This window comes from Pseudomonas sp. P5_109, from assembly GCF_034009455.1.
Lineage (GTDB): Bacteria > Pseudomonadota > Gammaproteobacteria > Pseudomonadales > Pseudomonadaceae > Aquipseudomonas.
The window spans coordinates 6038990-6095405 of record NZ_CP125380.1 but is presented as its reverse complement, the minus strand read 5'-3'; the positions used below and the strand labels follow the sequence as shown (position 1 = coordinate 6095405).

Genomic DNA, 56416 nt, shown 5'->3' with positions numbered 1-56416 from the left:
CGCTGTTTGGCGCCGGTCTTGGCTACATGATGCGCCTGGTGCGCAAGGGGCCGAAGATCGACGAAGGCAAGGAAACCAACGACGGAGGTCCCGGCCAGAAACGCACACCGGCCCGTCCGCTGTCCGCGGCCGACGACGATCACGCCGATGCCGGCCACAGCCTGACCAAGGAGATTTGAATCATGGGTATTGATCTTCCGCTGATCTGGGCCGTGATCATCATCTTCGGCATCATGATGTACGTGGTCATGGACGGTTTCGACCTGGGCATCGGCATTCTCTTCCCGTTCATTCCGGGCAAGACCGATCGCGATGTGATGATGAACACTGTCGCCCCGGTCTGGGACGGCAACGAAACCTGGCTGGTGTTGGGTGGCGCGGCGTTGTTCGGCGCGTTTCCGCTGGCCTATTCGGTGGTGCTCTCGGCGTTGTACCTGCCGCTGATCCTGATGTTGATCGGGTTGATCTTCCGCGGCGTGGCCTTTGAGTTCCGCTTCAAGGCCCGGGACGACAAGCGTCACCTGTGGGACAAGGCGTTCATCGGTGGCTCGGTTACCGCGACATTCTTCCAGGGTGTTGCGCTCGGCGCATTCATCGATGGGCTGCCGGTGGTCAATCGGCAGTTCGCCGGTGGCTCCCTGGACTGGCTGACACCGTTCACGATGTTCTGTGGCGCGGCGCTGGTGGTGGCCTATGCGTTGCTCGGTTGCACCTGGCTGATCATGAAGACCGAAGGCAAGTTGCAGGAACAGATGCATGACCTGGCGCGGCCTTTGGCCTTCGTGCTGCTGGCGGTGATCGGCGTCGTCAGCATCTGGACCCCGTTGGCCCACACGGACATCGCCGCACGCTGGTTCACCATGCCGAATCTGTTCTGGTTCATGCCGGTGCCGATCCTGGTGCTGGTGACGATGTACGGCCTGATCCGCGCCGTGGCCCGCAACGCGCACTACACGCCGTTCCTGCTGACCCTTGTGCTGATCTTCCTCGGCTACAGCGGTCTGGGTATCAGCCTGTGGCCGAACATCATCCCGCCATCGATCTCGATCTGGGATGCCGCCGCGCCGCCGCAAAGCCAGGGCTTCATGTTGGTGGGCACGCTGTTCATCATCCCGTTCATCCTGGGCTACACCTTCTGGAGCTACTACGTGTTCCGCGGCAAGGTTACCCATGAAGACGGTTACCACTAGCCCTGTGCACCACGAACCTGTAGGAGCGAGCTTGCTCGCGATGGCGTCGGATGCGACGCCATCAATCTTGAAGAGGATTGACGTTATGGCCGCCAAACACACCCTGCACGACATCGAAGAAGCCGAAAAAAAGCCGCTGTGGCAGCGGCTCGGCTGGTTGGCCCTGATCTGGGTCGGCAGCGTGGGCGCCTTGTTCATCGTCGCCAGCCTGATGCGCCTGTTCATGAACGCGGCCGGCCTGACCACGCACTGACATCCCTCCCGTAGCCTCAAGGCACGGATTTACGACCCTCCGACCGGAGGGTTTTTTTTGCCTGTTATTTGCGCGCCTTGAGGATCACGAATTTAGGATTGGCTGCCACTTGCTCGACGCCACGGAACAATCGCGCCAGCTTGCTGTGGTAACCCAGATGACGGTTACCGACGATGTACAGCGCGCCACCCACGACCAGCGCTTCGCGCGCCTGCTGGAACATCCGCCAGGCCAGGAAGTCGCCCACCACTTGTTGCTGGTGAAACGGTGGATTGCACAGTACGACGTCAAGCGATTGCGGTTCCTGGCCGGCCAAGCCATCGCCGGCACGCACGAGCACTTCCCGTTCACCCAAGGCTGCGCGCCAGTTTTCGGCGGCTGATTGCACCGCCATGAACGACTCGTCCACTAGCGTGTAGTGGGCCTCGGGGTTTTTCAGGGCGCTGGCGATGGCCAGGACGCCATTGCCGCAACCGAGATCGGCAACCCGCGCCGAGCCGAGATTTTTCGGCAGGTGTGGCAAAAATGCCCGTGTGCCGATATCCAGGCCTTCGCGGCAAAACACATTGGCGTGGTTGAGCAGTTCGATGGCCGGATCGTCGAGCCTGTATCGCGTTGGGTAAGGCGACACAGCAGGGGTTTTGTCTTCAGCCGCGGCAATCAATAGCCGCGCCTTCTTTACCGCCAGCGAGGCTTGCACGGGGCCGATGTAACGCTCCAGCAAGTCGCCCGCTGCCCGGGGCAGATGCTTGATCATGGCGGCGGCAATCACTTGGGCGCCGGGTGCCAGTTGGCCTTGCAGGCGGATCAGCTGCTCCTCCAGCAGTGCCAGGGTTTTCGGCACACGGATCAGCACCCGGTCAAACGGCCCGACCAGGGCCTCGCTGGCGGGGACGCTCGGCACCGCATCAAACGCCAGGCCGTTACGCACCAGGTTCTTTTCCAGGCCCTGGAGTGCCAGGAACGAATCACCACTGCTGACCACCCGCATTTTGCCCGCCAGGCTGGCCGCCAACGCGCCGAAGCTGTCGTTGAGCACCAGCACCCGGGTGTCAGCGGTGGGCTGCTGTTCAGCCAGGTAATCGAGCAGGTATTCATCGGCCGCATCGAAAGCTTGCAGCGGTTCGTTCTGCTGTTCGGGCTGGCGGATCAGGTCGAGGCTGGCGAAGGGTGTTTCGAGCAAAGGCATTGGGCGGGGCTCTGGGTAATCAACGGATGTCCCGCTGCCTGTAGGCGTTGGTGCGGGCGGAACCGTCCGAGTGTATTGCGCCGTGAAGGTCGGCACGCCAACACTCAGGAGGGACCGCAAATGGTACGTTTTTTTTGCCTGGATTACCCGCAGGTTTTCCCTCGGTGGGGTGCTTTCAGATGGCCCCGGAACGGGCTGCGGCGAGGACTGCCGCAATCTTGTTGTTTACGCCGAGCTTCTCGATAGCCCTGTGCACATGAAAGTTGACCGTGCGTTCACTCAAACTGAGGATCCTGGAAATTTCATAGGCTGTCTTGCCATCGGCCGAGAGTTTCAGGACTTCGAGTTCCCGCCGCGACAAGGGGGGAACCTGGGGGCGAAGTGCTTTTTTCGGTTGCATCCCAAGCGCCAGAGCGTGCAAGTGGCGACTGATGAACACTGAGAATCCAAGGTTTTCGTACAGCTCGTAGGCTGAAATCGGGCAGTGGCTTCTGGCCAGGCTGAGAATGCTGTTCAGGCCGGTTTCCTCATCGTGGATCGCCTGGGACCAGCCATGCTGCAAACCTTGTTGCTGCAACAACTGCCATAGCCAGGGTGTCCTGGAAAAAAGCTCTTCACTCCAGACAACAGGAAACATTGAGTGATTGCACTGCGCCATTATCGGGTCTATTCGCGTGTCATTATTCTTTTCATATTGAATGTTCCACTCAGGGGGGAAATTGTTCAGGCTCACCGGGTTCGCGTCGACCCCGACTGAATTAGAAGTAATTGAAAACCCACAGAATTTATATCCAAGGTTTCTGGCAAAGTTGAGCGCGATTCGATAGGCAGTATCAATCTCTTGTGTATGGGCTAATTGCTTAAGCTGTGACTCCTTCCAGATCTCCATGGGGGAATTCTCCATTAGCGTAGCTTGTTGGTGCATTTTTTGGATCCGAGATCCGGCACGTCAGGAAGTGTAGGACAGTTCCTACGGAGTTGGTGCAACAATTTTGCTCTTTTGACTATTGGAAAAGTGTGCTTAAGGTTCTTAGGCATATAGGAGTTTTAAAATGCCATATGTCATTTAACAATGATGATTGTGTGTGGAATTTAGTGAGCGATCACTTGTGCCTATCAATGCCACTACAATTTGTCTGTGTTTATGCTGCCGTCTTTGCGGGACACTGGGGCATCTTTTGATTGGAGCCTTCCATGTCCGTCAGTGAAGAAAAATTTACGCGCCAGACCTTGCTCGAGGTTCATCCGTTGACCCCGAACCTGTTTACCCTGCGCGCCACGCGGGATGCCGGGTTTCGTTTTCGGGCGGGGCAGTTTGCCCGGTTGGGCGTGACCAAGGCTGACGGCAGCACGGTATGGCGCGCCTATTCCATGGTGTCCTCGCCCTATGACGAGTTCCTGGAGTTCTTTTCCATTGTCGTACCGGGTGGTGAGTTCACCAGTGAACTCAGCCGCTTGGGCGTCGGCGATACATTGCTCGTCGACCGCCAGGCCTTCGGCTACCTGACACCGGACCGTTTCGTCGATGGGCGCGACCTGTGGCTGCTATCGACCGGGACCGGCGTGGCGCCGTTCCTGTCGATACTCCAGGACTTCGAAGTCTGGGAGAGATTCGAGCGGATCATCCTGGTCTACAGCGTTCGCGAATCACGGGAACTGGCTTACCAGGAGCTGATCGCGGGGCTGACGCAACGTGAGTATCTGGCGCAATACGCAGACAAGCTGCAATTCATCGCCACGGTCACTCGTGAACAGCATCCTGGCGCATTGAACGGGCGGATCACCACGCTGATTGAAAGCGGCGAACTGGAGCGCGCCGCCGGTGTTGCGCTGACGCCTGAGCACTCACGGGTCATGCTGTGCGGCAATCCGCAGATGATCGATGACACGCGCAAGCTGCTTAAACAGCGGGACATGCACCTGAGCCTCAGTCGGCGACCCGGCCAGGTGGCGGTGGAAAACTTCTGGTAAGAAAAACGGCGCCTCAAAGGCGCCGTTTTTTTATGCTGATGCAGTCAGGGCCGGTTGTTTTGGGCCTTGAGCAGATCGCGGATCTCGCCCAGCAACTCTTCTTCCTTGGTTGGAACCGGCGGCAGGCTAGGGGCCACGGCCTCTTCGCGCTTCAGGCGGTTGATGGCCTTGACGCCCATGAAGATCGCGAAGGCAACGATGACGAAGTCGAGGATGGTCTGGATGAATTTGCCGTAGGCCAGCACCACCGCCGGAGTGGCGCCCTCCGCTGCCTTGAGCGTTATGACCAGATCACTGAAGTCCACGCCACCGATCAGCATGCCGATTGGCGGCATGATCAGGTCACCGACAAACGACGTCACGATCTTGCCGAAGGCCGCACCGATGATGATGCCGACGGCCATGTCGACCACGTTGCCTTTGACCGCGAAGGCCTTGAACTCGTTTAACACGCCCATAGGTTATTTCCTTGTTACAGATGAGGTTGATGAACGCAGTGTAAATCAGCAAATCGCATCCTGCATGAAACAACTGCCTGCTGTGCTTGCCTGCAATCGACCCGGGTGGTGTTGAAAAATTCACCGATTGATCTCATCCGTGGGGGTGACCAGGTCTTCCAGAGTGGTTCGCGTACGGTGTTTTCTTCAGCGCAATGGCTTCGTTTGTGTGAGTCGAAAGTCCATTCTTGAATCGGGAGGGTTGAAGTTAATCGGGTAAGTGGTAGCCGGAAACTGTTTTGAAAATTAATTGCAGTTAGAGTGGCGGTTAACTGTTCGGTTAATCTGGAAGTTGGCTAATTCAGTTTCGTGCTACTCAGGGTTAATAATTGAATTTTGTTTGGGTATTGTCGGAGTTGTGCAATAAGTACGTATGTGAGTAACGGTTGTACAACTTTTCAAGTCGGGCGATGAGGCGTAGCGCCATAATTTGTTGGGTATGTTGAGTAAAAAACTTATACAGGTTTTTTGTAAGGTGAATGTATTTGAATATACCTGAACTAGATGAAGGCTATTTGAAATCACCCAAGGGGTTTCAAAATATCTGGCCGCACTCGTGTCCCTCAGCTGAGCTATCATCGCATTTTTTTCCGGGAGTTCCGATGGCCAAGGCCAAGCGCATGTACGGCTGCACCGAGTGCGGCTCAACCTTCCCCAAATGGGCCGGCCAATGCGGTGAGTGCGGGGCCTGGAACACCCTCACCGAAACCATGGTGGAAAGCGGCGGGGCTGCAGCCCCCAGTGGTCGTACCGGCTGGACCGGCCAGCAGGCGCAGATCAAGACTCTGGCCGAAGTCAGTGTCGAAGAAGTTCCACGCTTCTCCACCGCTTCCAGCGAGCTCGACCGGGTTCTGGGTGGTGGTCTGGTGGATGGTTCGGTGGTGCTGATCGGTGGCGACCCGGGCATCGGCAAGTCGACCATACTGCTGCAAACCTTGTGCAACCTCGCCAAGAGCATGCCGGCGCTCTATGTCACCGGCGAGGAGTCCCAGCAGCAAGTGGCCATGCGTGCGCGGCGCCTGGGGTTGCCCCAGGATCAACTGCGGGTCATGACCGAAACCTGCATCGAAACCATCATTGCCACCGCCCGCCAGGAAAAGCCCAGGGTGATGGTGATCGACTCGATCCAGACGATTTTTACCGAGCAACTGCAATCGGCACCGGGCGGCGTATCCCAGGTGCGTGAAAGCGCTGCGTTGCTGGTGCGTTATGCCAAACAGAGCGGTACGGCGATTTTCCTGGTCGGCCACGTCACCAAGGAAGGCGCGCTGGCCGGCCCTCGCGTGCTGGAGCACATGGTCGACACCGTGCTGTATTTCGAAGGTGAGTCCGACGGGCGCCTGCGTCTGCTAAGGGCGGTGAAGAACCGCTTCGGTGCCGTCAATGAACTGGGCGTGTTCGGCATGACCGACAAGGGCCTGAAAGAAGTCTCCAATCCATCGGCGATTTTTCTGACTCGCGCTCAAGAAGAAGTCCCGGGCAGTGTGGTAATGGCCACATGGGAAGGTACGCGGCCGATGCTGGTGGAGGTTCAGGCATTGGTGGACGACAGTCATCTGGCCAACCCGCGCCGGGTCACACTGGGCCTGGATCAAAACCGGTTGGCGATGCTGCTGGCGGTGCTACACCGTCACGGTGGCATTCCGACCCACGATCAGGACGTATTTCTCAACGTGGTCGGCGGGGTCAAGGTACTGGAAACGGCGTCCGATCTGGCGTTGATGGCGGCGGTGATGTCCAGCTTGCGCAACCGGCCGTTACCCCACGATCTGCTGGTGTTCGGTGAAGTCGGGCTTTCCGGCGAGGTGCGTCCGGTGCCGAGCGGTCAGGAGCGTTTGAAAGAGGCTGCCAAGCACGGCTTCAAGCGGGCCATCGTGCCCAAGGGCAATGCGCCGAAGGAGGCGCCGGCAGGATTGCAGATCATTGCCGTGACTCGACTGGAGCAGGCCTTGGATGCGTTGTTCGAATAGCTTCAGGTAAATACACAACCCTGTGGGAGCGGGCTTGCTCGCGAAAGCGGTCTTTTATTCAACATTGATGTCGACTGACACGATGCCTTCGCGAGCAAGCCCGCTCCCACAGGGGGGATTCGGGGATGGCTAGATCTCGATCAGGGCGCCCAGCTCTCGCTCGAGCTCGGCCTTATCAGCCAGGTTGAGCTCGATCAATCGCCGCAGGCGTTCGATGGATTCCAGGCTGATGTGCAGGCAGACAAAACCGAGTTGGCCGTGGTCATCGTGGGCCAGTTGCACATCCATGATGATGTCGACGTCTTCGCTCAGATGAATGTCGACCAGAAAATCCTGCTGCGCATTGCCCAACCACGGATCGGGTCGCTCGATCAGTAACCCCTTGAGCGACAGATCAATCAACGTCACCGGCCAGGTGGACTCACCCTGACTCAGCTCGGTTCGGGCATCGAACGCAATACGTTTGAAGCGGCGACGTTCGGCTGGGTGCTCGCTCATGGCGCGATCCTCGTAGATGTACGCTGACTATAGACCCGCATTCTTCAAGGCTGCCAGCGGGGGCAGGTGGCTAGACCAATGTCGGGCTATGGCCTTTGCCGTCAGGAGCGCTAAACTCGGGGTGGCTGTCTTTCTTGTCCACTCTGGCTGGAATAATAAAATGAAAAATAATAATAGCCCGCTACGCCATTTGCCTTGGCTGCTGTTGGCAATCATAGGTGCGTGCGCCCTGGGTGTCGTGGCATTGCGCCGGGGCGAGGCAATCAACGCCTTGTGGATTGTGGTCGCTGCCGTGGCCATCTATCTGGTTGCCTACCGCTATTACAGTCTGTTCATCGCTAACAATGTCATGCAACTCGACGCGCGACGGGCCACCCCCGCTGTGCTCAACAATGACGGTCTGGACTACGTGCCGACCAACAAACACATTCTTTTCGGTCACCACTTCGCGGCCATCGCTGGCGCGGGGCCGTTGGTCGGTCCGGTCCTGGCGGCGCAGATGGGCTACCTGCCCGGCACGCTATGGATAATCGCCGGCGTGGTGCTGGCCGGTTCGGTGCAGGACTTCATGGTCCTGTTCATGTCCACCCGCCGCAACGGTCGGTCCCTGGGCGACATGGTTCGCGAGGAAATGGGCCGCATCCCCGGCACCATCGCGCTGTTCGGTTGCTTCCTGATCATGATCATCATCCTCGCGGTGCTGGCCCTGATCGTGGTCAAGGCCCTGGCCGAAAGCCCCTGGGGCATTTTCACGGTGATGGCGACCATCCCGATCGCGATGTTCATGGGCGTGTACATGCGTTACATCCGCCCGGGTCGTATCGGTGAAATCTCCGTCATTGGCGTGTTGTTGCTGCTGGGCTCGATCTGGCTCGGCGGGCAGATTGCCGCGGATCCGGTGTGGGCCAAGGCGTTCAGCTTCACCGGCGTACAAATCACCTGGATGCTGATCGGCTACGGTTTTGTCGCGGCAGTGTTGCCGGTGTGGCTGATCCTGGCACCCCGTGACTACCTGTCGACCTTCCTGAAAATCGGCACCATCATCGCGTTGGCCATCGGCATTCTGATTACCATGCCCGAGCTGAAAATGCCGGCCCTGACCCAGTTCATCGATGGCACCGGCCCAGTATGGAAGGGCGGGCTGTTCCCGTTCCTGTTCATCACCATCGCCTGTGGCGCGGTCTCGGGTTTCCACGCGCTGATCTCTTCCGGGACCACGCCGAAACTGCTGGATAACGAAACCAACGCCCGCTACATCGGTTACGGCGGCATGCTGATGGAGTCGTTCGTGGCCATCATGGCCATAGTCGCCGCATCGGTGATCGAACCGGGCGTGTACTTCGCCATGAACAGCCCGGCCGCCGTGGTCGGCGGGGATGTGGTGGCGGTAGCGACGGCGGTCAGCAACTGGGGCTTTGCCATCACGCCGGAAGCGTTGCAAGCAGTGGCCCACGACATCGGTGAAACCACCATCCTGGCCCGTGCCGGCGGTGCGCCGACCCTGGCGGTGGGGATCGCGCAGATCCTGCACAGTGTTCTGCCGGGTGAAAACACCATGGCGTTCTGGTACCACTTCGCGATCCTGTTCGAAGCACTGTTCATCCTGACCGCAGTCGACGCCGGTACCCGTGCCGGTCGTTTCATGCTCCAGGACCTGCTCGGCTCGTTCGTGCCGGCCCTGCGTCGCACGGAATCCTGGACCGCCAACCTGATCGCCACCGCCGGTTGTGTGGCGATGTGGGGTTATCTGCTGTACCAGGGCGTGATCGATCCACTGGGCGGCATCAACACCTTGTGGCCGCTGTTCGGTATCTCCAACCAGATGCTGGCCGGCATCGCGCTGATGCTCGGCACCGTCGTGCTGATCAAGATGAAGCGCCAACGCTACATCTGGGTAACCCTGGTGCCGGCCGTATGGCTGTTGATCTGCACCACTACGGCGGGCTTCATCAAGCTGTTCGATGCCAACCCGGCGATCGGTTTCCTGTCGCTGGCCAAGAAATACAGCGATGCGCTGGCCAATGGTCAGATCCTCGCCCCGGCGAAGGACATTACCCAGATGCAGCACGTGATCTTCAACGCCTACACCAACGCAACGCTGACTGCGCTGTTCCTGTTCGTGGTGTTCAGTATCCTGTTCTATGCGCTCAAGGTCGGTATTTCCGCCTGGGGCAGCAAAGAACGTACGGATAAAGAAGCGCCATTCCAGGCGCTACCGGAAGCGTGATCGAGGATTTGCACCATGTTCAATGACCTGAGTCGTCTCGGTAAATACCTCGGTCAGGCCGCGCGCCTGATGGTCGGCATGCCCGACTACGACAACTACGTCGAGCATATGCAGACTAAACACCCGGACAAACCGGTGATGAGCTACGAGATGTTCTTCCGCGAACGTCAGGAAGCCCGTTACGGTGGCAAGGGTGGGCCGAAGTGCTGTTGAAACAAACCGCTTAGGCATCACCTCTGTAGGAGTCGGCTTGCTGGCGATAGCGATCTTCGGGACGCCATCGCCAGCAAGCCGGCTCCTACAGTCTTTTCTGCGCCCAGGAGACCTTATTTTGTCAGTCCCTATACCTGTCACGATCCTCAGCGGCTTCCTCGGCGCTGGTAAAACCACGCTGTTGCGTCACCTGCTCAAGGCCGAACACGGCCTGAAAATCGCCGTGATCGAGAACGAATTCAGTGATGCCGGCATCGATACCCAGTTGTTGGGCGACGAGCCAGTGCAAGTGATGACGCTGTCAAACGGCTGCGTTTGCTGCACCATTCATACGGACCTGACCAAGGCGCTTTACTTGTTGCTGGAGCGCCTGGACCAGGGCGACATAGCGTTCGACCGGCTGGTGATCGAATGCACCGGCCTGGCCGACCCGGCACCGGTGGCGCAAACCTTCTTCATCGACGAAGAACTGCGTGAACGCTATATCCTCGACGGCATCATCACCCTGGTCGATGCCGCTCATGCTGATCTGCACCTGACCCAGACCATCGCCCAGGCACAGATCGGTTTTGCCGACCGCCTGCTGGTGAGCAAGCGCGATCTGGTGGACGAGCCGACCTTCACCGCGTTGAGCGAGCGCCTGACCCGCATCAACCGTCGCGCGCCGATTCGCGTGGTCGACCACGGCAGGATTGACCTGGCCGAATTGCTCGACGTGCGTGGTTTCAACCTCAATGCCGATCTGGGTGGCGGGGTAAGTTTGCGTCCGGTGAGCAAAGCGCCGTCTATCGACCGCATTTCCAGCCTGGTGTTGCGCACTGATAAACCGCTGGATATCGACAAGCTCAGCGAGTTCATGAACGAGCTGCTGGAGGAGCACGGCAAGCAGTTGCTGCGCTACAAAGGCGTGTTGAATATCCTCGGCGAATCGCGTCGCATGGTCTTCCAGGGGGTGCTGAAGCTTTATGGTTTCGACTGGGATACCGAGTGGGCGGAAGGCGAAGCGCGCGAGAGCGTGATCGTGTTCATTGCCGATGACTTGCCGGAAGAAAAGATTCGCGAGGGTTTTGCGCGGGTGGCGGCGGATTAAAGTCAGAAATTGCAGCGAGCCTTAAACCGCCATCGCGAGCAGGCTCGCTCCCACATTTGAAGTGCAATTGCCTGTGGGAGCGAAAGCGCACTAACCTGCGGCACAGTTTTGGCCCAGTGCCGATGCAGGGCTCAGCAACAAATCTTCCAGATAATCCAGATGCCGGTTGAGCGCGACTTGCGCCGTCGCGGCGTCTCCTTGCTCCAGTGCATCCAGAATCTCCATGTGCACTTGCTCCACGCAATAATCCTTCTGCTGCAGATCAAATTGCGCAATCGCCAACGAAGTCAGTGGTACCAGGCTCTCAAGAAAATGCGCTAGCGGTGCATTCCCCGCCATGTGTGCCAACTGCAGATGAAACTCTCCCGACAAACGAATCGCCCGGCCACGCTCGGCGCATTGACGCTCGTTTTCGACCAGTGTCCGCAGGCGCTTCAAGTCTTGCGCGCAGGGGCGCTGACAGGCCAGCCGCACCAGCATGATCTCGGCCAGACGCCGGGCATGCAGGGTCTGCCGGGTCTGCTCGGCATCAAGCTCGGCGACGCGGGGGCGATGGTTGACTCGAAGGATGATGATCTGTTGATGGGACAATCGCGTCAGGACATCACGCATGTCGCTGCGCCTTGCACCGAACATCTGCGCCAGGCTTTCTTCGGTAAAGCGACTGGCCGAATGGATGCGCAGTTCGAAAATGGCATCGAGGACCCGCGAATACAGATCATCCACCGAAGGGCGGACGGGCAGGGTAGCGAGCGTTTGTGGCGAGGCGAAGCTGTTCATGGCCAATCTCCAGTTCGAAGAGGTTTCAACTGCCAAAGTTGTCTTCCGGAATGTTCAGCTCGATGCCCATCCGCTGACCTTCCCGAAGAATGTGCCGGCGCATCTCGGCGCTGGCCAGGGCGCTGTTCTTGCTGCGGATCGCCCGCACCACGGCTTCGTTTTCTTCAAGGCGTTCAGCCAGATGCTCTGGGGAATTACGCAACACTTCGGCGCTCTGCTTGAGGGCATTGCTGGTTTGCTGGACCACGCTCTGGAAGATCGGGTTGGATGTCAGCGTGAACAGCTCTTCGTGGAACGCGATGTAGGCGCTTACGCCGGCTTCACTATCGTTGGCCTCCAGGGCTTCGCGCATGTCCATCAGGGTCAGGCGCAGTTGCCCGACTTCCTTGCTGCTGATGGACTGCGCCACGAGGCCGACGATGAACGGCTCAAGGGTATAGCGCAGTTGCAGCACATCCTCCAGGCTCGCCGCGGCCACTGCGCTTTCATGCGCCTGGCTGTCGGCGAGATTGGCCTCGAGCACCACTACGCCTTTGCCCGGCATCGAGCGCACCAAGCCCAGGGTTTCCAGGACGATGACCGCTTCGCGCAGGCTCGGGCGGCTGATGCCCAGTTGTTCGGCCAGTTCGCGTTGCCCCGGCAGCATTTCGCCGGAGCGCCACTGACCGCGGGCCAGTGCGGCCCGAAGTTTTTCTACGACTGAATTCACAACGGTCGAGGTGGTAATCACTATTCGCTCCATGAGCATCTGTAACGGTTATTGACCGTGCCTGCCCGGGAGCAGGCACGGCGATTATTCAAAATTCCTGCTGATGCGCCGGGGTCACGGGTTTTCGCGGCTGGAAGGTATAACCCACCTGGCCGGAAAGTACCTTGTTCGCCCGTTGCACATCGATGTCCTTTTCCCAGCGGGCGATAGCCACGGTAGCCACACAGTTGCCGATCAGGTTGGTCAGCGCCCGGCCAATGCCCATGAACCAGTCCACGGCCAGCACCAACACCAGACCTACCACCGGAATCGCCGGAATGGCCGTCAGGGTCGCCGCCAGGATCACCAGCGCCGATCCGGGAATACCGTGCGCGCCCTTGGAGGTGATCAACGACACCAACAGAATCGTCAGCAGGTCGGTCATGGCCAGCGGTGTGCCGGTGGCATTGGCAATGAACACGATGGCCAGGGTCAGGTAGATCGAGAAACCGTCTAGGTTGAACGAGTAGCCCGTTGGAATGACCAGCCCGACCGTCGAACTGCCGATGCCCAGGTGTTCAAGCTTGCGCATGATTTGTGGCAGCACAGCGTCGGACGAAGCGGTGCCCATGACGATCAGCAGTTCTTCGCGCAGGTACTTGAGCAGCGGCCACATTTTCAAGCCAGAGAGGCGCATCACCAGGCCGAGAATCAGGCCAACGAAGGCCACGCAGGTCAGGTAGAACAAGCCGACCAGGCTGCCCAGGTGCTGCAGGGAATCCAGGCCATATTTGCTGGTGGTGAAGGCTATCGCACCGAACACGCCGATCGGCGCCAGACGCACGATCATGCCCATGATGCGGAAGATCACGTGGCTCAGCTCATTGATCAGCCGGGAGATGCCCGACGCAGCTTCACCCACCAGATTCAGCGCGCTGCCGAACAACACTGAAAACAGCAGGACCTGCAGGATATTGTTATCGGCAAAGGCGCCAAGCACCGAGGTCGGAATCAGGTCCATGAGGAACTGCGTGGTGGTGTGCATGTGCTGGCCCCGCTGGGCGATGTCGCCCATATCGGCCGCGGAGAGCTGCTCCAGATGAATGTTCGCGCCACTACCGATACCGGTGCTGAAGGCGAATACCAGACCAATCACCAGCGCAATGGTGGTGAGGACTTCAAAGTAGATCACCGATTTCAGGCCGATACGGCCGACCTTCTTCAGGTCGCCGGCACCGCTGATGCCGCTGACCACTACGCAAAACACAATCAAGCCAATGAGCATTTTGATCAGCTTGATAAAACCGTCACCGAGCGGTTTGAGCTGAGCGGAGTATTCGGGAAGGGTCAGCCCGCAGACGATGCCGAGCACCAGTCCGAGAACCACTTGGAGGAAGATTGAACGCGAGCACCATCTGAGCATGGGAGGAATCCTGGTCGGTGTCCTGGCTGCCGTGCGCAGGGCGCATCGACTTCAGGACTTAATTATTGTGGTCTTACCGGTATGTCCAGTGCAGGTGGAGTCTAGGCGCTATTTTTGGCTGTTCGCAAGTGGAAATTGCATAATTGGCATGACCGGTCTTACCAGTTGGGTTGGATACCCCGACCTTGAGCCTTTTGGGAGGCTGGAATTTTTCCCGGGCAGAAAAAAACCGGCCATCGCTGACCGGTTTTTTAAAATCATGCTCTCACAGAGCATTCAATCGACGGTCTTATAGAGAGACATTACGATTGATGATTTTCAGATCGAAGAAGACAAGTTTGCCGCGTCGTTCTTTGTCGGTAAAAATCGGAAAGTTTGGTGACTCGCCATAGGTCAGTACCTCTCGACGCTGTGGACCGGTATGAAGGCGGATGTTGTTGACTTCGTCTGGCAGGTCGTCCAGTTTTGCACTATCGCCCTGGCTGTTAATGATGCGAAAGTAAGTAGGGTCATTACCTTCAAAAACCGACAGGTTACGCTGTTCGCCTTCCATGCTTACATTGTTTTTGAAGTTTCCGTCACGATCTTCAATTTTGATAGTGTAGACGTCGTCGTGATAGGCGAAGAGAAACGTTTCTGGGGCAACGTCCTCCGCGTAACTCAGAAGAACGTCTCCGTAAATGTCGAGTTTTTTCTCGAGGATAGCCTTTTCACCATCATTGAAGTCGGGGGACTCCAACATTTTCCGAATGACTTTGCCTGCTAGGGCAACCGGCTTTTTATCGACGAATAGTTGAGCGGTGAACGATTGGTTATCCATGTTTTGCATGACACTTATCTCTTCCTTGATTGGGAAAGTTAATATTGTTGCTGTTATAAGTTGCGAGGTTTATTGAACACAGTGCACCGACAATTCCTTGCGTGCGTTTTGTACTTATAACCAAGATGCATCACTGGGGTTGCGCTCAATGATTTTCAGTTTGAAAACCAGAGGGGTCCCGATGCGGCTTGGATTATCGGTCAGAACCGGGAAGCTGGGTGGTCCGGAATAGGACTTAACTGGCCGACGTTGTGGGCCGGCGTAAAGATAGATTTCGCTGATTGCGTCCGGAATTTCGTCCATTTTTACAACATTGCCGGAGCTGTTGATGATGCGGAAGTAAGTGGGGTCATCTCCTTCGAAGATGCTCAAATTACGAGCTGCACCTTCCATGCTTGCCGTTGCCTGGTAAAGACTATTAACGCCTTTAATCCGGATGGTGTATACATCGTCATGATAGGCGAAGTAGAAAGTTTCGGGTGTTACACCTTCGCTGTAGCTAAGTTCCAGTGGGTCGTCTTTGCGAGCGTTACGATGAAACTCGTGCCAGCCTTCTCCAGTGTCCGGTTCTTCAAGAAGTTTGTTTATAACCTTTCGAGCCGTGGCAATAGGCTTGTTATCGACAAAAAGTTGGGCGGTGAACGATTGAGTTCGATCTGTGAACATGATTTTAGTCTCTTCCTTGATGTATGAATAACCCTCGTATTTGTGGTGAGCGAGTCGGGTTATTCGTTGCTTGTCAGGGACGAGACTATCATCAGGGGTTAAAATCCGGATTTTCGGTGTGTTGCAAAATTTTAAATTTTATTCGGTGCTGTTGTCTGTGAGGAAGTTACAGTTTTGGAAGTTGTAAGTGACGGGCATAAAAAAACCGGCACAAGTGCCGGTTTTCTTAGCTGTGATTTAGCGGGGCTTATTAAGCGCCGTATACCGGCAGCTTCTTGCAGATAGCCTTGACCTTCTCACGAACGGCGTCGATCACCGCTTCGTTGGAAAGATCTGCCAGGATGTCGCAGATCCAGCCGGCCAGTTCCTTGCACTCTGCTTCCTTGAAGCCGCGAGTGGTCACAGCCGGAGTGCCGAAGCGCAGGCCGGAGGTGACGAACGGGGAGCGTGGGTCGTTTGGCACGGAGTTCTTGTTCACGGTGATGAACGCTTTGCCCAGAGCGGCGTCAGCATCTTTACCGGAGATTTCCTGCTTGATCAGCGACAGCAGGAACAGGTGGTTCTGAGTACCGCCCGACACCACGTCGAAGCCGCGCTCGATGAACACGCTGGCCATGGCCTGGGCGTTTTTCACCACTTGTTGCTGGTAGGTCTTGAACTCAGGCTGCAGCGCTTCCTTGAAGCAGATCGCTTTAGCGGCGATCACATGTTCCAGCGGGCCACCCTGGGCGCCCGGGAATACCGCGGAGTTCAGCTTCTTCTCGATGTCGGCGTTGGCGCGAGCCAGGATCAGGCCACCACGTGGACCGCGCAGGGTCTTGTGGGTGGTGGTGGTCACGACGTCAGCGAATGGAACCGGGTTCGGGTAGACGCCAGCGGCGACCAGGCCGGCCACGTGGGCCATGTCGACGAACAGGTAAGCGCCAACCTTGTCGGCGATTTCGCGGAAGCGCGGGAAGTCGAGGATCTGCGAGTAGGCAGAGAAACCAGCCACGATCATTTTTGGCTTGTGTTCAACCGCCAGGCGCTCGACTTCGTCGTAGTCGATCAGGCCATTGGCGTCGATGCCGTACTGGATGGCGTTGTACAGCTTGCCGGAGGACGAAACGCTGGCGCCGTGGGTCAGGTGACCACCGTGGGCCAGGCTCATGCCCAGGATGGTGTCGCCAGCCGACAGCAGGGCCAGGTAAACGGCGCTGTTGGCTTGCGAGCCGGCGTGCGGCTGAACGTTGGCGTAGTCGGCACCGAACAGCTCTTTGGCGCGATCGATCGCCAGTTGCTCGACGATATCTACGTACTCGCAACCACCGTAGTAGCGCTTGCCCGGGTAGCCTTCGGCGTACTTGTTGGTCAGTACCGAGCCTTGAGCTTCCATCACCGCAGGGCTGGTGTAGTTTTCCGAAGCGATCAGCTCAATGTGCTCTTCCTGGCGCTGAGCTTCTTGCTCCATGGCGGCAAAGAGATCGGCGTCGTACTTGGCAATAGTCAAATCACGGCTGAACATGGCGGTCCTCAAGGATCGGGGGCGGAAAAGGGGGGCATTCTACCCCAACGGGTTTTGGAAGGCATATGAAACGGCATCATGTCGCAGACAAGTGGGCTTCATGACCTGATATGCGGTGTCTGTGGTGGCCCCTTCGCGAGCAAGCCCGCTCCCACATTTGAAATGCTATCCCCTGTGGGAGCGGGCTTGCTCGCGAAGAGGTCAGCAAACTCAGCGCAACGCTTCAATCGAACATAAAGAGCGCATCATTGCTGAACTGCCCCTCGAACCGCCCCGCCGGCATCGGCCGCCCGAACAGGTAACCCTGCACCTCGTCGCAACCGTGCTCCCTCAGGAAGTCCAGCTGCTCTTGGGTTTCCACACCCTCGGCGATCACCGCCAGATTGAGGCTGTGGGCCATGGCGATGATCGCCCGGGCGATCTGCGCATCCTGTTCTCCGGATGGCAGGCCATCGACGAAGGTGCGGTCGATCTTCAGTACGTCGATCGGGAATTGCTTGAGGTAGTTGAGCGATGAATAACCGGTACCGAAGTCGTCGACGGCAATGCTCAGGCCGAGGTTTTTCAGGCCGTCGAGGATCTGCATCGCCTCGCTGACTTCGCGCATCAGGATACTTTCGGTCAGTTCCAGCTCCAGGCACGCCGGCGGCAGGCCGGTTTCCCTGAGGATGGTGGCGATTCGCGTGCCGAGCTGGCCATCGGAGAACTGCCGCGCCGAGATGTTCACCGACACCTTCGGCACCCGTACCCTGGCCTGATGCCAAGCCTTGAGTTGGCGGCAGGCTTCGCTGATCACCCAGTCGCCGACATCCACCACCAGACCGAGCTCTTCGAGCACCGGTATGAAGTCCCCCGGCGGCACCAGCCCGCGGCGTGGATGACGCCAGCGCAGCAGTGCCTCGGCGCCGGTCAAACGTTTGCCATCGCCACTGAATTGCGGCTGGTAATACAGCACGAATTCGTTCTGTTCCAGGGCGTGGCGCAAGTCGCTTTCCAGTTCCAGCCGCTCCAGGGCGCTGGCGTTCATGTCCGCCTGATAGAACTGGAAGTTGTTCTTGCCACGCTCCTTGGCGTGGTACATCGCCGTGTCGGCGTTCTTCATCAACTGGCTGAGCTCGTTGCCGTCCTGCGGGCTCAGGGCGATGCCGATACTGGCCGTGACAAAGAACTCGCGGCCTTCGAGTACGAACGGTTTCACCAGACTGGCGAGAATCTGTTCGGCCACATGAATGGCCCGGTTCAGGGCGATTTCGCGGTTGGCTCGCGGTTGCAGGAGCAAAGTGAACTCGTCGCCGCCCATGCGCGCCACGGTGTCGTCATCGTCGACGCAACCGAGCAGGCGCGTGGCCATTTCCTTGAGCATGCGGTCGCCGGCGGCGTGGCCCAGGGAGTCGTTGATCGGCTTGAAGCGATCGAGATCGAGGAACATCAGCACCACCCACGACTTCTGCCGCTCGGCCGATTGCAGTGCCGTGTGCAGGCGATCCTGGAACAGCGTGCGGTTAGGCAGGTGGGTCAGGGCGTCGTAGTAGGCGAGGCGGTGAATCCGCTGCTCGCTGGCCTTGCGTTCGCTGATGTCGCTGAAGAAACACACATAACTGGCCAGGTCGCCTTCATCGTCGAGCACGGCGGTGATCCCGACCCAGGCCGGGTAATGCTCGCCGTTACGACGCTTGAGCCAGACTTCGCCTTCCCAGGTGCTGTGCTGGCCCAATTGTTTGAGTACGTAACGCAGATGGGCTTCCTGCTGGTCGTCGACGGTCAGCATGTTCGGCAACTGGTCGAGCACCTGCTCCACGGCATAACCGCTGACACGGCTGAAGGCTTCGTTGGCCTGGACGATGTAGCCGGCCGGGTCGGTGATCAGGATCGCCGAGGTCGAGTGTTCGAATACCGTGGCGGCCATGCGCAAGTCTTTTTCGGCCCGGCGTTGCTGGCTGATGTCGCGACCGACGCCCAGCACGCCTTCGAATGTCCCGTGCTCGTCCCAGACCAGCACCAGGCGCAATTCGATCGGAATCTTGCGCCCGTCGGCCCGCAGGCAGTCGAACAGGAACAACTGGGTTTGCACCTGGCTGCGTAACAGCGCCAGTTGGTCAGGCTGATCCAGCGCCTTGCTGACCCGATCCATCAGGTGATAGATGCCGGTCAGTTGTTGCGGGTTGGCGATGGTCGATTGCCAGCCGTTCTGGAAAATCCATTCGGCGTCGTAGCCCAACACGGCTTGCACCGAAGGGCTGACGTAATTGAGGTTGAGGCGGCTGTCGGTGGAGAAAATCACGTCGCTGATGCTTTCTGCGAGCATCCGGTAGCGCTGCTCGCTGTCACGCAGCGATTCGCTGGCTTCGATCTGGTCGGTGATGTCCTTGGCCACGCCGATGATCCGAGTGACCTGGTCGTCCTTGTCCCGCGCCAGTGCCTGCTCGCGAATCTCGAAGCGTCGCCACTGGCCGTCGCGATGGCGGAAACGCAACTGGCACTGCATCAACTGGCGATAACCGGCCTGGCGCTGGACCTGGCGGGAACGATGGTAATAGTCGGCGTCTTCGGGGTGCAGGAGGATTTCCCAGAAGTATTCGCCCATCTGGTGCAGCTCGGTGCGGTTGTAGCCCAGGGTCTGGCCCAGATGGTGGTTGCTGAAGATCATGCGCTGGCTGATCACATCCTGCACATACAGATGATCCGGTACCGTGCGCACCACATCTGACCAGAACCCTTCGCGCTCCAGCAATGACAGCTCGATGAGCTTGCGGCTGGTGATGTCGGTGATGCTCAGGATCACCGCTTTATAGTCGTCCTGGGTTTGCGGCAGGCGCAGCACCAGCCACAGGTGCTGGTCGCGACCGCTGGCATCCTGCAGTTTGATTTCCAGCTCAAGCTGTTGCTGCTGGTTGAGTACCGCGTCGAGTACCTGTTTGCCGATGGCGGTGCCGTCCTGCGGGTTGCCGTCGATCAGGAGTTTCCAGGCCTTGTCGGCGTTATCGACATTAAGCAGTTGCAGCGCGACCTGGTTGACTTCGGTGACCCGCAGTTCCTGCAACAGTTGCCGACGTTGTCCCGCAACCGCCAGCCATGTTTTCAGTTGCTCACTGTCCTGCAATTGCGCCTTGTCGAACATGTTCTTGAGCCCGGACATGTCGAGGACGCACAGGGCCACGCCGGTGCCTTCGAAAATGTCCTGGTAACGTCGACGCCCTTCATTCAATTGGCGCTGACGCCGGCGCATGTTCAGCAAGGCGAGGAATGGCAGCATGGAAAACGCCAGGCCCAGCAGGCATTTGCCGATGAACGCCGGCAGCAGCTCTTCCAGCACGTGTTGACGGTCGAACAAGCCACGCAGTTGCCAGTCGCTGCTGCTCAACGGAACCGTCAGCACACTGTTGGCGATATCGTCCTCGGTCAGCGTGCCCGGATTGATCGCGGGCTGCGCTTCGTCGCGGCTGATGATCTGATGATTGATGCGGTTCTCCACCAGCCACATCGGGCGGCCACCGGCCTCGCTTTGCTTGGTCAGGGACGAAAAGAAGGTGGGTGTCAGGCGCAAGGCCCAATAGCCTCGGGAACTGCCGCTGGCCTGATGCAACAATAAATGCACCACGGAGCCATCGGTGCCATTGCTGAAGTAGTGCGCCTGGGAGTGGCTGCGGCGCACCAGTTCGACCAGGTAGTCGCTGTCATCGTTTTCGGGGGCGCTGTCACTGATGACTCTTCCCGATGGGCTGAGCAACGCCAGGCTGCGCAGATCAGGCAGCGACTGTTGCAGCTTGCGCAGCAGGGCCTGCATTTCATCGGCGCCCTGCGGTTGCTCGACGATCGGCAACAGATTGAGGGCGATCTGCGCGTTGAGCGCCATGTTCAGGCTGACCTGCGCGGCCAGGTCGGCGGTGTAGTCGATGGTGTACTGGCGCTGGTTTTTCTGGGTTTCGCGCAACTGGTCGAGCAACTGCCAGAACAGCAGGGCCAGCAGTAACAACACGAGTGTCGCCAATGTGCCCTTCAAGGTCCCGCGCAGGGGCGAGCCGGGCGCTGTGGCCGGCGCGCTGGAAGTCAGTGGCGGAGGAACATTGGACAAGCTGTCATCCTGCGGTTTGGCTGGACTGGCGCGACGTGCACTATAAGCCGGACGCCCGAAGGGCGGCTAGCATGCCTTGAGTTGTGGCGAAGTGCCAGCCCCTGCCCGTCGGCTGGACTGCCATCTGTCATTAAGGTAGCTTTGCCGGTTACGCGGGAGCGTTCCAGCTCCTAGACTCAGACTTTTTCAGCGCGCACGTATTGATAGCCTCAAGCGAGCGACGCGCACGGTCTGGCCGGGCATTGCCTGCGCTCCAATCATTCATCTGTCACTGACCCTAGGTTCTCCATGGCTCAATACGTATTCACCATGCATCGGCTGGGCAAAGTTGTTCCGCCGAAGCGGGAAATCCTGAAAAACATTTCTCTGTCCTTCTTCCCCGGCGCCAAGATCGGCGTGCTCGGCCTCAACGGTTCGGGTAAGTCCACGCTGTTGAAAATCATGGCTGGCGTCGACACCGAGTTCGAGGGCGAAGCCCGTCCGATGCCGGAGCTGAACATCGGCTACCTGCCGCAGGAACCGCAACTGGATCCGACCAAGACCGTGCGTGAAGTGGTCGAGGAAGCGGTCAGCGTGATCAAGAACGCCCAGGCGCGGCTGGACGAGGTCTACGCGGCCTACGCTGAAGAAGACGCCGACTTCGACAAACTGGCTGCCGAACAGGCCAAGCTCGAAGCGATCCTGCAAGCCAGCGACGGCCACAACCTCGATCGTCAACTGGAAGTCGCCGCCGACGCGCTGCGTCTGCCGGCCTGGGATGCCAAGGTCGAATTCCTCTCCGGTGGTGAGAAGCGTCGTGTGGCCTTGTGCCGCCTGCTGCTGTCCGCACCGGACATGCTGCTGCTCGACGAACCGACCAACCACCTGGACGCCGATTCCGTTGCGTGGCTCGAGCACTTCCTGCACGACTTCCCGGGCACCGTGGTCGCGATCACGCACGACCGTTACTTCCTGGACAACGTTGCCGGCTGGATCCTGGAACTCGACCGCGGCGCGGGCATTCCTTACGAGGGCAACTACTCGGGTTGGCTGGAAGCCAAGTCCGATCGTCTGGCTGCCGAATCCAAGCAGCAGTCGGCCCACGAAAAGGCCATGAAGGAAGAACTGGAGTGGGTGCGCAAAGGCGCCAAGGCCCGCCAGTCGAAATCCAAGGCTCGTCTGCAACGCTTCGAAGAAATGCAATCGCAGGAATTCCAGAAGCGCAGCGAAACCAACGAGATCTACATCCCGGCCGGTCCACGCCTGGGCGACAAGGTCATCGAATTCAAGAACGTCACCAAGGGCTATGGCGATCGCGTGCTGATCGACAACCTGTCGTTCTCCATGCCTAAAGGCGCCATCGTCGGCGTGATCGGCGGTAACGGTGCCGGTAAATCGACCCTGTTCCGCATGTTGATGGGCAAGGAAACGCCGGATTCGGGCAGCATCGAAGTCGGTGAAACCGTGCAGCTGGCTTGCGTCGACCAGAGCCGCGAAGACCTGGATGGCAGCAAGACCGTGTTCCAGCAGATCTCCGACGGTTCCGACCAGATCCGCATCGGCAACTACGAGATCCCGTCGCGTACCTACGTTGGTCGCTTCAACTTCAAGGGCGGCGATCAGCAGAAGTTCGTCAAGGACCTGTCCGGTGGTGAGCGCGGTCGCTTGCACCTGGCCCTGACCCTGAAGGAGGGCGGCAACGTCCTGCTGCTCGACGAACCGTCCAACGACCTCGACGTCGAAACCCTGCGTTCCCTGGAAGAAGCCCTGCTGGACTTCCCGGGCGCCGCCATTGTGATCTCTCACGATCGGTGGTTCCTTGACCGCGTCGCGACGCACATCCTGGCGTACGAAGACGACTCGCAAGCAGTGTTCTTCGAAGGCAACTACACCGAGTACGAAGCCGACCGTAAAAAGCGCCTCGGCGAAGCGGCTGCCCAGCCGCATCGTGTACGGCACAAGAAACTGGCCTGATTTCGGGTTGGTTGCATAAAGAACGGAGCCTTCGGGCTCCGTTTTTTTTGCCTGTGTTTTTTCAATGACACCGAGTCGCGCCATTCGCGAGCGAGCCCGTTCCCACAGGGTTTTGTGAAAGGCACAAATCTCAATTCAACAGAAGATCCCCTGTGGGAGCGGGCTTGCTCGCGAAGGCGGTGTTCCTGATGGTGCAATACTCGAATGGTGAATCCCTATTCAGGTGCAAAAATGGTCAAAAAACAGATTAATTTATATCCTGTGCACCATTTAATTTCATGAATGCGACATTTTGCTCTGTTCCTGTGCGCGAATCGTTTGTTACAGTCCGGCTCAATCTCCTCCAACGACAATAAATTTGCCGAGACTTTTCCATGATCGAATCTGTCGAGTCCTTCCTTGCGCGCCTGAAAAAACGCGACCCGGATCAACCCGAATTCCACCAGGCCGTCGAAGAAGTTCTGCGCAGTCTGTGGCCGTTTCTTGAGGCCAATCCGCATTACCTGAACTCAGGCATCCTGGAGCGCATCTGCGAGCCTGAGCGGGCGGTGGTGTTTCGCGTGTCGTGGGTCGACGATCACGGCAAGGTCCAGGTCAACCGCGGTTTCCGCATCCAGATGAACAGCGCCATTGGCCCCTACAAGGGTGGCTTGCGTTTCCATCCTTCGGTGAACATGGGCGTTCTGAAGTTCCTTGCCTTCGAGCAGACCTTCAAGAACTCCCTGACTTCGCTGCCAATGGGCGGTGGCAAGGGTGGTTCGGACTTCGACCCCAAAGGCAAAAGCGACGCTGAAGTCATGCGTTTCTGCCAGGCTTTCATGAGCGAGTTGTACCGTCATATCGGTGCGGATGTTGATGTGCCGGCCGGTGATATCGGCGTCGGTGCTCGTGAGATCGGCTTTCTGTTCGGCCAGTACAAGCGCCTGAGCAACCAGTTCACCAGCGTGTTGACCGGCAAGGGCCCGAGCTACGGCGGCAGCCTGATTCGCCCGGAAGCCACCGGTTTTGGTTGCGTGTACTTCGCCGAAGAAATGCTCAAGCGTCGTGGTTTGGCGGTCGAGGGCAAGCGCGTGGCGATTTCCGGTTCGGGTAACGTCGCGCAATACGCCGCGCGCAAGGTCATGGACCTGGGCGGCAAAGTGATTTCGCTGTCTGATTCCGAAGGTACGCTGTACTGCGAAAGCGGTTTGACCGAGGAGCAATGGCAAGCGGTGCTGGAACTGAAAAACGTCCAGCGCGGGCGCATCAGTGAACTGGCCGGCCGTTTTGGCCTGGAATTCCGCGCTGGTCAGCTGCCATGGAGCCTGAGTTGCGACATCGCGCTGCCCTGCGCGACGCAAAACGAACTGGATGCCGAAGCCGCCCGCGCCTTGCTGCGCAACGGCTGCATCTGTGTTGCGGAAGGCGCGAACATGCCGACCACCCTTGAGGCGGTGGACCTGTTCATCGAGGCCGACATTCTGTTCGCGCCGGGCAAGGCCTCCAACGCGGGCGGTGTGGCGGTGAGCGGGCTGGAGATGTCGCAGAACGCCATGCGCCTGGCGTGGACCGCTGGCGAAGTGGACAGCAAGTTGCACGCCATCATCCAGTCGATTCACCACGCTTGCGTGCATTACGGTGAGGAGAGCGGCCGGGTCAATTACGTTAAAGGCGCGAACATCGCCGGCTTCGTGAAAGTCGCCGATGCGATGCTGGCCCAGGGCGTCGTTTAACTCGGCTCGATGCGGATCACTTCAATCTGTTGATCCCCGGCGGGGCGCAGCCACAGCACTTCGTCGTTGAGTCGTGCGCCGAGCAGTGCCCGACCCAGCGGTGAACCCCAATTGATCAGGCCGTGAGCGGCATCGGCCTGATCCTCGCCCACCAGCTGTACCCGGCGTTCGGTGGCGTGTTCGTCGGCGTAAGTCACCCAACTGCCGATCTGCACTTTCTCGGTCGAGGTCGCAGCAAGTACGACCTGAGCGCTGCCCAGGCGCTGCTTGAAGTAACGCAAATCACGTTCGAGATCGACCAGGCGCTGTTTGTCCGCCTGCTCGCCTTTTGCCGATTGCTCGGCATGCAGGGTTTGCAGTTCGGCGACTTTACCCTTTAGCAGGTCCAGGCCTTGTGGCGTGACGTAATTGGGCTGCGCGCTGACCTGCCGTTCGACAGGCTGATCGGCTTGCGCGGCGGCGTTATCTTCATTGACGAAGGCACGGCTCATGGAATTCTCCCGGTATAGGGTTTGGGCCATGGTCGCAGGCATTTGGTTTCACTGGATGTCTGAAAGCGACTTACGGCGAGTGATAAGCCCGTGCGGCGTCCTGATCCTTCTGCTGCTGCCAGGCTTTGTCCCGTTCCTCCAGATGGCTGTTGCGCCCATCCCCGCGGTCCTGGTTGTCGCGCATGGCCTGGCACTGGCGAAAGCCATCGCTCCAGCCTTCGGCGTACATTGGGTCCTTGAGGTAACGCGGGACGTTTTTGCGGAACTCGCCGGAGATCGCCCCGGCGGCCTGCCGACCGCTGCTGCAACCGTCATCGAAGCCATCGGCGAAGGCGGGCGGATAACCTTTGGCGAGCAAGTCATCGTGGGTTGACTGGCAACCTGCGATCAGCAACAGCACACCCAACCATCCTGCACACCGCCACATCTCACTCTCCCAAGCCGATACGCGGCTGTTAAGGAAAGTCTAGAAGTGGATTTGTCGGGTGGTTGTGAAAGCTGTGTCCGTATTTTGTCGAGCGCTACATAACCCCTGTGGGAGCGGGCTTGCTCGCGAAGGCAATGTGTCAGTGACATCAATGGCGACTGACACTGCGCATTCGCGAGCAAGCCCGCTCCCACAGGGTCAGTAGTGATACCACTTCAGCTCAAGCATCACTTCGTTCTCGGCCGTGGCCAAATGGCTGAACTCGCGTTGCGCGCTCAAGCGCAGACCGAGATTGCGCGATATTTCCCACTGCTGATGCAGGCTCAGGCTACGGCGCACTTCGCCATTGGTGAAGAAATCGCCTTTGGCTTCCAGGCTCAAGTTACCCAGCGGGTTCTTCCACAGCACACCGCTGTTGAAACCGGCGGCTGGCGCGACGAATGCGGCGAAGTCGTTGTTGTGCTCGATACGCACCGTGCCCAAGGCAAAACCGAGCATGTCATCGCCCAGTTGCCAGGTTCCGCCACCACCGCCGTTGACGTGGCTGACCAGGGTCTGGTCATCGTGCTTGCCCGGCACCCGCTCCAGGCCACCGGTGACTTGCCATGACAGCGGTTGCAGCAATTCGTTACGCGGGGTCAGGGAGCGAATGGTCGCCAGATCCAGTTGCTGCACTTGCCAGTCATTGCCTTCGTACTGGCGCAGTTTCAATTGCAGGATTTCGATCTGCGCGCCAAGGGGAAAGCTTTCGTTGTTGTCATTGAGGTCGTGATAAGCCATGCGCAAGCCGTACTCGCCAAAGGCTTTATCGCCACGGGTGCCGAGGCCGAGCTGCCAGGTTCGGGACTCGTGGCCGTCTTCAGGCAGGCCGGGTTGCGGGATGTCCAGTTCCGGTGCCGGGTTCTGGTTGATCGCCCGCAGCAGTTCGAAGCTGCGCTGGGCGCGCGCCGGGTCGCGTTCCTGACCGTTGGCGCGGTAGCGCTCCAGGCGATAGGCCGCATCGATGATCAGCGCCTGGCGGTCGCGGGGTTGCGTCTTGAACGCAGGATCTTGCAATTGTTTCTGATCGGCGCTGATTTTCAGCACCCATTGCTGCTCTTCAGGGTTCAACGGCTCAGCGCGACTGAGCAACTCGCGTTCCCGGGAGGGACGATACTGGATCGACTCCACCAGCCCGGCCTCTTTCACGGCCTTGACGGTGTCGGTGGGAATGGCCGTGAGCGGGAATTGCTCGGTCAGGCGCAGGCTTGGACGGGCCACTTGCAACAGTTCCAGCAAGCGGTATGAGCAGTTTTCGTCGAAGAAGAAGTAATCGAACTTGATCTGCTTCAGCTCCCAGACGTGCTCGACCATGCGCGCGGTTTCCTGTTGCGTCAGGTTCAGCCGGTATTCCCACAGGTCGCGGTTTTCCAGGCTGCGGTATTCCGAGAGTTTTTCCTGATAGGGCACCAGTGCGAACAGGCCGGGATAACCGCCCATCAGGCCTTTCCAGGCATAGAGGATGCTGTTGTCCGAACCCTCGATGTAGGCGCCGAAGTTGATGGCGTAGCTGAGCAGCGAAGTCTTGTCGTTCTTTACACCGGCCTGGTCGATGCGCAGCAGGGTGTGGCCGAACATCGAGGACGGGCTATTCAGATAGGCTGCCGGGAAGATCATCACCGCGCTGTCGGGCGAGACGTCCTTGAACCATTGCTTGAACTCGGCGCAGTCCGGCGTCGGCAGGCCGGTCAGGCCGAGTTGCTCTTTGAGCCAGCGGGTGCGGGCCGGGTAGACGCATTGAGCGTGTTGTTCACCGGCACTGTCCGGGGCGTACAGGGCTTGTACGGTCGCCGCCAGTTCATGGTCCGGGTGTTCATTGCCGTCAGCGGCGAGAAAGAATTTCGGATCGCTGACATAGCTGCGCCAGCCGCCGAGCTTGGCGGTCTCGTAATGGCCCAGGGATATCCAGAAAGGGTCGTTGGCCAGTTGCTGCAAACGTTGAGGGTCGATATGAGGCGCGGCGGACAGCGGGGCGCAGACACACAGCGCCAGCCAGGCAAGGCGTTTGAGCATAAATGGCAACTTAACTTGAAAAAAAATGAAGACCGGCGCGGTTGATGCTTCCCCCTGTAGGAGCTGGCTTGCCAGCGATGGTCTCTAAGGCGCCGCGTTTATCCAGTAGACACGCGTCATCGTTAACGACCATCGCTGGCAAGCCAGCTCCTACAGTACGCAGGCATCACCAAAAAAACAAAACCCGCTTCCCGAAAGAAGCGGGGCGGGTCGAGCTTAAGCTTGAGTTGCGTACTTGGCCAGACGAGGGTCGGCTTTGAGCACGGCCAGGGTGTTGGTATGCACATCTTCGGCAGTCACGTCAGCCTTGCTGAAGATCTGCTGGAAGTGCTCGTGAGTGACGGCGGCGAAGTGCGCACGGTCTTCCGGCGCCACGCCCAATACCACGGCATAGGTGGTCAGCGCTTCGCCCTGACCTTTGGCCATGTCTTCGGACAGCTCGTTCATCATGCCATTCATGGCAAACCAGGATTTGCCGCCATAGGTCAGCGCCGCATTGGTTGCGCAGCCGTTGGTGCCGGAGGTCATACCGAAGGTTGCGTTGCCGGAAGTGCCGTTGGTGGTGGATGCCAGGAAGTGAGCTGGAGTACCACGCTGGCCTTCGAACAGCATGTTGCCCCAACCGCAATCCGGGCCGCCAGGCGCTTGCGCCATGGCATTGATGGATACAGCGGTGAAGAGAGTACCAAGAAGAATCCGTTTCATAGCTTTATTCTCTTTATGTGCATACCAATAGACAAGGGAGTCTGGCCCGTTCCGGTGCCAGTGGGCCGGGCATTAGTCCAGCCGCGCAGTTTGGAGTTTAGGCACGATCACGGGGTTCCGTGATTTTTTGCAAAACATTCATGGGGAACGACGGCGCAAGCCCGGCCCGCCTGGGGTTGGCGGATTGACTATGCTCAGGCCTGCGGCGCTCCTTGCCAGTCGGGCATGGGCAGCGCCAGAATGCTGCCATCTGCCCCGCCTGATTGTAAGGAAGCCCGATGCCTGATCCTGTTGCTGCCAGCTTGCGTCTAGCGCCCGAAGCGCTGACCCGTCCGTTTTCCGCTGAACAGTTCAGCTTCTCTACCACCAATGATCTGGAGCCCTTTCGCGGTGTGCTTGGCCAGGAACGTGCGGTCGAAGCCTTGCAGTTCGGTGTGGCCATGCCACGCCCCGGTTACAACGTATTCGTCATGGGCGAGCCCGGCACTGGCCGGTTCTCGTTCGTCAAACGCTACCTCAAGGCCGAAGGCAAGCGCCTGCAGACCCCGGCGGACTGGGTCTACGTCAACAATTTCGATGAACCTCGCGAGCCGCGCGCGCTGGAGCTGCCGTCGGGCACCGCCGGTGCCTTCATCGCTGACATCAACGGCTTGATCGACAACCTGCTGGCGACGTTTCCGGCAGTTTTCGAGCATCCGTCCTACCAGCAGAAGAAAAGCAGCATCGACCGCGCCTTCAACCAGCGCTACGACAAGGCCCTGGACGTCATCGAGCGTCTGGCGCTGGAAAAGGACGTCGCGCTCTACCGCGACGCCAGCAATATCGCCTTCACCCCGATGGGCGACGGCAAGGCGTTGGACGAGGCTGAGTTCGCCCAGTTGCCGGAAGCCGAGCGCGAACGCTTTCACGAGGATATTTCGGCACTGGAGGAGCGCCTGAATGAAGAGCTCGCCAGCCTGCCGCAATGGAAGCGTGAGTCGAGCAACCAACTGCGTCATCTGAACGAAGAAACCATCACCCTGGCCTTGCAGCCATTGTTGTCGCCACTCTCGGAGAAATACGCCGAGAACGCGGCGGTCTGCGGTTATCTGCAAGCCATGCAGGTGTACTTGCTCAAGACCGTGGTCGAGCAACTGGTGGACGACAGCAAGACCGACGCTGTCGCCCGCAAGTTGCTGGAAGAACAATACGCGCCGAGCCTGGTGGTCGGTCACTCGGCCAGCGGCGGTGCGCCAGTGGTGTTCGAGCCGCACCCGACCTACGAAAACCTTTTCGGTCGTATCGAATACAGCACCGATCAGGGCGCGCTGTACACCACCTACCGCCAACTGCGGCCGGGTGCCTTGCACCGGGCCAACGGCGGCTTCCTGATCCTTGAAGCGGACAAAATGCTCAGCGAGCCGTTCGTGTGGGACGCACTGAAACGCGCCCTGCAATCACGCAAGCTGAAAATGGAGTCGCCGCTCGGTGAACTGGGCCGTCTGGCCACCGTGACCCTGACACCGCAACACATTCCGTTGCAGGTCAAAGTCGTCATCATCGGTGCCCGCCAGCTGTATTACACGCTGCAAGACCTCGATCCGGACTTCCAGGAGATGTTCCGCGTCCTGGTGGATTTCGACGAAGACATCCCGATGGTCGACGAGAGCCTGGAGCAGTTCGCCCAGTTGCTCAAGACCCGTACTTCCGAAGAAGGCATGGCACCGCTGACCGCCGATGCGGTGGCGCGCCTGGCCACCTACAGTGCGCGCCTGGCCGAGCACCAGGGGCGCTTGTCGGCGCGTATCGGTGACTTGTTCCAACTGGTTAGCGAGGCAGACTTCATCCGTCACCTGGCTGGCGATGAAATGACCGACGCCGGGCACATCGAGCGTGCACTCAAGGCCAAGGCCACGCGGACCGGACGGGTTTCGGCGCGGATTCTCGACGACATGCTGGCCGGGATCATCCTGATCGACACCGATGGCGCGGCGGTCGGCAAGTGCAATGGCTTGACCGTGCTGGAAGTCGGCGACTCGGCCTTCGGTGTGCCGGCGCGAATTTCCGCCACGGTGTACCCGGGCGGCAGCGGTATCGTTGACATCGAGCGTGAGGTCAACCTCGGCCAGCCGATCCACTCCAAGGGGGTGATGATCCTCACGGGGTATCTGGGCAGCCGCTACGCCCAGGAATTCCCGCTGGCGATTTCCGCGAGCATCGCCCTGGAGCAATCCTACGGTTATGTCGATGGCGACAGTGCTTCCCTGGGCGAGGCCTGCACCCTGATTTCGGCCTTGTCGAAAACCCCGCTCAAGCAGTGCTTTGCCATCACCGGTTCGATCAACCAGTTTGGCGAAGTACAGGCAGTCGGCGGAGTCAACGAGAAGATCGAGGGCTTCTTCCGTCTGTGCGAAGCCCGCGGTTTGACTGGCGAGCAGGGGGCGATCATTCCTCATGCCAACGTCGCCACGCTGATGCTCGACGAGAAAGTGCTGGCGGCCGTGCGTGCGGGGCAGTTCCATGTGTACGCGGTCCGTCAGGCCGACGAAGCCTTGAGTTTGCTGGTGGGCGAGCCGGCCGGCGAGCCGGACGAAAATGGCGAGTTCCCTGACGGCAGCGTGAACGCGCGGGTTGTGGAGCGCCTGCGGGTTATCGCGGAAATGATCAGTGAAGATGATCTGAAAGAAGCCGAGAAGGAGTTGGCGCAGGAGGCTTTGGCAGAAACCAAACCAGCTTGATGCAGTAACCCATGTGGGAGCGGGCTTGCTCGCGAAGGCGTCGTGTCAGTCGACATCAAAGTTGCATGACACACTGCTTTCGCGAGCAAGCCCGCTCCCACATTTGTTTGTGTGAGCAGCGGAAAAGCGTCGTCGAAATGGCGTCAATATTCACACTATGACCATTCGGCGCCTTTCGGTCTCCGCTCGGCCTGCAAGCCAGACTTTTCTTCTATTCTCTGCTCAAGGATATCGACAGTAATCACAGGATCGAAACAGCCTTCCCGCGGGGGCTGAATACCGGATCTACCGAGGGTCGCCGCCATGTCGCGCAACCTCTGTCTCACCCGTCAATGCCTGGGCCTTGTGACCCGTATCGAATGTGCCATCCGCCCATTGGCGGGAGATACGGGCATGTGGACTCTGCTCTTCGCCGCCGGAATGGCCGGCGAACAACCTTCGGCCATCAAGGCCCAAGGCCCGTTTCACGGTCCAATCGTCGCTGAATCAATCCTCGAAACCATCGTTGAAAGCCTGACCTTGCATGGCTACGAGTTGGCCGACGATCCGCAAATCTGGTGCCTGCACCTGCAAGCCCAGCTGCGGGAAATCAACGGGGGGCGCTGCCGGAACATGGGCGGCTTCGAGTTTCACCCAGAGCACTGAGTCGCACTATTGATCAAGGTGCGTCATATCGGCCTTGTCGAGTTTGACCTCGAAACCATATTGCACGGTGGCGAGGTCAGTGCGCTGATAGGTTTCCAGGCGCGTAGGCTGCCCGTAGAAGTAGTGCACGGCAAACTGCGCCGGACCTTGTGCGCTCGCGCCATGGCTGACCGATAGAATTTCCTTCAAGTAACTGCCGCTGTCGTCCTTGGCGAAGAAACGCCAGTCCTGGGCGGGATACGCCTTCAGGTCCACCACCAGCGCGTTGTCCTTGAGCTCGAGGCCCTTGGGCAGTTGGCGGGCATCGACGGTTTTTTGCTCGACCGTGGCCAGGAACAACGGCATCGAGCCCACCGCGTAGGCTGGCGTTTCCGGAAACAGGTTCAGATCATAAGTGATGGTGCCGCGCAGGGGGTCGATCTGGTACGCCTCGGGCGGCAGCTCGATCGGCTCGTCGCGTTTGCCGCGAGTGTCTTCGGTGAAGAAACTCACCGGACTTTCCCCGGGGTTGAACGATGTGCCGAGCAGTTCATCGTTGAAGCTGCGCAGGTGAGTGAATTCGATTCGCGCAGCGCTGGGATCGTCGACCGATTGACTGATGTTGACGTTCTTTTTCAGTTGGTCCTCACTCAGCGTTGCCCCTTTCAGCCAAGTCGCCGCCTGGTCGTCATACACCACTACGTGCGGGTTCAGGGGCTGGACAGACTTGTTCGCAGTCTCGGCATCGAAGCGCCAGATCGGCAGGTCGAGGTCCTTGCGGGTGACCGTGGCGGCGGAAAAATCCAGGATGCTCACTTCGAGGGTTTCGATCGTCCCGTTGAAGTACACCTTCGAGTAATGTCGAGCTTGCTGTTTCTCAAAGTTGCGTTGTTCTTCGTCGAGCTGTTTTTCCAGGGGCTCGCTCCAGCTCTTTTGCTGTTGCATCTTGGCCAGCTGCTGCTGATAGAAGGCAATTTGTACCGCGGTTTCATTGATTGAGCCGGCGCGCGCGATGAATTGCCCGGTGCTGTCCCTGGCCTGGACGATCAGCGGGTTCAGCGGTGCTTCTCTGACTTCGGGGGCCAGCGGCGCGCTGTTGTTGTATTCGATTTCCGCGTAGTTGTTCGTCAAAGTGAGCAGGGTGACGCTCAGGTTGTCATTGGTGCGGGTCTGGCCTACGTCCTTTTTCGTCAGGTCGAAGCTGTAGAGGCGGCGTGGCGCGATGACCTCGACTTTGCCTTGCAGGGTCACCGGTTGTGGCTGCTGCTTTCTGTCGATGTCGAGGCCTTCGATGAAGGGGTAGGCCACGGTCAGGTCATCGGGGTTGGTCAGGTTGGAGCTCGAAGGGCTCAGCTGGATGCCGGGGTCGGTTTCCGACCATTCCGGCTGGAAGGGAATCACGCGTTTATTGCTCAGGGTGACCGACTGCCATTCCAGTCCGTGGGGAAACAAAAACGCGGCAGGAACGCTGAACGTGAACGGAAACACCGGTTGCAGATCGGTCAGGTAGTCGGAACTGGAGTCCTTTTGCAGCACGAACAACCCATTGATATAGGTATCGACCAGGGCCTGCGGGGTCGGGTAGTGCTTGAGCATGGCGAGGGCGTCTTCGCCGTATTCGGTTTCCACCGGTTTGCTGTCGAGCTTGAGTTGCGCGCGTTCGAGCAGCAGCAGTGAGCCGCCCAACTCCGACACGGCATCCTTGAGTTTTGGATCCTGAATGGCATCCAGCGACTTTTCGAACTGCGCGGTTTTTTCTTCGAGGCTGACCTGGCGTTTTTCATCGCTGGGTGAGCAGCCGCTTAGCAGCAGCGCCAGGCAAATTCCGGCACTCGTTAAAGGCAATCGCACATCCATTTCCAGTCTTCCTGTCCGATACCACTGAGCGGTCAATGATTTGGACACTAGCAGAAAAACTTTGAAACACAGGCGCAGGTGGCGGATTTTTCGACGGTTTCTGGCGGTAACGAGGCGCTGTTATACTCGCGGCCATTTCCAGTCCACATGTGAGATTCAATGGAACGCTTTATCGAAAATGCAATGTACGCCTCGCGCTGGCTGTTGGCGCCGATCTATTTCGGCCTGTCCCTCGGGCTGCTGGCGCTGGCACTGAAGTTCTTCCAGGAAGTCTTCCACGTCATCCCGAACGTCTTCTCGATGGCCGAGTCGGACTTGATCCTGGTGCTGCTGTCACTGATCGACATGGCCCTGGTGGGCGGTTTGCTGGTGATGGTGATGATTTCCGGCTACGAGAACTTCGTCTCGCAACTGGATATCGATGACAGCAAGGAAAAGCTCAACTGGCTGGGCACCATGGACTCTTCGTCGCTGAAGATGAAGGTGGCGGCGTCGATCGTGGCAATTTCGTCCATTCACCTGCTGCGCATCTTCATGGACGCCAAGAACGTCGACCCTGAACACCTGCAGTGGTACGTGATCATCCACATGACCTTCGTGGTCTCGGCATTTGCCATGGGTTACCTGGATAAAGTCACCAAGCACTGAGTGCAACTTCCTTTGTGGGAGCGTGGCTTGCCCGCGATGGTATCGACGCGGTCTGACGCTGAACCGTGGTGACGCCATCGCGGGCAAGCCGCGCTCCCACAGGGTGCAAACAGACGGGCGGCGTCGTTTGTGGCTTGTGCTTTGATGCGCCGAGGCCTATCCCTGTAAGTATGTTGGCTCGCCACTGCGTGAGGTGCGTTCATGACCCTGCAAGAGTTGAATGCGTATGCCGTCGCCGGGAAGGTCGATGAGCTGAACCTGATCTCTATGGAGGGGGGCATCTACCTGCTGGAGGCGCGGATGCATGGCGCGGCGCATCCATTGAACGATACGCACGGACACACGATGAGCCTGCGTTCGGTGGAGCATGCCCGTGATGTGCTGCGCTCCTTTCCCAAGTTGCACTTCAACCTTGTGCACACGGTCGTGCATGACGAAATGTGCGGCCTGGTTGCCGATATTGAGGAAAACCTGAAGGTGCCGATCGCCTGACGCCCCTCATCAATGGCATGACATCTGTGCTAGTCTGCTGGCCCTTTTGGTTCCGGGCGCTCCGGGACGCGCTGTGCACGCATGGCAAGTTCCCGAGCCGTCCGCACAGCGGAGCAGTGTCATGTCCGAAGTAAATCTGTCCACCGACGAAACCCGCGTCAGCTACGGTATTGGCCGTCAGCTGGGCGACCAACTGCGCGACAACCCGCCACCGGGCGTAAGCCTGGACGCGATCCTGGCCGGTCTGACCGACGCATTTGCCGGTAAGCCAAGCCGTGTGGGTCAGGAAGAGATGTCCGCCAGCTTCAAGGTCATCCGCGAAATCATGCAGGCCGAAGCTGCAGCCAAGGCTGAAGCGGCCGCTGGCGAAGGCCTGGCTTTCCTGGCTGAAAACGCCAAGCGTGAAGGCATCACCACTCTGGCTTCCGGCCTGCAGTTCGAAGTTCTGACTGCTGGCGAAGGCGCCAAGCCATCCCGTGAAGACACCGTGCGTACCCACTACCACGGCACCCTGATCGACGGCACTGTGTTCGACAGCTCCTACGAGCGCGGCCAGCCAGCAGAGTTCCCGGTTGGCGGCGTGATCGCCGGCTGGACCGAAGCCCTGCAACTGATGAATGCCGGCAGCAAATGGCGCCTGTACGTGCCGAGCGAACTGGCTTACGGCGCTCAAGGCGTTGGCGGCATCCCGCCGCACAGCGTACTGGTGTTCGACGTCGAGCTGCTCGACGTTCTGTAATACCCGCTGATTTACCTGTACCTGTAGGAGCGAGCTTGCTCGCGATGGGCGTCAACGATTACGCGGCCATTCTGAATGAACGCGGTGTCTTGGAGTTTTTCGCGAGCAAGCTCGCTCCTACAAGGTTTGTAGCGTTTCTCATATCTCGATCTTATGGTTCAGATCGTGCGACGGGCGCAACGCCCGGGCATAGCAGAACAGAAACAGATTACGCACCAGCTCCTTGAGTACTACCGGTTCGCTGGAGCTCAGGCCACTGACGTCCAGATCACCCTGGTCCTGCAGCTCGTTCAAGGCTTCCTCTTCCAGTACGGCACAGACTTCCCCGGTTTCCCGATGCAGGATCCTGAGGTAAGGGTGTGGGCGGTCCAACCAGGCATCGATCAAATAAGTCATGGTTCTCATCTCCATTGAAGGTTTGATGAGAATAATTCTTATTCATCAAATAGCAAGGACCTATTGGCGGTTTGCGCTTTTTTTCAGGTGAAGATTGCGTCAGGTCAAATCGACTGGCGTTTGGCTATTGCGAGGATTTACTGGGGGAAGCGGGGAGGGAGTGGTGCCATCCCACGCCGGGCGCGGGATGGAAAACAGCAGGCTCAGACTTTTCTGACGAACTCGGACTTGAGTTTCATTGGGCCAATGCCGTCGATCTTGCAGTCGATGTCGTGATCGCCATCGCACAGGCGGATGTTCTTGACCTTGGTGCCCACCTTGACCACCAAAGACGTGCCCTTGACCTTGAGGTCCTTGATCACGGTGATGGTATCGCCGTCCTGCAGGATGTTACCGACCGAATCCTTTTTCACCGCGTCATCGGACACCGCTTCGGCTTCGCCGCTGGCGGACCATTCGTGAGCGCACTCGGGGCAGATCAGTTGGGCGCCGTCTTCATAGGTGTATTCGGAATTGCATTTCGGGCAGGGTGGCAACGTGCTCACTAAGGCTCCTTGGATTCAGGATCACTAAAAGCGCACATTATATAGGGTTTTATCGCAAGGAGGTGGGACTGTAGGAGCTGGCTTGCTAGCGATGCATGCGCCTCGGTGTGTCAGGAACACTCCGGTGATGCGATCGCCAGCAAGCCGGCTCCTACGAAAAGCGGGTCAGTGCGTACGCGCGACCGCGAACTCGCTCAGTTCAACCAGTGCATCGCGGTATTCGCTGGCAGGCAGCGCGTCGAGGCACTTGATCGCACGTGCCACGTAGTCACGGGCCAGTTGTGCGGTGTAATCCAGCGAGCCCGAGGCTTCCACGGCTTCGCGGATGCTTTCCAGGTCTTCGATTCCGCCTTTCTGGATCGCCTTGCGCACCAGGGCGGCCTGTTCCGGCGTGCCTTCGCGCATGGTGTAGATCAGCGGCAGGGTCGGTTTCCCTTCGGCCAGATCGTCACCGACGTTCTTGCCCAGGGTTTCGGCGTCGCCTTTGTAATCGAGCAGGTCGTCGACCAGCTGGAAGGCCACGCCCAGGTGATCACCGAATGTACGCAGGGCTTCGGCCTGTTCCGGCGTGGCTTGGCACAGGGCCGCGGCACTGTGGGTCGAGGCTTCGAAGAGCATCGCGGTCTTGCCGCGGATGACTTCCATGTAGGTTTCTTCGGTGGTGCTGGCGTCACGTACCTTCGACAACTGCAGCACTTCGCCTTCAGCGATGATGCGCGTCGCTTGCGAAAGGATCTTCATCACTGGCATGGAGCCCAGTTCGACCATCATTTCGAAGGAACGTGAATACAGGAAGTCACCGACCAGCACGCTTGGCGCGTTGCCCCACATGGCGTTGGCGGTCGAACGGCCGCGGCGCATGCCGGACATGTCGACCACGTCGTCATGCAGCAGGGTCGCGGTGTGCAGGAACTCGATGGTGGCGGCCAGCAGGCGCAGCTCGTCGCCTTCGCGACCAAGGGCCTTGCCACACAGCAACACCAATAAGGGACGCAGGCGTTTGCCGCCGGCCGAGGTGATGTAGTCGCCGATTTTCGATACCAGCGGCACTCGGGAAGTCAGCTGCTTCTTGATGATGCCGTCGACGGCGCTAAAATCGTCCGCCACCGCGCGGTAGAAAGCTTGGGGTTGCATCAGCGACAGTTGCTCCAGAAGGGTTGCGCGGCATGCTAGGACCCACGCCAGCAGGTGTCAAGGCGCGATGGACGGCCCCTTGCAAGGCGCTCGTGCCTTGCGTACAATCGCGCACCCTGAACTTCCTGGGCAGCACCTGCCTTACGCAATTGCAAGTGGGCCTCCAGCCCCATGCAGCCATGCCAGCCAATACCTCTTCTTATAAAGAGCTGGGTGAGCAGGATTATCGGAGAAATACCATGTCTTATGCAGTAATCGTTACTGGCGGCAAGCAGTACAAAGTCGCCCCAGGTGAATACCTGAAGATCGAAAAACTGGAAATCGCTACCGGCGAATCCGTTACCTTTGATCGCGTTCTGTTGGTTGCCAACGGTGACGACGTGAATATCGGCGCTCCAGTTGTTGCTGGCGCTACCGTTGTGGCTGAAGTGATCTCCCAAGGTCGTCACGATAAAGTCCGCATCATCAAGTTCCGTCGTCGTAAGCACCACATGAAGCGTATGGGCCACCGCCAGTGGTACACCGAGATCAAAATCACCGGTATTCAGGCTTAATTTCAGCCTAATTCCTCACTAGGAGAATTGAACTCATGGCACACAAAAAAGCTGGTGGTAGTACCCGTAACGGTCGCGACTCAGAAGCCAAACGCCTTGGCGTGAAGATGTATGGCGGCCAGGCTATCAAAGCAGGCAACATCATCGTGCGTCAGCGCGGCACCCAATTCCACGCTGGCTACGGCGTTGGCATGGGTAAAGATCACACCCTCTTCGCTAAAGTCGAAGGCGTGATCAAGTTCGAAGTAAAAGGCGCCTTCGGTCGTCGTTACGTGAGCGTAGTCGCCGCTTAATTGCGCGATCGCTGGAAAAGCCCTGTCTCGCGACGGGGCTTTTTCGTTTGTGGGGTGAGTCTCTTGCAAAGCTGTTTGTATGGGCTGTTGGCGTACGATGTAGGTATCGTGGTTTGGGGTCGCTGCGCTCATTTTTGCAAGAGTCTTATGTCTTGATTGTTTTTCGGCTCGTCCGTATGGCGAGAGGCGTTTGTTATGAAGTTTGTTGATGAAGTATCGATTCGAGTAAAAGCCGGCGATGGTGGCAATGGTGCCATGAGTTTCCGTCGGGAAAAATTTATCGAGAACGGTGGCCCGAACGGCGGTGATGGCGGTGACGGCGGTTCCATCTACATGATGGCCGACGAAAACCTCAACACCCTGGTGGACTACCGTTACACCCGGCACTTCGATGCCGAGCGTGGCTCCAACGGCGGCAGCACCGACTGCACCGGCAAGAAAGGTGAAGACCTGATCCTGCGCGTTCCGGTCGGCACCACGGTGATCGACTCTGCCACTCAGGAAGTCATTGGCGACCTGACCAAGGCCGGTCAGAAATTGATGGTAGTGCAGGGCGGCTGGCACGGTCTGGGCAACACCCGTTTCAAATCCAGTACCAACCGTGCGCCGCGCCAGACCACTCCGGGCAAGCCGGGTGAGCAGCGCGACCTGAAGCTGGAAATGAAAGTGCTGGCTGACGTCGGTCTGCTGGGCTTGCCGAACGCCGGTAAAAGTACTTTTATCCGTTCGGTGTCGGCTGCCAAGCCGAAAGTTGCCGACTACCCGTTCACCACGCTGGTGCCGAACCTGGGTGTGGTCAGTGTCGATCGCTGGAAGAGCTTCGTGGTCGCGGACATTCCGGGTCTGATCGAGGGTGCTTCCGACGGTGCGGGCCTGGGCATTCGCTTCCTCAAGCACTTGGCGCGTACGCGTCTGCTGCTGCACCTCGTGGACATGGCGCCGCTGGATGACGCCAGCGCACCGGATGCCGCTGAAGTGATCGTCAACGAGCTGATCAAGTTCAGCCCGTCCCTGGCGGAGCGTGATCGCTGGCTGGTCCTGAACAAGTGCGACCAGATCCTTGATGAAGAGCACGATGCTCGCGTCAAGGAAATCGTTGATCGCCTGGAGTGGACGGGTCCGGTCTACGTGATCTCGGCCATCTCCAAGCTCGGTACCGAGCGTCTGTGCCACGACATCATGCGTTACATGGAAGATCGTGCCGATCGCCTGGCCAATGACCCGGCCTACAAGGAAGAGCTGGCCGATCTCGATCAGCGCATCGAAGACGAGGCTCGCGCGCAACTGCAGGCGCTGGATGACAAGCGTGCCCTGCGTCGCAGCGGCGTGAAGTCGGTCCACGACATCGGCGACGATGATTGGGACGAAGAAGATGTGGATGACGAAGACGGTCCGGAAATCATTTACGTGCGTGACTGATTCGTTGCGATAAACTTAAGCGCCGCTCAATCGAGCGGCGTTTTGGTATCTGGAAATCGATTGTTGGTCACGAATAACCACGAATAACGTCACGGGCAGTGCCAGGTCGCGCTGCCCTCAAGCTAAGGTTGAAGATGATGCGGAGCAAGGTGACAGGTGCGCAGCGTTGGGTCGTGAAGATCGGCAGCGCTTTGCTGACGGCAGACGGCAAGGGCCTGGATCGCGCGGCAATGGGTGTCTGGGTTGAGCAGATGGTGGCCTTGCATGAGGCGGGTGTCGAGCTGGTGCTGGTGTCCTCCGGGGCGGTGGCGGCTGGTATGAGCCGTCTGGGCTGGACCTCGCGACCCAGTGCGATGCACGAGCTCCAGGCTGCCGCTGCAATCGGTCAGATGGGGTTGGTGCAGGCCTGGGAGTCGAGTTTTGCCGAGCATGGCCGGCATACCGCGCAGATTCTCCTGACTCACGACGACCTGTCCGACCGCAAGCGCTACCTGAACGCCCGCAGCACCTTGCGTGCGCTGGTCGAGCTCAAGGTCATTCCGGTGATCAACGAGAATGACACCGTGGTCACCGACGAAATCCGTTTTGGCGACAACGACACCCTGGCGGCGCTGGTGGCCAACCTGGTGGAGGCGGACTTGCTGGTGATCCTGACGGATCGTGACGGCATGTTCGACGCCGATCCGCGCAACAATCCGGATGCGCAGTTGATCTACGAGGCGCGTGCCGATGATCCGGCACTCGATGCGGTGGCCGGCAGTACGGGTGGCGCGCTGGGACGTGGTGGCATGCAGACCAAGCTGCGTGCTGCGCGTCTGGCGGCCCGTTCCGGTGCTCACACCATCATCGTCGGTGGGCGGATCGAGCGTGTGCTGGATCGTCTCAAGGCTGGCGAGCGCATCGGCACCTTGCTGTCGCCAGAGCGCGGCATGCTGGCGGCGCGCAAGCAATGGCTGGCCGGTCACCTGCAAACCCGTGGCACCCTGGTGCTGGATGCGGGCGCGGTGACTGCGTTGTCCCAGGGTAACAAGAGCTTGCTGCCGGTCGGGGTCAAGTTAGTGCAGGGCAGCTTCCGTCGCGGTGAAATGGTGGTGTGCGTGGCGCCGGACGGTCGTGAGATTGCCCGTGGCCTGGCCAACTACAGTGCGCTGGAAGCGCAAAAAATCATCGGTCAGTCGTCCGAAGCGATTGTCGGTCTGTTGGGTTACATGGCGGAACCGGAACTGGTTCACCGCGATAACCTGATCCTGGTCTGAAGGAATACCTGAATGCGCGTGGCAAAAGGATTGTTGGGGTTGCTGTTGGCGATGCCGTTGCTGGCTTCGGCCGAGGAAATCGGCCAGGTGTCGACGGTGTTCAAGTTCGTCGGGCCGAATGACCGGATTGTGGTCGAGGCCTTCGATGATCCGAAGGTCGACGGCGTGACCTGCTATCTGTCGCGCGCCAAGACTGGTGGTGTGAAGGGCGGCCTGGGGTTGGCCGAGGATCGTGCCGAAGCGTCCATCGCTTGCCGTCAGGTCGGGCCGATAAGCTTCAAGGGTGAGCTCAAGGATGGCGATGAGGTGTTCAAGGAGCGCACGTCCCTGGTGTTCAAGACCATGCAGGTGGTGCGCTTTCTCGACAAGAAGCGCAATACGCTGGTGTACCTGGTGTATAGCGATCGCTTGATCGAGGGTAGTCCGCAGAATGCGGTGACGGCGATTCCAATCTTGCCGTGGGCGCACGCCCAATAACCTGATGTAAATCGAACTCTGTAGGAGCGAGCTTGCTCGCGAGGGACGCATGGGTGACATGGGCTGTCTGGTGCCCCGTGTTATCGTTGACGTCCATCGCGAGCAAGCTCGCTCCTACAGTTTTTTGTGTGTCCATCAAATCGCAGGCAATAAAAAACCGACCCTGAGGTCGGTTTTTTAATGAACGAGTCGCTTAGGCAGCAGCGGCAACGTTCAGGGCCTTTACGTGGCCATTCAAACGGCTCTTATGGCGAGCAGCCTTGTTCTTGTGGATGATGCCTTTATCGGCCATGCGGTCGATAACTGGCACAGCCAGAACGTATGCAGCTTGAGCTTTTTCAGCGTCTTTTGCGTCGATGGCCTTAACTACATTCTTGATGTAGGTACGAACCATGGAACGCAGGCTGGCGTTGTGGCTGCGACGCTTCTCAGCCTGTTTTGCACGTTTTTTGGCGGAAGGTGAGTTGGCCACCGTCGAGCTCCTCGAAAGACTTTTTAGGAAATAGCAAACAAAATAGGCCGCGAATCATGCCGATGAAGAGAAGTCTTGTCAAGGGCGCTTGAAACGTTCCGCTAAGTGGTAGGTATGAAGAGGCGGGATATTTATTTCCGGCGCTTGACCTGTAAACTCGCGAGCTTTGGCTCTGTGCTGTTGCGGCGCGGAGTATCGCACAAGTAGGCGCATTGTTCGCCTGCTGTTTATCGACAGGCACAAACTTCTTCCATGAATCTGCTCAAATCGTTGGCCGCCGTCAGCTCTATCACGATGCTTTCCCGGATTCTGGGATTTGTTCGAGACACTCTCATTGCGCGTACATTTGGCGCGGGAATGGCGACGGACGCCTTCTTCATCGCCTTCAAATTGCCCAATCTGCTGCGCCGGATCTTCGCTGAGGGGGCTTTTTCCCAAGCCTTCGTGCCGATTCTTGCGGAATACAAGAGCCAGCAGGGCGAAGAGGCGACACGCACCTTCATTGCCTATGTCTCGGGTTTGTTGACACTGGTGCTGGCGCTGGTCACAGCGCTGGGCATGCTTGCCGCGCCCTGGGTCATTTGGGTAACTGCGCCGGGATTCACCGATACCCCGGAAAAATTCGAGCTCACGTCCGATCTATTGCGGGTGACCTTTCCTTACATATTGCTGATCTCCCTGTCGTCATTGGCGGGCGCGATCCTCAATACCTGGAACCGTTTTTCGGTGCCGGCGTTCGTGCCGACCCTGCTCAACGTCAGCATGATCATCTTTGCGCTGTTCCTGACGCCGTATTTCGATCCTCCCGTGATGGCGCTCGGCTGGGCGGTACTGGTCGGTGGCCTGGCGCAATTGCTTTATCAGCTGCCGCACCTGAAAAAGATCGGCATGCTGGTGCTACCGCGCCTGAACCTGCGCGACACCGGCGTCTGGCGGGTAATGAAGCAGATGCTGCCAGCGATCCTCGGCGTCTCGGTGAGCCAGATTTCGTTGATCATCAACACCATTTTCGCTTCGTTCCTGGTCGCCGGTTCCGTGTCCTGGATGTACTACGCCGACCGTTTGATGGAGTTGCCATCCGGCGTGCTGGGCGTGGCGCTGGGGACGATTCTGCTGCCGACCCTGGCCAAGACTTACGCCAGCAAGGATCGCCACGAATACTCGCGTATTCTCGATTGGGGACTGCGCCTGTGCTTTGTATTGGTGCTGCCTTGCGCCCTGGCGCTGGGGATTCTGGCCGAGCCGCTGACGGTTTCGCTGTTCCAGTACGGCCAGTTCGATGCCCATGATGCGGCCATGACTCAGCGCGCGTTGATCGCTTATTCCGTCGGTTTGCTCGGGATTATCGTGATCAAAGTGCTGGCGCCGGGCTTTTATGCGCAACAAAACATCCGGACGCCGGTGAAAATCGCGATTTTCACTCTGGTCGTTACCCAGCTGTTCAACCTGTTGCTGATCGGCCCGTTGGCTCACGCAGGCCTGGCGCTGGCTATCAGTGCCGGTGCCTGTATCAATGCTGGCTTGCTCTTTTATCAATTGCGTAAACAGCAGATGTACCAGCCGCAACCCGGTTGGGCGAAGTTTGGCTTCAAGCTGGTGATCGCAGTGGCGGTGATGTCTGGCGTATTGCTGGCCGGGATGCATTTCATGCCGGCCTGGGGCGAAGGGCAGATGCTTGAGCGTTTCTTGCGCCTGGGCGCCTTGGTGGTCGCTGGTGTGGTGGCTTATTTCGGCATGTTAGTGTTGATGGGCTTCCGTTTGCGCGACTTCAATCGCAAGGCGCTGGGATAGAGGTTCTGGCCTCGATAAACACGGTCGAACCGGCGGTTTTGTCGGCTCGATCACTTTGGGTTACGGTGTTGCCTGTCGTCGGCCGCCGGGTGTGGTTATAATCGACCACTTTATGAGCAAGAAGCGCGTTATGCAGCTGGTTCGAGGCCTCCACAATCTGCGCCCCCAGCATCGGGGCTGTGTCGCCACTATTGGCAACTTTGACGGTGTACACCGTGGCCACCAGGCAATCCTGGCGCGCCTGCGTGAGCGTGCGCTTGAGTTGGGCGTGCCCAGTTGCGTGGTGATTTTCGAGCCGCAACCGCGCGAGTTCTTCGCTCCGGAGACCGCGCCGGCCCGTCTGGCCCGTTTGCGGGACAAGCTCCAGCTGCTGGCGGCAGAAGGCGTCGACCGCGTTCTGTGCCTGGCTTTCAACCAGCGCCTGAGCAAGCTCAGCGCCAGCGAGTTCGTCGATACCATCCTGGTGGATGGCCTTGGCGTCCAGCACCTGGAGGTCGGCGATGACTTTCGTTTCGGCTGCGACCGCGCGGGAGATTTCGATTTCCTGCAACAGGCCGGCATCCTTCAGGGATTTACCGTCGAAGCGGCGCAAACCGTCGAGCTCGATGGCATCCGGGTCAGCAGCACACAGGTCCGCAATGCCCTGGCCGCCGCTGATTTCGCCCTGGCCGAACGCCTGCTCGGGCGGCCGTACCGGATCGCCGGTCGCGTATTGCATGGCCAGAAGCTCGCTCGGCAGTTGGGTACGCCCACCGCCAACATACAACTCAAGCGTCGTCGCGTGCCGTTCACCGGGGTTTACCTGGTGGACGTCGAGATCGACGGCAAGACCTGGCCCGGCGTCGCCAATATTGGCGTGCGGCCCACGGTTCAAGGTGATGGCAAAGCCCACCTGGAAGTGCATCTTTTAGATTTTGCCGGCGATCTGTATGACCGGCGTTTAACGGTGGTTTTCCACCACAAGCTGCGTGAAGAGCAGCGTTTCGCCTCTCTGGAGGCGCTGAAAACGGCGATCAACGCGGATGTCGCCGCCGCCCGTGCACTAGCCGCACCTAGCGCCCATCGCTAATGAAGAGCCTTAAATGACCGACTATAAAGCCACGCTAAACCTTCCGGACACCGCCTTCCCAATGAAGGCCGGCCTGCCTCAGCGCGAACCGCAGATTCTGCAGCGCTGGGACAGCATTGGCCTGTACGGAAAGTTGCGCGAGATTGGCAAGGATCGTCCGAAGTTCGTATTGCACGACGGCCCTCCGTACGCCAACGGCACGATTCACATCGGTCATGCGCTGAACAAGATTCTCAAGGACATGATCATCCGTTCGAAGACCCTGTCGGGCTTCGACGCACCTTATGTTCCGGGCTGGGACTGCCACGGCCTGCCGATCGAGCACAAGGTCGAAGTGACCCACGGCAAGAACCTGGGCGCGGACAAGACCCGCGAACTGTGCCGGGCCTATGCCACCGAGCAGATCGAAGGGCAGAAGTCCGAGTTCATCCGTCTGGGTGTGCTGGGCGACTTTGCCAACCCGTACAAGACCATGGACTTCAAGAACGAGGCCGGTGAAATCCGCGCTCTCGCCGAAATCGTCAAGGGCGGTTTTGTGTTCAAGGGCCTCAAGCCTGTGAACTGGTGCTTCGACTGCGGTTCGGCCTTGGCCGAAGCGGAAGTCGAGTACGAGAACAAGAAGTCCTCGACCATCGACGTGGCGTTCCCGATTGCCGACGAAGCCAAACTGGCTGCCGCCTTCGGTCTGCCAACCCTGGGCAAACCGGCTTCGATCGTGATCTGGACCACCACCCCGTGGACCATCCCGGCCAACCAGGCGCTGAACGTCCACCCGGAATTCAACTACGCCCTGGTCGACGTCGGCGACAAACTGCTGGTGCTGGCTGAAGAGCTGGTCGAGTCGTGCCTGGCGCGCTATTCGCTGGAAGGCTCGGTGATCGCTACCGCTACCGGTTCGGCGCTGGAACTGATCAACTTCCGTCACCCGTTCTACGACCGTCTGTCGCCGGTTTACCTGGCCGACTACGTTGAGCTGGGCGCTGGCACCGGTGTGGTTCACTCCGCTCCGGCCTACGGCGTGGACGACTTCGTGACCTGCAAGAAGTACGGCATGGTCAACGATGACATCCTCAATCCGGTACAAAGCAACGGCGTTTACGTGCCGTCGCTGGAGTTTTTCGGCGGCCAGTTCATCTGGAAGGCCAACCCGGCCATCGTCGACAAACTGACCGAAGTCGGTGCGCTGCTGCACACCACCGTCATCGAACACAGCTACATGCACTGCTGGCGCCACAAGACCCCGCTGATCTATCGCGCAACCGCGCAGTGGTTCATCGGCATGGACAAGCAGCCGACCACTGGCGACACCCTGCGCCAGCGCTCGCTCAAGGCTATCGAAGAGACCCAGTTCGTACCGGCCTGGGGCCAGGCGCGCCTGCACTCGATGATCGCCAACCGTCCGGACTGGTGCATTTCCCGTCAGCGCAACTGGGGCGTGCCGATCCCGTTCTTCCTGAACAAGGAAAGCGGCGAGCTGCACCCACGCACCGTCGAGCTGATGGAAGAAGTCGCCAAGCGCGTCGAAGTCGAGGGCATCGAAGCCTGGTTCAAGCTGGACGCCGCCGAGCTGCTAGGCGCTGAAGCGCCGCAGTACGACAAGATCAGCGACACCCTGGACGTCTGGTTCGACTCGGGTACCACGCACTGGCACGTCCTGCGCGGTTCGCACCCGATGGGCCACGAAACCGGTCCGCGCGCCGACCTGTACCTGGAAGGCTCGGACCAACACCGTGGCTGGTTCCACTCGTCGCTGCTGACCGGTTGCGCCATCGACAACCACGCACCGTATCGCGAGCTGCTGACTCACGGCTTCACTGTCGACGAGGCCGGCCGCAAGATGTCCAAGTCTTTGGGCAACGTGATTGCGCCACAGAAAGTCAACGACACCCTGGGCGCCGACATCATGCGTCTGTGGGTTGCCTCGACCGATTACTCGGGTGAAATAGCGGTTTCCGAGCAGATCCTGCAACGCAGCGCGGACGCCTACCGGCGTATCCGTAACACTGCGCGCTTCCTGCTTTCGAACCTGACCGGCTTCAACCCGGCCACCGACCTGCTGCCGGCCGAAGAAATGCTGGCACTGGACCGTTGGGCCGTGGACCGTACCCTGCTGCTGCAGCGCGAACTGCAAGAGCACTACGGCGAATACCGCTTCTGGAACGTGTACTCGAAGATCCACAACTTCTGCGTGCAGGAGTTGGGCGGCTTCTATCTCGACATCATCAAGGATCGCCAGTACACCACTGGCGCCGACAGCAAGGCCCGCCGTTCGTGCCAGACCGCGCTGTTCCACATCTCTGAAGCGCTGGTGCGCTGGATCGCGCCGATCCTGGCGTTCACCGCCGACGAGCTGTGGCAGTACCTGCCGGGCGAGCGTAACGAATCCGTGATGCTCAACACCTGGTACGAAGGCCTGAGCGAACTGCCGGAAGGCTTCGAGCTGGATCGCGCTTACTGGGACCGGATCATGGCGGTCAAGGTTGCGGTCAACAAGGAAATGGAAATCCAGCGTGCAGCCAAGGCTGTCGGTGGCAACCTGCAGGCCGAGGTGACGCTGTTCGCCGAAGATGCGTTGACCGCCGACCTGGCCAAGCTGAGCAATGAACTGCGCTTCGTGCTGATCACTTCGACCGCCAGTGTTGCGCCGTTGGTGCAGGCACCGGCCGATGCCGTGGTCACCGAAGTCAGCGGCCTGAAGCTGAAGATCGTCAAGTCGGCCCACGCCAAGTGCGCCCGCTGCTGGCACTGCCGTGAAGACGTCGGCGTGAACCCGGAGCATCCGGAAATCTGCGGCCGTTGCGTCGACAACATCGGCGGCGCTGGCGAGGTTCGTCACTATGCCTAATGCCGTTGGTCGCTTCGGGCGACTGGGCTGGCTCTGGTTGAGTTTGCTGGTCCTGGTCATCGACCAGGCCAGCAAGTTCTACTTCGAAGGCAAGCTCCAGATGTACCAGCAGATCGTGATCATCCCCGATTACTTCAGCTGGACCCTGGCCTACAACACTGGCGCGGCGTTCAGCTTCCTGGCTGACAGCTCTGGCTGGCAGCGCTGGCTGTTCGCGTTGATCGCCGTCGTGGTCAGTGCGGTGCTGGTGGTATGGCTCAAGCGTCTGGGGCGCAACGAGACCTGGCTGGCGGTTGCGCTGGCCCTGGTGCTCGGTGGCGCGCTGGGCAATCTGTATGACCGCATTGCCCTGGGCCATGTGATCGATTTCATCCTGGTGCATTGGCAGAATCGCTGGTATTTCCCGGCGTTCAACTTTGCCGACAGTGCAATCACTGTCGGCGCGGTCATGCTTGCACTGGATATGTTCAAAAGTAAAAAGACCGGAGAAACCGTTCATGACTGAACAGGTATTGGCTGAACAACGCATCGGCCAGAACACGGAAGTCACCTTGCATTTCGCATTGCGCCTGGAGAACGGCGACACGGTGGACAGCACCTTCGACAAAGCCCCGGCGACCTTCAAGGTCGGTGACGGCAACCTGTTGCCAGGTTTCGAAGCTGCGCTGTTCGGTTTCAAGGCCGGTGACAAGCGTACACTGAGCATCGAGCCGGAGAACGCTTTCGGCCAGCCGAACCCGCAAAACGTGCAGATCATCCCGCGTTCGCAGTTTGCGGATATGGAGCTGTCGCCCGGTTTGCTGGTGATCTTCAACGATGCGGCCAATACTGAATTGCCGGGCGTGGTCAAAGAGTTCGATGATGCGCAAGTGACCATCGACTTCAACCACCCGCTGGCGGGCAAGACGTTGACCTTTGACGTGGAAATCATTTCCGTCAAAGCGCTGTAGAAATGTGGGAGCGGGCTTGCTCGCGAAAGCGGTGTGTCAGACGACATCAATGTTGAATGTCAGTCAGCATTCGCGAGCAAGCCCGCTCCCACATTAAACCCTCGCTGTTCTTGAACACTGTGTTCGAAGAACGGCAGGGCATTACCATTTTTCGCGCGCAAGACACGAGGCACAGCATGCAAATCAAACTCGCCAACCCCCGTGGCTTCTGCGCCGGTGTGGACCGTGCGATCGAAATCGTCAACCGCGCCCTGGAAGTCTTCGGGCCGCCGATCTACGTGCGCCACGAAGTGGTTCACAACAAATTCGTTGTCGAGGACCTGCGCTCCCGTGGGGCTATCTTCGTCGAAGAGCTGGATCAGGTGCCGGATGACGTCATCGTGATCTTCAGTGCCCACGGCGTTTCCCAGGCCGTGCGCAGCGAAGCGGCTGGTCGTGGCCTGAAAGTGTTCGACGCCACGTGCCCGCTGGTGACCAAAGTCCACATCGAAGTGGCGCGCTACAGCCGCGATGGCCGTGAATGCATTCTCATCGGCCACGCCGGTCATCCGGAAGTCGAAGGCACCATGGGTCAGTACGATGCCAGCAATGGCGGCGCGATCTATCTGGTTGAAGACGAGAAAGATGTGGCGGCATTGCAGGTGAACAACCCTGAAAAGCTTGCCTTCGTGACTCAGACCACCTTGTCGATGGACGACACCAGCCGTGTTATCGACGCGCTGCGTTCGCGTTTCCCGGCCATCGGTGGACCGCGCAAGGACGACATTTGCTACGCCACGCAAAACCGTCAGGACGCGGTCAAGCAACTGGCTGACGAGTGCGACGTGGTGCTGGTGGTCGGCAGCCCTAACAGCTCCAACTCCAACCGCTTGCGCGAATTGGCAGAGCGCATGTCCACTCCGGCTTACCTGATCGACGGCGCCGAAGACCTGCAGAAGAGCTGGTTCGACGGCGTCGAGCGTATCGGTATCACCGCTGGCGCATCCGCTCCGGAAGTCCTGGTGCGCGGCGTGATCGAGCAGTTGCAGGCCTGGGGTGCCACCGGTGCCGATGAACTGGCCGGTCGCGAGGAGAACATCACGTTCTCAATGCCTAAAGAACTGCGCGTTCGCTCGCTGACCTGATTTTTTGCCTTGCTTCGCATAACGGATGCGCGGCCTTGTCGCTGCGCAGGCTGACGCGACCGGTCCGTGCCAACACCACTTGATGTTGGCTCACCGGTTCGCGAACTGCGCAAATGTGTAATGTCCCGCCAATCAGTGACTCGCCCTGACCTCTGAAGCGTATTGAGCTTTCGACCGGGCCGTTTCCGACAATCGACACTCGTGCGTTTCCCTGGCGTTCGGCCAGCAGTGGATTGTCGCTGTCCATCTCCCCCTTGCCGCTGATATCCAGAATCATCCGCCAGCCGTGGCTCCAGTCACCATTGATGCTGTGAATCACCACGGCCTGGTTGCGCACGATGGCTTCAGTGCGAGCGGTGCGAATACCACTGAACAGTGCCTGTGCCGCTTGCTCCCGCTGGTTCGACTCGATCAGCGTTGCGAACGCCGGACTGACCAGTTGCAGAACAATTCCTGTAATTGCCAGTCCCATGAGCAGTTCGAGCAGGCTGAAGCCTTGTTGCCGCATGACATCTCCCTCCGTGGCGTGCTGTGGCTCGCGCAATCCCTGCGCGCGAAATGGCAACGCAAACGCACCGCATCGCTCGAATGTTGTGCCGCGCAAATGCAGGTATAGCCGAAGGAAACAGAAGGCCCCGATGGATCATCGTACAAAAGGTTTCACGCTGATCGAGTTGCTGGTCGCGATCGCGATCCTTCTGGTTTTGCTGACCCTGGCTGTCCCGGCGTTTACCCGCTCGACGCAAACAACGAGGGCTGACACCGAAATCGCTGACCTGCGGCGAGCGCTCAATTTTGCCCGGCTCGAAGCCATCGATCGGGGCAATGTCACGCGCGTGCGTCCGACGGCTGGCGCAGATGCCTGGAATGGCGAGCTGGCGGTCTATGACGGTACTGGCGTTTTGGCCAATGTATTACGGGTTGTTCCGGCAATGAGCAGCGGCGCAACTCTGACGCTAACCTCAGGCGTCACGGCCATCGATTTCAACAGTATGGGCGGATTGTCATCACCGTCTTCGGAGGTCGTGATCAGTTATGGACGGGGGGCACAGAGCAGGACGCTCGCAGTGTGTTTGAACGGACGAATTCTATTGGGCGGAAGTTGCGGATGACGGCAGGGATGCAAGGCAGGCAAAAGGGCGTGACGCTGATCGAAGTCCTGGTGGCGTTGGTCATTCTGGGAGTGGGGTTGCTGGGGGCGGCGGCGTTTCAGCTCAATGCGCTGAAGTACACGGACAGCGCGCGCATGACCAGTCAGGCCAGCTTTATCGCCTACGACATGATGGACCGCATTCGCGCCAACGCCGCTGCGGACTACACCATTTCGCCACCCGCTTCGGGCAACCCGGACGTTACCCGGGATCAGGACTTGTTTGATTTCAACGCCAACATTGTCAGCTCACTCGGCGCCACCGCGACGGGCAGTGTCACCGTCAATCAGCAGGTGTACACCATCACGATTACCTGGGACGACTCACGGGCTGCGAATGCTGCCGACTCGCGGCGCAGCTTCGTTCTGACCAGCCGCACGGCCGTCGATCCGGTGGCGGTCCCGTGAGTCGCCGCAGCAGAGGTTTTGGCCTGGTCGAGTTGCTGATCGCCCTGGCCTTGAGCCTGATCGTAGTGCTGGGCGTGGTGCAGGTTTTCATCGCGGCCAAGAACACTTATCTCAGCCAGAATGCGGCCGCGAACATCCAGGAGGACGCACGTTTTGCGTTGAGCAAAATGATTCAGGAAATCCGCATGGTCGGGATGTTCGGTTGCCTGGAAACGATCACCGATGCGAGTAATAAGCGCGATTTCCATGCCAGTCAGCTAACGCCGATTCGCTGGGACAATGGCGGCCGCAAGTTGACTCTGGTGACGACGGATGTGGGTGGCAACGGCAGCAGCCCGGACTGGACCGTTCTTTCCGATTGTCGAAGCCATTCGACGGCCTACAGCAAAAGCCGGACCCCGGTGGCAGGGGAACTGGCCTTTCCGATACGGCAGCTGACTTACAGCTTCAGCAACAACCAACTGCTCCTGAAGGGAGGGGATGCCAATCCACAGGTACTGGTGGACCACGTGGAGGCGTTTGACGTGAGCTTCGGCCTGGCCAGCACGGCCACTGACCTGGCTGCTTCACGCTACAGCAGCAACCCGCCGGACCCTGCGCTGATTCGAAGCGTTCGCCTGAGCCTGACCCTCACCGATCCGAACCACCGGGTGAGCGATCAAACCTTCAACGTGGTTGCCGCTCTGCGCAATCGCTTGCCATGAGGGGGGGCCGATGAATCGCTCTCCCATGACGTATTGCACCCAGCGCGGCATGGCGTTGCTGGTCAGTCTGGTGTTCTTGCTCTTGTTGACGCTGATTGGTCTTTCATCGATGCAGAGTGCCACCCTGCAGGAAAAAATGGCCGGCAGCGTCGCCTTGCGCAACCAGTCATTTCAGAGTGCCGAAGCCGCATTGCGGGTGGGAGAAAGTACGGTGCAAAGGGACAGTTATGCACTTCCTGTTTGCAGCGGCATCATTCAATGTGCACCGCCCTCCGAGTCCTCGAGCATTACCGCTGCCGGTTTCAACGCCTCTTCCGGAGTGACCTGGGTTGCCTCGGGCAATGGCTTTTATGGGGTGCAAAACATCGGCGACAGCCGGGGTGCGGTGATTGTGCCCATCAATACCCAGGCGACCTTGTATCGGGTGACGGCAGTCGGCATCGCGGGTCACTCGCGCAGTGTGGTGGAGAGTATCTATGCGAAGTACTGAGCGACTGTGGTCAGCACTGGTCGGTGTTGTAACCGCGCTTGGCCTGTCGGTGTCGGCGCACGCAGCTGCGCCGGCGGATTCGCCAGCGCTGAACCGGCCAACCTGCCTGGCGAATGGCAACTGGTACGGGTTCTACCACGGCAATCAGGGCTTGAAAGCTGTCTGCCTGAAGCTGCCCGAGGCGATCAGCGTTAAGATGCTCGACAGCAACGAAGATGGCGTGGTCGACAACGTCGACTCGCTGTCCGAAGGCGTGATCTTTGTTGGAGAGCATTCAACACAGGACGCCAGCGACAATTCCGCTGGCGACGATAGTCCGGGGATGGAAAAATCCGGCGGCAGCCGTCGCATCATGTGGCGACAAATACAGTAAGTGAGAGTTGAGGCATGCGTAGTTCCAACCGCGGTTTTACCCTGATCGAAATCATGATCGTGATTGCGATCATCGGGATTGTCATGACCATTGCCGCCCCGAGTTTCACCGAGTACCTGAACAAGGGCCGTCGCGCAGAAGTGACCGGTCTGCTCTCGGAGCAGGCGCAGCTCCTGGAGCGTTTCTATTCGCAGAAAAATGTCTACACCGATGCGACGGGCCTCAGTGCTGGCAATGATTACTACAGCATCACACCGACCCTGACCGACCAGACCTTTCTGCTGACGGCGGTGCGCAAGGCTGGCTCGAGCATGGCTGCTGACAAGTGCGGTGATCTGACCATCACCAACACTGGTGTCCTGGGCATGGTCAACGCAAAATCCGGCCTGACCAGCAAAGACTGCTGGGGGCGCTGAGATTCTTTTTCGGGTGCCTTTTGCACCCTCTGTCTATTTAACGATTGGATCAGAACATGACCAGGCAACAGCAAGTGGTGATTGTCGGCGGTGGGGTGATTGGCTTGCTGACGGCCTTCAACCTCGCCTCCGAGGTGCAAAGCGTTGTGCTGCTGGATCGCTCCAACGTCGGCCAGGAGTCGTCCTGGGCCGGCGGCGGTATCGTTTCGCCACTTTACCCGTGGCGCTACAGCCCGGCGGTCACCGCGTTGGCTCACTGGTCCCAGGACTTTTATCCACAACTGGGCGAGCGCTTGTTTGCCGCTACCGGCGTTGATCCTGAGGTGCACACCACCGGTCTGTACTGGCTGGATCTGGATGACGAGGCTGAAGCCCTGGCATGGGCTGCCCGGGAAAACCGTCCATTGAGTGCTGTTGATATCTCGGCAGCACACGACGCCGTGCCGGTACTGGGCAGCGGTTTTTCCCGGGCGATCTACATGGCCGACGTCGCCAACGTGCGCAATCCGCGGCTAGTGAAGTCTCTCAAGGCTGCTTTGCTGGCGCTGCCGAACGTGACGATCCATGAGCAGTGTGAAGTCAGCGGGTTTGTTCGTGACGGCAATAAAGTGGTTGGCGTGCAGACCTCCACAGGTGCTGTCCTGGGCGATCAAGTCGTCCTGACGGCGGGGGCCTGGAGCGGTGATTTGCTCAAGTGTCTTGATCTGACGCTGCCGGTCGAGCCGGTGAAAGGGCAGATGATTCTCTACAAGTGTGCGGCGGATTTCCTGCCGAGCATGGTCCTGGCCAAGGGCCGTTATGCGATTCCCCGGCGCGACGGGCACATACTGATCGGCAGTACGCTGGAGCATGAAGGCTTTGACAAGACGCCAACCGGGTCGGCGCTGGAAAGCCTGAAGGCGTCCGCGGTGGAGTTGATCCCGGCGCTGGCCGATGCCGAAGTGGTGGGACATTGGGCTGGCTTGCGCCCGGGTTCACCCGAGGGCATTCCTTATATCGGCCCGGTGCCGGGGTTTGACGGGCTCTGGCTTAACTGCGGGCATTACCGTAACGGCCTGGTGTTGGCGCCGGCGTCATGCCAGTTGTTTGCCGATGTGATGCTGGGCCGTGCGCCGATCATCGATCCGGCGCCTTATGCGCCTGCCGGGCGACTCTGATTTTAGAGGGTTGTTGACTGACAGGGCCTCTTCGCGCTCCCACATGAGGTTTGTGTCGATCGCAAATCCGGTGTGGGAGCGGGCTTGCTCGCGAAGAGAGGGTCAATCCAGGCCAAACTTCTTGAGCCTGTAACGCATCGACCTGAATGACAGATTCAACCGCTGAGCCGCCGCCGTGCGGTTCCAGCGGGTTTCTTCCAGGGCCTGGAGCAGCAGTTGGCGTTCGACGTTTTCCAGGTAGGTTTCCAGGTTGTCGATCCGGGTCAGGTCCGGCACGCCACTTTCAGCCCCACAGTTGCCTTCAGCCAGGCGCAGGTCGCCGGCTTCGATCTGATTGTTCTCACACAATGTGTGCGCTCGTTCGAGCATGTTTTCCAGTTCCCGCACATTACCCGGGAAGCGATAGCTTTTCAGTGCATCGAGGGCTTGGGGGCGGAGTCTCGTCGCGGGTTGACCGGAATCGGCGGCCAGTCGCTTGAGTATGTAGTTGGCGAGCATTTCGATGTCATCACGACGCTCGCGCAAGGGCGGTACCCGGAGTTCGATCACGTTCAAGCGGTAGTAAAGGTCATGGCGAAATCGTCCGGCGGCGACTTCAGCGCCAAGGTCCTTGTGGGTGGCGCAGAGAATGCGCACATCCACCGCCACTTCCTGCTGTCCGCCGACACTGCGTACGGCTTTCTCCTGAATCGCGCGCAGCAGTTTGACTTGCATGGTCAACGGCAGGTCAGCCACTTCGTCGAGCAGCAGGGTACCGCCGTGTGCCGTCTGGAACAGGCCGGGTTTGTCTTCGATAGCGCCGCTGAAACTGCCTTTGCGATGGCCGAAAAACTCGCTCTCCAACAGTTCGGAGGGAATCGCCGCGCAGTTGATCGGGATGAACGGCTGATTGGCGCGAGGGCTTTGATCATGGATCAGGCGCGCGACCAACTCCTTGCCGCTACCGGATTCTCCACTGATGTAGACCGTCGCATGGCTGCTGGCCAGTTTGCTGATGTGTTTGCGCAGGTTGCGCATGGGCAATGAGTCGCCCAGCAAGCGACGATCGATGCCGACCCCGCGGACAGGAAGCACCAGGGCGCTGGTGACCAGTTCACGCAGGCGCGTAAGGTCCACCGGTTTGGTCAGGAAGTCGAACGCCCCGGCCTTGAGCACGTTGATTGCGGTTTCGAGACTGGCGTAAGCGGTGATCATTGCCACCTGGACCTGAGGGTGGCGTTGCTGGATGTGTTGCACCAACTCCAGGCCGGTACCATCCGGCAACTGCATGTCGGTCAGGCATAGATCGAAGGTTTCGCGTTTTAGCAGGGATTGCGCTTCGCCGACGTTGCGGGCGTTGAACGTCTCCAGTTTCATCCTTCCCAGGGTGATTTCCAGGAGTTCGCGAATGTCTGGTTCGTCATCGACGATCAAGACTTTTTGCCGTGGTCTCGTGTTCAACGTAGGTTCCGTCCGTGAGCAAAGGTCATGCAAAAGCAGCCGCTTTCCTGGCGTGCCTTGAAGTCTAGGCGGGACAGAGTGCTTTCGCCCGGCTGGCCGGACCGATAAAGCCCCAGGCCCTTGTTACAGGGGGCTGGGGCTTCATTATCGAGTATTTCCAGTGATTTCAGGTCGAGCCGTAGCGGCGACATTTGCTCACGACGATGCAGGTGCAGGACGTTTTCGATTACCCGGTTCATTCGCAGAGTTTGGTCTTGAATAATCTGCGTCAGACGTCATTCGACGCCTTTCAGTTCCTTGGGTGTGCGCGATAGTCCTCAACCGGTCGCCAGATCGGGTGAAGTCTCAGCGGCCGCTGGAGCCCTTGTCTTGCTCGAGATGAGCCTGGCTGCAATACCAGCGTTGGTCGAGGCTCAGCGCGCGGTCACGGGGCAGGTGAACACCGCAATGGGCGCAACGGACCATGGGCGCCGCTTCCCGTTCGG

Annotated in this window: 56 protein-coding genes and 1 pseudogene (2 of these 57 cut by a window edge); 33 read left to right on the top strand and 24 right to left on the bottom strand. The window is 59.1% G+C overall.

From position 1 onward, the window contains the following. The 3 genes from QMK54_RS27090 to QMK54_RS27080 all read left to right on the top strand — a co-directional run. A protein-coding gene (locus QMK54_RS27090; protein ID WP_110657142.1) for a cytochrome ubiquinol oxidase subunit I crosses the window boundary here: on the top strand, positions 1–179 show its end. 1258 nt of this gene lie to the left of the window's left edge; 179 of the gene's 1437 nt are visible here — the last part of the coding sequence; its start codon lies beyond the left edge, outside the window; its stop codon occupies positions 177–179. A 3-nt stretch (positions 180–182) separates the two neighbouring features. Beyond that, the gene (gene cydB, locus QMK54_RS27085) at positions 183–1190 is read left to right on the top strand and encodes a cytochrome d ubiquinol oxidase subunit II (RefSeq protein ID WP_320401614.1); all 1008 of its coding nucleotides are present in this window, start codon (positions 183–185) and stop codon (positions 1188–1190) included. Between the two features lie 85 nt (positions 1191–1275). Further along, a complete protein-coding gene (locus QMK54_RS27080) occupies positions 1276–1443 on the top strand; it encodes a DUF2474 domain-containing protein (RefSeq protein ID WP_110657140.1) in 168 nt (55 codons plus the stop codon). 64 nt (positions 1444–1507) lie between these two features. Here QMK54_RS27080 and QMK54_RS27075 read toward each other — a convergent pair whose 3' ends face one another. Together QMK54_RS27075 and QMK54_RS27070 are read right to left on the bottom strand one after the other, a co-directional pair. Continuing rightward, positions 1508–2632: a methyltransferase gene (locus tag QMK54_RS27075; protein ID WP_110657138.1), complete on the bottom strand. Its 1125-nt coding sequence runs from the start codon at positions 2630–2632 to the stop codon at positions 1508–1510. Positions 2633–2807: 175 nt separating this feature from the next. Then, positions 2808–3521, bottom strand: a complete 714-nt coding sequence (locus QMK54_RS27070; protein WP_110657137.1) for an autoinducer binding domain-containing protein — start codon at positions 3519–3521, stop codon at positions 2808–2810. A 305-nt stretch (positions 3522–3826) separates the two neighbouring features. Between QMK54_RS27070 and QMK54_RS27065 the strand changes: the two genes are divergently transcribed. Then, a complete protein-coding gene (locus QMK54_RS27065; RefSeq protein WP_110657135.1) occupies positions 3827–4603 on the top strand; it encodes a ferredoxin--NADP reductase in 777 nt (258 codons plus the stop codon). Between the two features lie 44 nt (positions 4604–4647). On the opposite strand, the gene mscL is transcribed toward QMK54_RS27065, so the two are convergent. Continuing rightward, on the bottom strand, positions 4648–5061 hold the full coding sequence (gene mscL, locus QMK54_RS27060; RefSeq protein WP_110657133.1) for a large-conductance mechanosensitive channel protein MscL: 414 nt from the start codon (positions 5059–5061) through the stop codon (positions 4648–4650). A 641-nt stretch (positions 5062–5702) separates the two neighbouring features. Here mscL and radA point away from each other — a divergent pair. Continuing rightward, positions 5703–7070, top strand: a complete 1368-nt coding sequence (gene radA, locus QMK54_RS27055; RefSeq protein WP_008066110.1) for a DNA repair protein RadA — start codon at positions 5703–5705, stop codon at positions 7068–7070. A gap of 129 nt (positions 7071–7199) precedes the next feature. On the opposite strand, the gene QMK54_RS27050 is transcribed toward radA, so the two are convergent. Then, the gene (locus QMK54_RS27050) at positions 7200–7568 is read right to left on the bottom strand and encodes a PilZ domain-containing protein (RefSeq protein ID WP_110657131.1); all 369 of its coding nucleotides are present in this window, start codon (positions 7566–7568) and stop codon (positions 7200–7202) included. Positions 7569–7728: 160 nt separating this feature from the next. On the opposite strand from QMK54_RS27050, the gene QMK54_RS27045 reads away from it, so the two are divergent. From QMK54_RS27045 to yjiA, 3 genes are all read left to right on the top strand, one after another. Further along, positions 7729–9795 (top strand): carbon starvation CstA family protein, encoded by a 2067-nt coding sequence (locus QMK54_RS27045; RefSeq protein WP_223594631.1) that lies wholly within the window; start codon positions 7729–7731, stop codon positions 9793–9795. A 15-nt stretch (positions 9796–9810) separates the two neighbouring features. Continuing rightward, positions 9811–10008, top strand: coding sequence for a YbdD/YjiX family protein (locus QMK54_RS27040; protein WP_007895266.1), 198 nt, complete (start codon positions 9811–9813; stop codon positions 10006–10008). Between the two features lie 118 nt (positions 10009–10126). Next, a complete protein-coding gene (yjiA, locus tag QMK54_RS27035) occupies positions 10127–11098 on the top strand; it encodes a GTPase (protein WP_320401613.1) in 972 nt (323 codons plus the stop codon). Between the two features lie 90 nt (positions 11099–11188). Here the strand turns inward: yjiA and QMK54_RS27030 are convergent, their stop codons facing one another. From QMK54_RS27030 to QMK54_RS27000, 7 genes are all read right to left on the bottom strand, one after another. Further along, positions 11189–11878 carry a GntR family transcriptional regulator gene (locus QMK54_RS27030; RefSeq protein WP_110657126.1) on the bottom strand — a complete coding sequence of 230 codons (690 nt, stop codon included), beginning with the start codon at positions 11876–11878 and terminating at the stop codon, positions 11189–11191. A 25-nt stretch (positions 11879–11903) separates the two neighbouring features. Next, entirely contained in the window at positions 11904–12608 is a 705-nt protein-coding gene (locus QMK54_RS27025; protein ID WP_110657124.1) for a FadR/GntR family transcriptional regulator, read from the bottom strand. Positions 12609–12675: 67 nt separating this feature from the next. Next, positions 12676–13989: a C4-dicarboxylate transporter DctA gene (locus QMK54_RS27020; protein ID WP_110657122.1), complete on the bottom strand. Its 1314-nt coding sequence runs from the start codon at positions 13987–13989 to the stop codon at positions 12676–12678. Positions 13990–14278: 289 nt separating this feature from the next. Then, on the bottom strand, positions 14279–14818 hold the full coding sequence (locus tag QMK54_RS27015) for a hypothetical protein (protein WP_320401612.1): 540 nt from the start codon (positions 14816–14818) through the stop codon (positions 14279–14281). A 105-nt stretch (positions 14819–14923) separates the two neighbouring features. Further along, positions 14924–15475 carry a hypothetical protein gene (locus QMK54_RS27010; protein WP_320401611.1) on the bottom strand — a complete coding sequence of 184 codons (552 nt, stop codon included), beginning with the start codon at positions 15473–15475 and terminating at the stop codon, positions 14924–14926. A gap of 250 nt (positions 15476–15725) precedes the next feature. Beyond that, positions 15726–16979: a serine hydroxymethyltransferase gene (gene glyA / locus QMK54_RS27005; protein WP_110657115.1), complete on the bottom strand. Its 1254-nt coding sequence runs from the start codon at positions 16977–16979 to the stop codon at positions 15726–15728. 223 nt (positions 16980–17202) lie between these two features. Beyond that, positions 17203–21051, bottom strand: coding sequence for an EAL domain-containing protein (locus QMK54_RS27000; protein WP_320401610.1), 3849 nt, complete (start codon positions 21049–21051; stop codon positions 17203–17205). Between the two features lie 288 nt (positions 21052–21339). Here QMK54_RS27000 and ettA point away from each other — a divergent pair, with 288 nt between their 5' ends. Together ettA and gdhA are read left to right on the top strand one after the other, a co-directional pair. Beyond that, on the top strand, positions 21340–23004 hold the full coding sequence (gene ettA, locus QMK54_RS26995; protein ID WP_075948376.1) for an energy-dependent translational throttle protein EttA: 1665 nt from the start codon (positions 21340–21342) through the stop codon (positions 23002–23004). A gap of 374 nt (positions 23005–23378) precedes the next feature. Further along, a complete protein-coding gene (gdhA, locus tag QMK54_RS26990; protein ID WP_110657109.1) occupies positions 23379–24716 on the top strand; it encodes an NADP-specific glutamate dehydrogenase in 1338 nt (445 codons plus the stop codon). On the opposite strand, the gene QMK54_RS26985 is transcribed toward gdhA, so the two are convergent. The 4 genes from QMK54_RS26985 to QMK54_RS26970 all read right to left on the bottom strand — a co-directional run bounded on the left by QMK54_RS26985 (position 24713) and on the right by QMK54_RS26970 (position 28391). Beyond that, positions 24713–25207 (bottom strand): GreA/GreB family elongation factor, encoded by a 495-nt coding sequence (locus QMK54_RS26985; protein ID WP_110657107.1) that lies wholly within the window; start codon positions 25205–25207, stop codon positions 24713–24715. The two genes, gdhA and QMK54_RS26985, sit on opposite strands and share 4 nt — an antisense overlap. 70 nt (positions 25208–25277) lie before the next feature. Beyond that, positions 25278–25634: a hypothetical protein gene (locus QMK54_RS26980; RefSeq protein WP_320401609.1), complete on the bottom strand. Its 357-nt coding sequence runs from the start codon at positions 25632–25634 to the stop codon at positions 25278–25280. 198 nt (positions 25635–25832) lie between these two features. Then, a complete protein-coding gene (locus QMK54_RS26975; RefSeq protein WP_320401608.1) occupies positions 25833–27686 on the bottom strand; it encodes a DUF4105 domain-containing protein in 1854 nt (617 codons plus the stop codon). Between the two features lie 216 nt (positions 27687–27902). Continuing rightward, the gene (locus tag QMK54_RS26970; RefSeq protein WP_102672634.1) at positions 27903–28391 is read right to left on the bottom strand and encodes a DUF3015 domain-containing protein; all 489 of its coding nucleotides are present in this window, start codon (positions 28389–28391) and stop codon (positions 27903–27905) included. Positions 28392–28669: 278 nt separating this feature from the next. Between QMK54_RS26970 and QMK54_RS26965 the strand changes: the two genes are divergently transcribed. Further along, on the top strand, positions 28670–31108 hold the full coding sequence (locus QMK54_RS26965; protein WP_320401607.1) for a Lon protease family protein: 2439 nt from the start codon (positions 28670–28672) through the stop codon (positions 31106–31108). Positions 31109–31411: 303 nt separating this feature from the next. After that, positions 31412–31753: a hypothetical protein gene (locus QMK54_RS26960; protein ID WP_320401606.1), complete on the top strand. Its 342-nt coding sequence runs from the start codon at positions 31412–31414 to the stop codon at positions 31751–31753. A gap of 6 nt (positions 31754–31759) precedes the next feature. On the opposite strand, the gene QMK54_RS26955 is transcribed toward QMK54_RS26960, so the two are convergent. Next, positions 31760–33589, bottom strand: a complete 1830-nt coding sequence (locus tag QMK54_RS26955) for a hypothetical protein (protein WP_320401605.1) — start codon at positions 33587–33589, stop codon at positions 31760–31762. Between the two features lie 159 nt (positions 33590–33748). On the opposite strand from QMK54_RS26955, the gene QMK54_RS26950 reads away from it, so the two are divergent. The 3 genes from QMK54_RS26950 to QMK54_RS26940 all read left to right on the top strand — a co-directional run bounded on the left by QMK54_RS26950 (position 33749) and on the right by QMK54_RS26940 (position 35468). After that, a complete protein-coding gene (locus tag QMK54_RS26950; RefSeq protein ID WP_007970904.1) occupies positions 33749–34237 on the top strand; it encodes a TIGR00645 family protein in 489 nt (162 codons plus the stop codon). 201 nt (positions 34238–34438) lie between these two features. Continuing rightward, on the top strand, positions 34439–34729 hold the full coding sequence (locus tag QMK54_RS26945; RefSeq protein ID WP_110659062.1) for a DUF6482 family protein: 291 nt from the start codon (positions 34439–34441) through the stop codon (positions 34727–34729). A 121-nt stretch (positions 34730–34850) separates the two neighbouring features. Beyond that, positions 34851–35468 carry an FKBP-type peptidyl-prolyl cis-trans isomerase gene (locus QMK54_RS26940; RefSeq protein WP_007970907.1) on the top strand — a complete coding sequence of 206 codons (618 nt, stop codon included), beginning with the start codon at positions 34851–34853 and terminating at the stop codon, positions 35466–35468. Positions 35469–35606: 138 nt separating this feature from the next. On the opposite strand, the gene QMK54_RS26930 is transcribed toward QMK54_RS26940, so the two are convergent. The 3 genes from QMK54_RS26930 to QMK54_RS26920 form a co-directional block, all read right to left on the bottom strand. Beyond that, positions 35607–35864: a hypothetical protein gene (locus QMK54_RS26930; protein ID WP_110659066.1), complete on the bottom strand. Its 258-nt coding sequence runs from the start codon at positions 35862–35864 to the stop codon at positions 35607–35609. Positions 35865–36067: 203 nt separating this feature from the next. Further along, positions 36068–36409 carry a zinc ribbon domain-containing protein YjdM gene (locus QMK54_RS26925; protein ID WP_110659068.1) on the bottom strand — a complete coding sequence of 114 codons (342 nt, stop codon included), beginning with the start codon at positions 36407–36409 and terminating at the stop codon, positions 36068–36070. 165 nt (positions 36410–36574) lie between these two features. Further along, positions 36575–37543 (bottom strand): polyprenyl synthetase family protein, encoded by a 969-nt coding sequence (locus QMK54_RS26920; RefSeq protein WP_110659070.1) that lies wholly within the window; start codon positions 37541–37543, stop codon positions 36575–36577. A gap of 239 nt (positions 37544–37782) precedes the next feature. Between QMK54_RS26920 and rplU the strand changes: the two genes are divergently transcribed. The 5 genes from rplU to QMK54_RS26895 all read left to right on the top strand — a co-directional run bounded on the left by rplU (position 37783) and on the right by QMK54_RS26895 (position 41542). Continuing rightward, positions 37783–38097 carry a 50S ribosomal protein L21 gene (gene rplU / locus QMK54_RS26915; RefSeq protein ID WP_003176051.1) on the top strand — a complete coding sequence of 105 codons (315 nt, stop codon included), beginning with the start codon at positions 37783–37785 and terminating at the stop codon, positions 38095–38097. Between the two features lie 35 nt (positions 38098–38132). After that, positions 38133–38390: a 50S ribosomal protein L27 gene (gene rpmA, locus QMK54_RS26910; RefSeq protein WP_003281574.1), complete on the top strand. Its 258-nt coding sequence runs from the start codon at positions 38133–38135 to the stop codon at positions 38388–38390. A gap of 195 nt (positions 38391–38585) precedes the next feature. Next, positions 38586–39809 (top strand): Obg family GTPase CgtA, encoded by a 1224-nt coding sequence (gene cgtA / locus QMK54_RS26905; RefSeq protein ID WP_150716722.1) that lies wholly within the window; start codon positions 38586–38588, stop codon positions 39807–39809. Positions 39810–39946: 137 nt separating this feature from the next. Further along, the gene (gene proB / locus QMK54_RS26900) at positions 39947–41065 is read left to right on the top strand and encodes a glutamate 5-kinase (RefSeq protein ID WP_110659074.1); all 1119 of its coding nucleotides are present in this window, start codon (positions 39947–39949) and stop codon (positions 41063–41065) included. Between the two features lie 12 nt (positions 41066–41077). Further along, positions 41078–41542: a CreA family protein gene (locus QMK54_RS26895; protein WP_008022496.1), complete on the top strand. Its 465-nt coding sequence runs from the start codon at positions 41078–41080 to the stop codon at positions 41540–41542. 193 nt (positions 41543–41735) lie between these two features. Here the strand turns inward: QMK54_RS26895 and rpsT are convergent, their stop codons facing one another. Beyond that, entirely contained in the window at positions 41736–42014 is a 279-nt protein-coding gene (gene rpsT, locus QMK54_RS26890; RefSeq protein ID WP_020798646.1) for a 30S ribosomal protein S20, read from the bottom strand. A gap of 252 nt (positions 42015–42266) precedes the next feature. Between rpsT and murJ the strand changes: the two genes are divergently transcribed. The 6 genes from murJ (at position 42267) to ispH (ending at position 49793) form a co-directional block, all read left to right on the top strand. Further along, positions 42267–43805, top strand: coding sequence for a murein biosynthesis integral membrane protein MurJ (gene murJ, locus QMK54_RS26885; protein ID WP_110659075.1), 1539 nt, complete (start codon positions 42267–42269; stop codon positions 43803–43805). A 130-nt stretch (positions 43806–43935) separates the two neighbouring features. Continuing rightward, positions 43936–44874, top strand: a complete 939-nt coding sequence (gene ribF, locus QMK54_RS26880) for a bifunctional riboflavin kinase/FAD synthetase (RefSeq protein ID WP_103396458.1) — start codon at positions 43936–43938, stop codon at positions 44872–44874. A gap of 13 nt (positions 44875–44887) precedes the next feature. Continuing rightward, positions 44888–47719 (top strand): isoleucine--tRNA ligase, encoded by a 2832-nt coding sequence (gene ileS, locus QMK54_RS26875; RefSeq protein WP_223594616.1) that lies wholly within the window; start codon positions 44888–44890, stop codon positions 47717–47719. Continuing rightward, complete coding sequence (gene lspA / locus QMK54_RS26870; protein ID WP_046041776.1) at positions 47712–48224, top strand: signal peptidase II; 513 nt, start codon at positions 47712–47714, stop codon at positions 48222–48224. Before ileS ends, lspA begins: the two co-directional genes overlap by 8 nt. Positions 48225–48231: 7 nt before the next feature. Next, positions 48232–48669, top strand: coding sequence for an FKBP-type peptidyl-prolyl cis-trans isomerase (gene fkpB / locus QMK54_RS26865; RefSeq protein WP_172435717.1), 438 nt, complete (start codon positions 48232–48234; stop codon positions 48667–48669). A 176-nt stretch (positions 48670–48845) separates the two neighbouring features. Next, positions 48846–49793, top strand: a complete 948-nt coding sequence (gene ispH / locus QMK54_RS26860; protein ID WP_110661947.1) for a 4-hydroxy-3-methylbut-2-enyl diphosphate reductase — start codon at positions 48846–48848, stop codon at positions 49791–49793. Here ispH and QMK54_RS26855 read toward each other — a convergent pair. Continuing rightward, positions 49762–50301 (bottom strand): GspH/FimT family pseudopilin, encoded by a 540-nt coding sequence (locus QMK54_RS26855; RefSeq protein ID WP_110661948.1) that lies wholly within the window; start codon positions 50299–50301, stop codon positions 49762–49764. The genes ispH and QMK54_RS26855 overlap by 32 nt on opposite strands. Positions 50302–50431: 130 nt before the next feature. On the opposite strand from QMK54_RS26855, the gene QMK54_RS26850 reads away from it, so the two are divergent. From QMK54_RS26850 to thiO, 7 genes are read left to right on the top strand one after another with little or no spacing between them, the layout of a single operon-like run. After that, positions 50432–50905, top strand: a complete 474-nt coding sequence (locus tag QMK54_RS26850; protein WP_110661949.1) for a GspH/FimT family pseudopilin — start codon at positions 50432–50434, stop codon at positions 50903–50905. Further along, positions 50902–51351 carry a type IV pilus modification protein PilV gene (gene pilV / locus QMK54_RS26845; RefSeq protein WP_110661950.1) on the top strand — a complete coding sequence of 150 codons (450 nt, stop codon included), beginning with the start codon at positions 50902–50904 and terminating at the stop codon, positions 51349–51351. Before QMK54_RS26850 ends, pilV begins: the two co-directional genes overlap by 4 nt. After that, positions 51348–52055 (top strand): PilW family protein, encoded by a 708-nt coding sequence (locus QMK54_RS26840; protein WP_110661951.1) that lies wholly within the window; start codon positions 51348–51350, stop codon positions 52053–52055. Before pilV ends, QMK54_RS26840 begins: the two co-directional genes overlap by 4 nt. A gap of 10 nt (positions 52056–52065) precedes the next feature. Next, on the top strand, positions 52066–52545 hold the full coding sequence (locus QMK54_RS26835; RefSeq protein ID WP_320401604.1) for a PilX N-terminal domain-containing pilus assembly protein: 480 nt from the start codon (positions 52066–52068) through the stop codon (positions 52543–52545). After that, positions 52532–52918 (top strand): hypothetical protein, encoded by a 387-nt coding sequence (locus QMK54_RS26830; protein WP_320401603.1) that lies wholly within the window; start codon positions 52532–52534, stop codon positions 52916–52918. Before QMK54_RS26835 ends, QMK54_RS26830 begins: the two co-directional genes overlap by 14 nt. A 14-nt stretch (positions 52919–52932) precedes the next feature. Continuing rightward, entirely contained in the window at positions 52933–53334 is a 402-nt protein-coding gene (locus QMK54_RS26825; protein WP_110657263.1) for a type IV pilin protein, read from the top strand. Between the two features lie 56 nt (positions 53335–53390). Then, positions 53391–54491, top strand: a complete 1101-nt coding sequence (gene thiO / locus QMK54_RS26820) for a glycine oxidase ThiO (RefSeq protein ID WP_223594596.1) — start codon at positions 53391–53393, stop codon at positions 54489–54491. Between the two features lie 102 nt (positions 54492–54593). On the opposite strand, the gene QMK54_RS26815 is transcribed toward thiO, so the two are convergent. From QMK54_RS26815 to QMK54_RS26805, 3 genes and pseudogenes are all read right to left on the bottom strand, one after another. Continuing rightward, positions 54594–55931: a sigma-54-dependent transcriptional regulator gene (locus QMK54_RS26815; protein WP_110657267.1), complete on the bottom strand. Its 1338-nt coding sequence runs from the start codon at positions 55929–55931 to the stop codon at positions 54594–54596. After that, positions 55928–56206: pseudogene (locus QMK54_RS26810) on the bottom strand (hypothetical protein); the annotation flags it as partial. The pseudogene QMK54_RS26810 and the gene QMK54_RS26815, both read right to left, overlap by 4 nt. 70 nt (positions 56207–56276) lie before the next feature. Further along, positions 56277–56416: the 3' portion of a PP0621 family protein gene (locus QMK54_RS26805; RefSeq protein ID WP_110657271.1), read on the bottom strand. The gene runs 94 nt beyond the window's last position; 140 of the gene's 234 nt are visible here — the last part of the coding sequence; the start codon falls outside the window, past its right edge; the stop codon is at positions 56277–56279.

Bases quoted from the DNA above. Each gene is read 5' to 3' on its own strand.
- ispH (WP_110661947.1), top strand. From the start codon at position 48,846: ATGCAAATCAAACTCGCCAACCCCCGTGGCTTCTGCGCCGGTGTGGAC.
- QMK54_RS26950 (WP_007970904.1), top strand. From the start codon at position 33,749: ATGGAACGCTTTATCGAAAATGCAATGTACGCCTCGCGCTGGCTGTTG.
- QMK54_RS27070 (WP_110657137.1), bottom strand. From the start codon at position 3,521: ATGGAGATCTGGAAGGAGTCACAGCTTAAGCAATTAGCCCATACACAA.
- cydB (WP_320401614.1), top strand. From the start codon at position 183: ATGGGTATTGATCTTCCGCTGATCTGGGCCGTGATCATCATCTTCGGC.
- ettA (WP_075948376.1), top strand. From the start codon at position 21,340: ATGGCTCAATACGTATTCACCATGCATCGGCTGGGCAAAGTTGTTCCG.
- QMK54_RS26975 (WP_320401608.1), bottom strand. From the start codon at position 27,686: ATGCTCAAACGCCTTGCCTGGCTGGCGCTGTGTGTCTGCGCCCCGCTG.
- murJ (WP_110659075.1), top strand. From the start codon at position 42,267: ATGAATCTGCTCAAATCGTTGGCCGCCGTCAGCTCTATCACGATGCTT.
- QMK54_RS26855 (WP_110661948.1), bottom strand. From the start codon at position 50,301: ATGCGGCAACAAGGCTTCAGCCTGCTCGAACTGCTCATGGGACTGGCA.
- QMK54_RS27075 (WP_110657138.1), bottom strand. From the start codon at position 2,632: ATGCCTTTGCTCGAAACACCCTTCGCCAGCCTCGACCTGATCCGCCAG.
- proB (WP_110659074.1), top strand. From the start codon at position 39,947: ATGCGGAGCAAGGTGACAGGTGCGCAGCGTTGGGTCGTGAAGATCGGC.
- QMK54_RS27015 (WP_320401612.1), bottom strand. From the start codon at position 14,818: ATGCAAAACATGGATAACCAATCGTTCACCGCTCAACTATTCGTCGAT.
- QMK54_RS27080 (WP_110657140.1), top strand. From the start codon at position 1,276: ATGGCCGCCAAACACACCCTGCACGACATCGAAGAAGCCGAAAAAAAG.
- QMK54_RS26980 (WP_320401609.1), bottom strand. From the start codon at position 25,634: ATGTGGCGGTGTGCAGGATGGTTGGGTGTGCTGTTGCTGATCGCAGGT.
- rplU (WP_003176051.1), top strand. From the start codon at position 37,783: ATGTCTTATGCAGTAATCGTTACTGGCGGCAAGCAGTACAAAGTCGCC.
- QMK54_RS27050 (WP_110657131.1), bottom strand. From the start codon at position 7,568: ATGAGCGAGCACCCAGCCGAACGTCGCCGCTTCAAACGTATTGCGTTC.
- QMK54_RS26930 (WP_110659066.1), bottom strand. From the start codon at position 35,864: ATGACTTATTTGATCGATGCCTGGTTGGACCGCCCACACCCTTACCTC.
- QMK54_RS26940 (WP_007970907.1), top strand. From the start codon at position 34,851: ATGTCCGAAGTAAATCTGTCCACCGACGAAACCCGCGTCAGCTACGGT.
- QMK54_RS27040 (WP_007895266.1), top strand. From the start codon at position 9,811: ATGTTCAATGACCTGAGTCGTCTCGGTAAATACCTCGGTCAGGCCGCG.
- QMK54_RS26835 (WP_320401604.1), top strand. From the start codon at position 52,066: ATGAATCGCTCTCCCATGACGTATTGCACCCAGCGCGGCATGGCGTTG.
- QMK54_RS26985 (WP_110657107.1), bottom strand. From the start codon at position 25,207: ATGAGCCGTGCCTTCGTCAATGAAGATAACGCCGCCGCGCAAGCCGAT.
- QMK54_RS27020 (WP_110657122.1), bottom strand. From the start codon at position 13,989: ATGCTCAGATGGTGCTCGCGTTCAATCTTCCTCCAAGTGGTTCTCGGA.
- QMK54_RS26970 (WP_102672634.1), bottom strand. From the start codon at position 28,391: ATGAAACGGATTCTTCTTGGTACTCTCTTCACCGCTGTATCCATCAAT.
- QMK54_RS26830 (WP_320401603.1), top strand. From the start codon at position 52,532: ATGCGAAGTACTGAGCGACTGTGGTCAGCACTGGTCGGTGTTGTAACC.
- QMK54_RS27065 (WP_110657135.1), top strand. From the start codon at position 3,827: ATGTCCGTCAGTGAAGAAAAATTTACGCGCCAGACCTTGCTCGAGGTT.
- gdhA (WP_110657109.1), top strand. From the start codon at position 23,379: ATGATCGAATCTGTCGAGTCCTTCCTTGCGCGCCTGAAAAAACGCGAC.
- QMK54_RS26895 (WP_008022496.1), top strand. From the start codon at position 41,078: ATGCGCGTGGCAAAAGGATTGTTGGGGTTGCTGTTGGCGATGCCGTTG.
- mscL (WP_110657133.1), bottom strand. From the start codon at position 5,061: ATGGGCGTGTTAAACGAGTTCAAGGCCTTCGCGGTCAAAGGCAACGTG.
- cgtA (WP_150716722.1), top strand. From the start codon at position 38,586: ATGAAGTTTGTTGATGAAGTATCGATTCGAGTAAAAGCCGGCGATGGT.
- QMK54_RS26850 (WP_110661949.1), top strand. From the start codon at position 50,432: ATGGATCATCGTACAAAAGGTTTCACGCTGATCGAGTTGCTGGTCGCG.
- QMK54_RS26955 (WP_320401605.1), bottom strand. From the start codon at position 33,589: ATGGATGTGCGATTGCCTTTAACGAGTGCCGGAATTTGCCTGGCGCTG.
- QMK54_RS26825 (WP_110657263.1), top strand. From the start codon at position 52,933: ATGCGTAGTTCCAACCGCGGTTTTACCCTGATCGAAATCATGATCGTG.
- lspA (WP_046041776.1), top strand. From the start codon at position 47,712: ATGCCTAATGCCGTTGGTCGCTTCGGGCGACTGGGCTGGCTCTGGTTG.
- ileS (WP_223594616.1), top strand. From the start codon at position 44,888: ATGACCGACTATAAAGCCACGCTAAACCTTCCGGACACCGCCTTCCCA.
- QMK54_RS27030 (WP_110657126.1), bottom strand. From the start codon at position 11,878: ATGAACAGCTTCGCCTCGCCACAAACGCTCGCTACCCTGCCCGTCCGC.
- glyA (WP_110657115.1), bottom strand. From the start codon at position 16,979: ATGTTCAGCCGTGATTTGACTATTGCCAAGTACGACGCCGATCTCTTT.
- ribF (WP_103396458.1), top strand. From the start codon at position 43,936: ATGCAGCTGGTTCGAGGCCTCCACAATCTGCGCCCCCAGCATCGGGGC.
- rpmA (WP_003281574.1), top strand. From the start codon at position 38,133: ATGGCACACAAAAAAGCTGGTGGTAGTACCCGTAACGGTCGCGACTCA.
- QMK54_RS26920 (WP_110659070.1), bottom strand. From the start codon at position 37,543: ATGCAACCCCAAGCTTTCTACCGCGCGGTGGCGGACGATTTTAGCGCC.
- thiO (WP_223594596.1), top strand. From the start codon at position 53,391: ATGACCAGGCAACAGCAAGTGGTGATTGTCGGCGGTGGGGTGATTGGC.
- radA (WP_008066110.1), top strand. From the start codon at position 5,703: ATGGCCAAGGCCAAGCGCATGTACGGCTGCACCGAGTGCGGCTCAACC.
- QMK54_RS27045 (WP_223594631.1), top strand. From the start codon at position 7,729: ATGAAAAATAATAATAGCCCGCTACGCCATTTGCCTTGGCTGCTGTTG.
- QMK54_RS26945 (WP_110659062.1), top strand. From the start codon at position 34,439: ATGACCCTGCAAGAGTTGAATGCGTATGCCGTCGCCGGGAAGGTCGAT.
- QMK54_RS27010 (WP_320401611.1), bottom strand. From the start codon at position 15,475: ATGTTCACAGATCGAACTCAATCGTTCACCGCCCAACTTTTTGTCGAT.
- QMK54_RS26960 (WP_320401606.1), top strand. From the start codon at position 31,412: ATGTCGCGCAACCTCTGTCTCACCCGTCAATGCCTGGGCCTTGTGACC.
- pilV (WP_110661950.1), top strand. From the start codon at position 50,902: ATGACGGCAGGGATGCAAGGCAGGCAAAAGGGCGTGACGCTGATCGAA.
- QMK54_RS26965 (WP_320401607.1), top strand. From the start codon at position 28,670: ATGCCTGATCCTGTTGCTGCCAGCTTGCGTCTAGCGCCCGAAGCGCTG.